The following is a 56939-nucleotide window of genomic DNA, read 5'->3' as shown; positions in this document are numbered from 1 at the left end:
CAAATGGCAGGATCTGATGGCGGCTCCGACGGGCCCAACCGCTGATCCACGCTTGCCGTTCGGCGGTGGCTTGGGGGTCTACCAGTCCGATGCGCATGGCGCCGTCCAGGTGCCTTGATCCCACCGGGAGCCTATGCTATAATCGCAACGTGTTTGTGATGTCCGCAACAAGGAGGCGGCCCGTGCTGCAAGCGTATGCGCTGGTCGGCCTGTTCCTCGTGGTGACAGTGGTGTTGCTGGGGGCCACCCTCCTCCTCTGGTGGCTGTTGCGGCCCAAGAAACCCAACCCGCTGAAACTGGAAACCTACGAGTGCGGTGTTCAGACAGTCGGCGATGCGTGGGTCCAGTTCCGCGCCCAGTATTATATCTTCGCCCTTATCTTTGTCCTCTTCGACGTAGAGGCCGTCTTCCTGTTCCCGTGGGCGGTCGCGTATAACCGGCTGGGGTTTTATGCCGTGGTCGAGATGGCCCTCTTTTTGCTCCTTCTGTTGGGCGGTCTGCTGTATGCCTGGCGGAAGGGGTCGTTGGAGTGGGTCTGAGGCCTTGAGATGGGCCGGGCTGGTCAGGGGATCTGCCGGAGCGTTCGTCACGGGGGGTGAAGCGCGCCATGGAACGGATCTACGACCTCCTTTATAACTTGCTGCCTTACTTGGGAGCTTGGCTGTATGGGTTCCTGCGGGGGCTAGGGCTTCCGGAGTGGGCCGTGGTCCTGATCGTGGGGCTGATCAAGGCCTTCCTCCTGGCCAACTTCGGGCTCATCGGGTTCGCTCTGCTCACCTATGTGGAACGCAAGGTTGTAGCCCGCTTCCAGGATCGTCTGGGGCCGAACGTGGCCGGGCCCTATGGGCTCCTCCAGCCGGTGGCCGATGGCATCAAATTGCTCACCAAAGAGGACACCATGCCGGTTGGGGCTGACCGCTGGGTCTACAACCTGGCCCCGCTGATCATCGCCACGTGCGCCGTGGCACCCCTGGTGGTGATCCCCTTCGGGCCGGGGGCCATCGGTGCGGATCTCAACATCGGGGTGCTTTACGCCCTGGCGGTGGGGGCGGGGGCCCTGGTGGGGGTGTTGATGGCCGGATGGGGGAGCAACAACAAATACGCCCTCCTCGGGGCCTTCCGGGCGGTGGCTCAACTGATCAGTTACGAGATCCCCTCGGTCTTCAGCGTGGTGACCGTGGTGATGATCGCGGGCACCATGTCCACCGTGGGCATCGTCCTCGCCCAGGATGTGCCCTACATCCTGGTCCTCCCCCTCGCGGCGCTGGTGTTCTTTGCGTCCGGTGTGGCGGAGGTCGGCCGAACCCCCTTTGATCTTCTGGAGGCAGAATCCGAGATCGTGGCCGGTTTCCACATCGAATACAGTGGGATGAAGTTCGCCCTGGTCTTCCTGGGCGAGTTCGTCCACGCCCTTGTGGTCTCGGCCCTCTTCGCTGTCCTCTTCCTGGGCGGCTGGCGGGGCCCCTGGTTGCCGCCCTATCTGTGGACGCTGATCAAGATGGGGGTGGGGATCTTCCTGTTCTTCTGGCTACGGGCGACGTTGCCGCGCATCCGGATCGACCAGATGCTCAACCTCAACTGGAAGTTCCTCACGCCGCTGATGATCCTCAACCTGATCGGGGTGGCCCTCCTGGACAAGGGGCTGCGGGCGGCCGGGGTGTCCGGCGGGACATGGGCGGCGGCCCTTGCCGCCTTCAACTGGGTGATGCTCGTCGGGGCCCTGGCCCTGGTGGGCTATCTGGGGCGCCGGGCCCGCATGGCGGCGATGGCCCCTGCGGAGGAGGCGGAGCCGGTGGAGGCGGCGGCCCCGGTGCATTGATCCCACCGAGAGGAGCGACCGGCGATGACGCTGTTGCAGGGGATGTTTCTCCTGTTTGCGCTGTTGACCCTGGGGGCAGGCCTGATGACCGTGCTCAGCCGCCATCTTTTCCACGCGGTCCTCTACCTGATCCTGTCCCTCGTGGGCGTGGCGGGGCTGTTCGTGCTCCTGGAGGCGGAGTTCCTGGCGGGGGTCCAGGTGCTGATCTATATCGGGGCGATCTCCATCCTGATCATCTTCGCCGTCATGCTCACGCGGGGCATGGCCCGCAACCCGGGCCCGCCCTTGAACAACCAGAGCCTGGCGGCCGCGGTGATCGCCGGGCTCTTTTTCCTGCTCCTGGCCCCTGTGCTGGCGGGCTTCCCGTGGCCCCAGGCGGCCCCCCCGGTGCCCGGCGATGCCATTGAGGCCCTGGGCCGCTCCCTGGTGGACCCCGTGCAGTTCGCCTTGCCCTTCGAGCTGGCTTCGGTGATGATCCTGGCGGCGCTGGTGGGGGCCATCTTCATCGCCCGGGAGAAGCGCTAGGGCCATGATGGGGAAGGCGCCATCGCGAGCCTGGTGTCGGTCGGTGACATCTGCGCCTCGTGAGGAGGATCCGGGATGGTATCCCTGAGCGCATATCTGCTGGTGGCGGCGGCGCTCTTCTGCACAGGGGTCTATGGGGTGCTGGCCCGGCGGAACGCCATCGCCATCCTGATGGCCATCGAACTGATGTTGAACGCCGTCAACATCACCCTGGTGGCCTTCTGGCGGTATCTGCATCCCGCGGCGACCACGGGGCAGGCTTTCGCCCTCTTCGTCCTGGTGGTGGCGGCGGCGGAGGCAGCGGCCGGCCTGGCGTTGATCATTAGCACCTATCGCAACCGGGAGACGGTGGACGTTGAGAACATCGATCTTCTGAAGGGTTAACCCCACGAGGTGGAGCCGGATGGAGACCCAGGGAACGCTCCTGCCGTTGTTGGTGGCCCTCATCCCATGGCCGCCTTTCATCGCCTTCGGCCTGATCGCCCTTGTCGCCAATCGCTGGAAGCGGCTCAGCCACACCCTAGCCATCCTCTCGGTGGCCATCTCCTTCGTCCTCTCCCAGGTGGTGTTCTGGGCCGCCATCCGAACCGAGCACCTCGGAGAGCATCCCATCGCCGCGCGTATCGTCTGGCTGCCGGTCGGGGCGCGGCCCCTGGAGTTCGGCGTGTTGGTGGATCCCCTGGGGGCGGTGATGCTGTTTATGGTGCCCCTGGTCTCGTTGATGATCTTCATCTACAGCGTCGGCTACATGGCGGGGGATCCCCACTACAGCCGCTTCTTCGCCCTCCTCTCCCTCTTTGAGGCGGCGATGCTGTTGCTCGTGGTGGCCGACAACCTCCTGATGCTATTCATCGGCTGGGAGGTGATGGGCTTCTGCTCCTACGCCCTCATCGGCTTCTGGTTCCGCAAGCCCTCGGCCTACCGCGCCGCCGTGAAGGCGTTCATGACCACCCGCGTGGGCGACGTGGTGATGCTTCTGGGCATCGCCTACCTCTATGCCCAGACCGGGACGTTGAACTTCCACGACATCCTGCGGAACCCGGAGACCCTGAAGGCGCTGGCGGAGACGCCCTCTTACGTGGCCGGGCTCTCGGTGGCCGCTTTGGCCTCGCTGCTGCTCTTCGCCGGGACGGTGGGCAAGAGCGCCCAGTTCCCGCTGCACGTGTGGTTGCCGGACGCGATGGAAGGCCCCACCCCCGTCAGCGCGATGATCCACGCCGCCACCATGGTCTCGGCCGGGGTTTACACCACCATCCGTATGTTCCCGCTCCTGCAGGCCGGGCAGCACGGCCTGGGGGGCGAGGCCGCTTTCTGGGTGGTGGCCTTGATCGGCGCCTTCACAGCGTTCATGGCCGCCACCATGGGCATGGCCCAGAACGACATCAAGCGGGTGCTGGCCTATTCCACTATCTCTCAACTGGGTTATATGCTGGCTGCCGTGGGGATCGGGGCCTATGTGGCGGCGGCTTTCCATCTCATCACCCACGCCTTCTTTAAGGCCTTGCTCTTCCTGGGCTCCGGCTCCGTCATCCACGCCGTGGAGCACGGCCATCATCCCGCCGGCAGCCACAAAGGCCATGGGGAACCTTTCGACCCCAACGACATGTTCAACATGGGCGGCCTGAGCCGGCGGATGCCGGTGACCTTCTGGACCTTCCTGGCCGGCGGGCTTTCCCTGGCCGGGTTCCCCTTGATCACGGCGGGTTTCTGGAGCAAGGACGAGATCCTGGGGGAGGCCTTCCGCGGGGCTTTTGAGAAAGGGGAGGTTCTTCCGCTCCTGGTCTTCCTGCTCCTGGCGACGGCGGCCCTCCTCACCGGCTTCTATACGATGCGCCAGATCGCCCTCACCTTCCTGGGGGAGCCTCGGACGGCCGCTGCGGCCCACGCGGAGGAGAGCCCTGGCGCGATGATCTTCCCGCTGGTGTTCCTGGCCTTCTTCGCCCTGCTCGGCGGGTTCGTCGGGGTGCCGGAGGGCTTCCCCGTCCTGAGCGGTCTTGTGGGCAGGAACTGGTTCCACGCGTTCGTGGGGGGGACCCTCCTAGAGCACCCGGAGGCGCTGCCTTTCCACCCGGCTCCCGTCTTGCTTTCCTCGGCGATCGCGCTGGCCGGTCTGTTCTTGGGTTGGTGGGTTTACGGGCGGCGTCCCCTGGCCGCTGGCGCCCCCGATCCCCTGGCTCGCCTGGGCCCCGTCTACACCTTCCTGAAGAACCGCTGGTATATCGACGACTTGTATCATCTGCTCTTTGTGCGGCCCACCCTCTGGCTGGCCGAGCGGGCGGTGGCCCTCTTTATGGACCGGGTGGTGATCGACGGGCTCCTGCACGGGATCGCCGACGCCGTATGGTCGATGGGCGCCGCCTTGCGGCTCTTCGACCGCGTGGTGGTCAACGGCATCGGCGACGGGATCGGGGAGGCCGTCAAGGCCGCCGGCCGGGAGCTGCGGGCCCTGCAGACCGGGCTGGTCCAAAACTACCTGCTGGTGGTGGTGCTGGGCATCTTGGGCTTCATTGTCCTCTATACCGTGGCGCCCATGCTGATCGGCTTCTGAGGGAGCCGATGGGAGCGCTGGAAGATCCGAACGCGAAGGGGGAAGCCAGCGATGACGCTCTTCGGGCAACCGATCCCCATCCTGACCCTGATCACCTTCTTCCCGCTGTTCGGGGCCCTGGTGATCGCCCTGACGCCCCGGGACAGCCTTCGGCTGCATCGGGGGCTGGCCTTGCTCTTCAGCCTGATCCCCCTGGGCCTTTCGGCCTGGCTCTGGTTGAACTTCGATCCGGGCCGTCCGGGCTTTCAGTTCGTCGAACGGGCGGTCTGGCTCCCTCAGGTGAACGCAACGTATTTCCTGGGGGTCGACGGGCTCAGCGTGATGCTGATCTTCCTGACCGCTCTCCTCACTCCCCTGGGGGTGCTCGTTTCGTTTAACATCACCCAAGACCCGCGGACCTACTTCGCTCTCTTCCTGGCTCTGGAGGCCGGCATCTTGGGCGTGTTCGTCAGCCTGGATCTGTTGCTCTTCTTCCTGTTCTGGGAGATCGGCCTGGTGCCCATGTATTTCCTGATCAACAACTGGGGGGCGCCGGAGCGCCGTCACTATGCGGCCTTGAAGTTCATCCTCTACACGATGGCGGGCTCCCTGGGGCTGCTACTGGGGATCCAGTTGATCTGGGCGGCTCTGGGCGGCACTCAGGGGGGGACCTTTGACCTCTTGGAGATCAGCCGGCGCTGGCCGGCTCTTCAGGGGACCCTGTTCGGGGTCCCGATGGAAGTGGTGAAGGCGGTGGTCTTCTGGGCTTTTGTCATCGCCTTCGCCATCAAGATCCCGGTCTGGCCGTTCCACACGTGGTTGCCGGATGCCCACACAGAAGCCCCTACCGCCGGCTCGATGATCCTGGCGGGGATCCTGTTGAAACTGGGGGCCTACGGCTTCCTGCGCATCGTGTTCCCGCTCTTCCCGGCGGAGTCGGCGCGGTTCGCCCTGGCGCTGGCGTTGCTGGCTACAGCGGCCATCGTTTTCGGGGCCTACGCGGCCCTGGGCCAGCGGGATTTCAAGCGGTTGGTCGCATATTCTTCGGTGAACCACATGGGATTCGTGGTGTTGGGCATCGCGGTGGCCGGCTACGCCTTGGGCAACCCGGCGGTCCGCGGCCATGCCCTCCTCGCCCTCAACGGGGCGGCCCTACAGTTGTTTGCCCACGGCCTCTCCTCGGCCGCCATGTTCGCCCTGGTAGGGGTGATCTATGACCGCACCCACACACGGGACCTGGAGGCATATGGGGGGTTGTGGAACCGGATGCCGGTTTATGGGGGGATCCTGATCTATTGTGCGATGGCCTCGGTGGGGTTGCCGGGGCTGGCCGGCTTTGTGGCCGAGTATCTCGTGGTGCAAGGGGCCTGGCCGGTCTTCACCGGGCTGACGGCCATCGCGATGCTCGGGCTGCTCATCACCGGGGCCTTCGTGATGAAGGCGATCCAGAAGGTGCTGCATGGGCCCCTGAACCCTCAATGGGCCCGCCTGCCCGAGATCACCGCCCGGGAGGTCCTGGCGCTGGCCCCGTTGATGGCCTTTATGTTGCTCACCGGCCTGTGGCCGGCGTGGATCGTGCCGACGCTCAACGCGGCGCTGATGCAGCTGCTCGGCTGAGGCGGGGGTGGACGACGACCTGCTTTGGAGGCGATGGGGATGACGATCTCAACGGTGCCGATCCCGATCCTGAGTTTCATTGTGTTGACGCCGCTGCTGGGCGCCTTGGTCTTGTTGCTGATCCCGCGTCACCAGAAGGAGGCCGCCCGCGTCTTCGCGGCGGCGGTCTCGGGCTTCACCCTGTTGCTGGCCCTGTGGGCCTTCCTGGCCTACGACCGGGGGGCCGGGGGGTATCAGTTCGTCGAGCGCGTGGCCTGGCTGCCCCAACTGGGGATCCATTACTACATCGGCGTGGATGGGGTCAGCCTTCCCCTGGTGCTGCTCTCGGCCCTCGTCCTCTTCACCGGGGTCCTGGTCTCGTGGAACATCGAGGACCGCCCCCACGAACTGTTCGCCTTCATGTTGCTGCTGGCCAGTGGGATCATCGGCGTCTTCGTTGCCCGCAACCTGGTCTTGCTGTTCTTTTTCTATGAGATCGCCATCTTCCCCAAGTATTTCCTGATCGCCATCTGGGGCTCCACCCGCAAAGAATACGCGGCGATGAAGTTGGTCCTTTACACCCTGGTGGGCTCCATCATCGCCCTGGTGGGGGCCCTGGCCCTCTACTTCGTCTCGCCCGTGCGCACCTTCGATATGGACGTGTTGCGGGACCTGGCCGCCCAGGGGGCCTTCGCCCGGTCGGTGCAGGTGCTGGGGAGGGCCGTCCGCTTCGACTACTTGTGGTTCCTGCCGATCTTCCTGGGCTTCGCGGTGACCGCCGGCCTTTGGCCGTTCCACAACTGGGTGCCGGATGGCCACTCGGCGGCGCCCACGGCGGGCTCGATGTTCCTGGCCGGTGTGGTGATGAAGGTGGGGGCTTACAGCGCCCTGCGGGTGGGCATCGAACTGTTGCCCGGCGGGGCGGTCTACTGGCTGCCCGTGGTGGTCTTCCTGGCCGTCGTCGCCGCCCTGTATTCAGCGGCCATCTCGCTGGTGCAGGAGGACCTCAAATACGTCATTGCCTTCTCCAGCATCGGCCACATGGCTTTCGTGACCATCGGGTTCGCCGCCATGAACGTCACCGGCCTGACGGGGGCCGTCCTGCAGATGTTCTCCCACGGGGTGATGGCGGCCATCCTGTTCGCCGTGGTGGGCATGGTGTACGACCGGGCCCACACCCGCTACCTAGCGCACCTGGGCGGCTTCGCCCGGGTGATGCCCATGGCGACGTTGGGCTTCGTGCTGGGCGGGTTGGTGGCCATGGGGATGCCTGGCTTCTCCGGCTTCATCGCTGAGTTCCAGGTGTTCGCTGGGATCTGGGCGGCGCGGGACACCGCCTGGTGGTATCCGTGGATGGCCATCCTGGCGGCCCCCAGCATCGCACTCTCAGCGGCCTACATCCTGCGGGCCCTGCAGGCCACCTTCTTTGGAGAACTGGACCGCGGGCGGTTCCCGGAGGCGGGGGATGTCACCGTCCTGGATAAGGTGGCCATCATCACCCTCGCTGTGTGGTTCGTCCTCATCGGAGTGTTCCCGCGAGTGATGACCGATATGATCCAGACGGGAGTAGAGCCCATCGCAGCGTTGCTCCACGGCGCGATGCTCGCCTCGATCCGATGATCCGGCGTTGAGCCATCCCGCGAGCGAGGAGGACTGGATGGTCGGGCTCTCATGGTGGGCACATCTGTGGTCGGTCCTGCCGGAGATCGTGTTGGTCGTGGCGGCCGTGCTGGTGATGGCCGTCGACGCCGGGCTCCCGGAAGGCCGGAAGCGGGAACTGGGCTACTGGGCCATCGGGGGCTTGCTGGCCGCCTTCGGGGTCGCTGTCCTGCAGGCCGCCCAGTTGGTCGGAGGCCTGGCCGCCCCTTACGAGGCGTTCGGCGGGTCGGTCCGGGCGGACCTGGCCGCCATGTTCTTCCGGTTGATCTTTATCCTCTCGGGGATCCTGACGGCGGCCATCTCGATGGACTTCCGTCCGTTGCGTCAGAGCGGGGAATATTACGCCCTGATACTCATCGCTGTCCTGGGGATGGGGTTGATGGGAGCGGCCATCAATTTGGTGACCCTATATCTGGCCCTGGAGACAGCGGGGATCGCCTTGTATCTGCTGGCCGGGTATCTGCGCGAGACGCCGCGCTCGGCGGAGGCCGGCCTCAAGTATTTTCTGTTCGGCGTTTTCAGTTCCACGGTGATGCTTTACGGGATGGCCCTGCTCTACGGGTTCACGGGCGAGATCGGTTACGGGGGCATCGCCCGGTCTTTGGGCACCCTTCCGACCTCTGCCGTGATGGCTGCCCTCCTGCTGGTCCTGGTGGGCTTTGGCTTCAAGGTTTCCGCAGTCCCTTTCCATTTCTGGACGCCAGACGTCTATGAGGGGGCGCCGACACCGATCACGGCGTTCATCTCTGTCGCCTCCAAAGCCGCGGGCTTCGCCGTCCTGATCCGGGCCATGATCGAGGCCTTCGCCGCGGTCCAAGGGAACTGGGTGGCCTTGATCGCCGCCCTGGCCTTCGTGACCATGACCGTGGGGAACTTGTTGGCCATCCCCCAGCGCAACCTGAAGCGGCTGCTGGCTTATTCCAGCATCGCCCAGGCTGGCTATATCCTGATCGGCGTGGCCGCGGCCAGCCCGCTGGGGATCGCCGCCTCGATCTTCTATCTGGGGATCTACACGCTGACCAACATCGCCGCCTTCGCCGTGGCGGTGATCATGACCAACGCAACGGGCAGCGAGGAGATCCGGGACCTGGCCGGCCTCTCCCGGCGGTCGCCGGGCCTGGCCTTGGCGATGCTGGCTGCTTTGCTCTCCCTGGGCGGCATCCCGCCGCTGGTGGGCTTCTTCGCCAAGCTCTTCGTCTTCGCCGCCGCCATCGAGAGCGGTCTGCTCTGGCTCGCCGTCGCCGGCGTCCTCAACGCCATGGTTGCCTTTTATTACTACATCATGGTGGCCCGGGCCATGTATGTAGACCGCTCCCCGGAGGAGGGGAAGCCGATCTGGATCTCCCGGCCTGAGCGCCTCACCCTGTGGTTCACGGTGGCCGGGGTGATCCTGCTGACGGTTCTGGTCTATCCGCTGTATCAATTGGCGCTGCTGGCCGCCCAGGCTTTCTAACGCTATGAGAAGCACGAAGGGAAAAACCGCCGCGCAGGGCCGATTTTCTAAGGCCCCCCTTGTCACAGAGGGGCGAAGCAGGTATCCTATAAGGGCTGCGCTTTGTGAGAAGGGGAGCGATCCGACGTCCGGGAGAACTCCCTGGGGGGAAACCGGGGCCGAAGGGGTTCGATGAAGTCCCCGGGGCGATGGTGGATCCGGGCTTGGAATTTGGCGCTGGCCGGGGCGTTGTCTCAAATCGGCTTCATCCCGGTGGTGGCCGTGGTGGGGGCGATGTTCTGCGGCCTCTGGCTGGATCTTCGGCTGGGCACCCGGCCGGTCCTGACGGCTGCTTGTATGTTGCTGGGGGCCACCCTGGGGCTGATCGTGATGGTTCGGGCTGCCATAACGGCAGCGGCCCAGTTCCGGATGGGGGAGCCGGGCCCGCGGCGGAAACCGGGCCCGCCTCCCGTCCCATCCCAAGGGGAGGATGAGTCCTCGCCATGGGGAAGCTGATCCGGCGGTTGGGACCGTATCTGTTGTTGGGGCTGATCGGGCTGCTCTCCTGCGGGGTGGGCGGCCAGGCCTCCCTCTGGCTGCTCGGCAACCTGGACGCGTTGCTCAAGGGGGCCCGTGGGCTGTCGTCAGCGGCCGGCTGGATCGGAACCCTCCTGGTGGACGCCATTGTGTTCGCCGTGGTCCTGTGGGGGCTGCGGGACGTCCGGGTGATCCGCTATTTCCAGATCCTGGTGGTGACCCCCCTGGTTCTCGGTTTCGTGCTGGGGACCTCGCTGTTCTTCGGGACGTTGGGGAGCGGCCTATCGGTGGCGGGGCGCCCGGTGAAGGCGGTGCTGCCGGTGATCCTGGTGAAACCGGAGCCCCTGACCGGGCCGCTGATCTTCGGGGCGCCTTTGACCAACACCATGGTGGCGATGGTGTTGGTGGATGGGGTGGTGCTGGGTCTAGGGCTCTTGGCCGCGCGGCGCGCGGGGCCGCTGCCGCCTCCCCTCCGCGGGCTGGGGGTGCTGGTCCATCTCTTTGAGTTCCTGGTCGAGACCCTCTACGAGAACCTGGCCAAGGTGGTGCTGGGGCACCGGGCCCGGCAGATCTTCCCGCTGGTGGCCTCCATCTTCCTGATGGTGCTGACGGCCAACTGGATGGGGCTGATCCCGGGCTTCGATTCCATCGGGAGGGTGGAGAAGGCCCATGGCCCGGAGCCCGGCTATCATGTCATCCGCTGGGGGCCCCTCACCCTCCTCACTGCAGAGGCGGCCGCGTCTGCCGAAACTGGCCACGAAGCCCAAGGGCACGGGGCGGAGGCCGAGAAGGGCGGCTATGTTTTAGTCCCCTACCTCCGAGCCCTGAGCACCGATTTGAACTTCACCATCGGACTGGCCCTGGTGGCTGTCTTCATGGTGCAGGTCTGGGGGGTTCGGACTCTCGGCCCGGGCTATTTCTGGAAGTTCTTTAACATCAAGGCCCTGCGCCACGGTTTCATGGGGTTCATCGAATTCTTGGTCAGCCTCCTGGAGCTGGTCAGCGAGGTGGCCAAGATTCTTTCCTTCTCCTTCCGGTTGTTCGGGAACATCTTTGCCGGCCACGTGCTGTTGGGGATCATGATCTTCCTGCTGCCGCTGTTGGTCCCCGCCATCTTTTATGGACTGGAGATCTTCGTTGGCTTGATCCAGGCTTTCATTTTCATGATGTTGACTATGGTCTTCATCGCCCTGGCCATGGCGGGCCACGGTGAAGGGCCCTCCGGACATCCGGATGCGTCCCACTGAAGCGGATTGCCACCTCCCCGACTTGGGGGGCGATCATCTTATAACCAAACAACAGGAGGTTGCCGATGCTGGGGCTGATTCTGGCTCAGGAGATCCTGTCGCCGCAGACGTTAAGCGTGTTGGGGGCCGGTCTGGCCATCGGCCTTGGAGCGATCGGACCGGGGATCGGGATCGGCCTGCTGGCCAGCGGGGCGTTGCAGGCCATCGGCCGCAACCCGGACGCCACGCCGCAGATCCAATTGAACATGATCTTGGCTATCGCCTTCGCCGAGGCCATCGCCATCTATGCTCTGGTGGTGGCGTTGTTGCTCAAGTTCGTGGCTTGATGGTCATCCGGCTTCAAGCGGCGCGCCCTTGCCATCGATGGTGAATGGGGAGGCGGTTGGAGCCTCTTTCGGGCATGAAACTGCGACGAGGGGAGGCCGACGTTGGAGGCCTTGGGGATCAACCCGATTTATCTGATCGCGCAGATCCTGAACTTCCTGCTGATCTGGTTCCTGCTCTCCCGCCTGGTCTTCCCGCGTGTCCTGAAAGCCCTCGAGGAGCGGCGGGCCCTCATCGAGAAGGGTCTGGAGGACGCGAAGGCGGCAGAGCAGTTGCGGGCGAGCGTGCAGGCGGAGCGCCAGCGGATCCTCGAGGAGGCTATCGCAGAGCGCCAGCGGATCGTGGCCGAGGCGGTCCGCCAGGCGGAGCAGCAACGGGCGCAGATCCTCGCTGAAGCCCGGACGGAGGCTCAGCGCCTCCTCGAGGTCGCCCGGGAGGAGGCCGAGCGGGAGCGGGAGCGCATCCTGGGCGAACTGCGGAGTCATATCGCCACCCTGGCCCTGGCTGCGGCCTATCGGGTGGTGGGTGATGCCCTCGACGAGACGCGTCATCGGCGCTTGATCCAGGAGTTCTTCACCACGATGCCCCCGAGGGTCTTGGAGGAGCTCCGAGGGGTAAAGGGGGATCGGGTGGAGGTCATCAGCGCGATCCCCCTCCAGGAGGAAGAAAAACAGAGCATCCGCCAGGAGCTCGCCGCCCGCCTGGACCTCACCAGCGACGTGATCTTCCGGGTGGATCCGACGATCCTCGGCGGGCTGGTTGTCCGGGTTGGGGATCGGGTGGTCGATGGGAGCGTCCGATCCCGCATGGAAGGCTTGCGGGCGGTCCTGGCCCCCTGAAGCCGGAGACGGCAGACGGAACCATCTCTCTGGTCACCCGGTTAAGGATGGTAGGGCCAGGACCTTCCCCACGGTCCTGGCCTTGCTGTTTTGCTGGATCCTTCCAATCGGATTGGATTAAAATATGACCTGAGAGGTGGAAAGAGCGAAGACGTCTTCAGCGTGCACCCTGTTTCCGGAGGGGGGAATGGCTCTCGAGGAACTGAAGGAGGAGGTGCGCCAGGCCCTGCCGCAATGGCTCCGGGAGGATCCTGCCCTGCGCCTCGTCCTCCGAGAGGTGGTGGAGGAGGTGTTGCGCCCGTGGGAGGAAGTGCTCTCCGAGTTGCGGGCTTTCCGGAGGGAGGCAGAGGAGCAATGGAAAGCCTATCAACGGGAATCGGCCAGGATGTGGGAGGCCATCCAGCGGCTGATCGAGGTGACCCAGGCGCATTCGCGGCGTTTGGAGGAGCACTCGGAGGCCATTCGGGCGTTGATGGCGCGGGTGGAGGAGCATTCGCGGCGTTTGGAGGAGCATTCGGAGGCCATTCGGGCGCTGGTGGCGCGGGTGGAGGAGCATTCGGAGGCCATCCGGGCGCTGGGGGCTCGAGTGGATTATCACTCTCAGGTTCATGAGCGGCTTCTGGCGGCAGTAGAACGGCATTCCCATGAGATCCGCCGTCTGGGCGCGACGATCGGGGCCCTCGGGGCCCGCTGGGGCCTCTACAGCGAGGGGGCTTTCCGGGATGGGATGGCGGCCATCCTGCAGGAGGCGGGCTGGAAGGTGGAGCGCTTCCTGGCCATGGACACCGAGGGTTATGTCTTCGGGCGCCCCGATCAGGTGGAGATCGATGTGGTGATCCGGGATGGGAGGGCCATCCTGATCGAGATCCGCTCTTCGGTGAGCCGGGGCGATGTGGCCGTTTTCCAGCGGAAAGCCGAGTTCTACACCCGCCGCACCGGCCTCCCCGTCGCTCGACGCATCTTGATCTCCCCCATGATCGAGCCACGGGCTCATGATCTGGCGCGGCAGATGGGCATGGAGGTCTACACGTATCCGGAGGACGTGGCCCCCGAACCTCCGTCTTCGGCATGAAGAGGCCCCTGCGTCCGAGCCCGGCTGCCTGCCATGTTCCCTGTTTTCCTCTGGTGGCTCCTGCTGGCGGCGATCGGCTTCTCGACGTGGCCTCTGGTGTTTGGGGTGTTCCGATGGCTCCCTGACCGCGGCCTCGCCTGCGCCCGTCCCTTGGGGCTGCTGTTGCTGGGCTTCCTTTGGTGGTGGGGCGGCAGCATGGGGTGGCTCCCCGTCTCGCCCGGCGGCGCCCTGGCCGCATGGGGGGTGGTCGCTGCGATGGGGCTGTGGCTGGCCGACCGGGGCGGGGAGTCCCCCTGGGAATGGCTCCGGGCCCATCGTTCCCTGGTGGCTTTCTACGAGGTGCTGTTCGCCCTCTCCTTCGCCGGCTGGGCAGCCTTCCGAGCCTACAATCCGGAGATCACCTACACCGAGAAACCTATGGAACTGGCCTTCCTCAACGCGGTGGTCCGGGCGGATCGCTTCCCCCCTCATGACCCCTGGCTCTCCGGCTTCGCCATCAGTTACTATTACTTCGGCTATGTGCTCCTGGGTTTCCTCACGGAGCTCTCCGGGCTCCCCACCCGTCTGACATTCAACCTGGGGGTCGCGGCATGGTTCGCTATGACCGTGACAGCGGCCGCCGGCTTGACCCTGAACTTGTGGCGCCTCTACCGGCCGGGGCAGCCGCGGACGGCCCTGGTGGTGGCGTTGCTGGGGGCCTTTTGGGTCGGCCTGGCCGGCAACGCCGAGGCCCTTCTGGATCTGGCCCATGCCTGCGGCTGGATTCGGGATCCCAAGTTCTGGGAATGGCTGGACATCCCGGAATTGAACACGCCGCCGCCCCAGCGCCCGTGGCCGGCGTGCTGGCCGCCTGCGGATCGCCCCTGGGCCTGGTGGCGGGCCTCCCGGGTGATCCGGGATTACACGCCAGATGGCCAACACCAAGAGGTGATCGATGAGTTCCCTCAGTTCAGTTTCTTGCTGGGGGACCTGCACCCCCATGTCCTGGCCCTTCCGTTCGCCCTCACAGCGGCAGCGCTGGCGCTGGCAGCCTTCCGCATCGCCTCCGCGGCCCCTGCCTCTCGAAGCCTGAGGGATCAACTGGCAGAGAACGGACCGTGGTGGGGGGCGTTGCCGGTTGTTTTGGGCGGGCTGGCTTTCCTGAACACCTGGGATTTCCCGATCTATACCGGCCTGCTTTGGGCGGCGTGGGGGCTGGGCGCATGGAGCGCCGATCGCCCGCCTCAAGCCTGGATCCGGGAAGGGATGGCTCTCGGGCTCGGCGTCCTGATCCCGGGTTTCCTTTTGTATTTGCCCTTCTACCTGGGGTTCCGCTCTCAGGCCGGGGGGTTGCTGCCGAACCTGTATAACGGCACGCGCCTTCCTCAGTTCCTGGTGATGTTCGGGCTCCATCTCGCCGGCCTCCTCCTCTGGGTGGGGCATCAGGCCTTCCGCCGGGCCCGAGAGGGAACGCTGGGATGGACGCGCTGGGGAGGGCGGGTGCTGGTCGGGGCGCTGGCCCTGGGGGCGGCCCCGGTGCTGGGTTTGGTGATCCTCTACCGTTTGGCCTTGACGCTGGGAATCGCACTCCCCGGATCGCCGGTCTCTCTGTCCGCTTTGGAGCCGTGGGTGGTGGGCCGCCTGATCGATGGGACGGTAGAGATCGGCGGGCGGGCCCTGCCCGCCAGCGGGCCGTGGGTGCCGATGGTCCTGGCTGGGATCGGCGCGGGGGCCGTTGGCCTCTGGGGGAAAGGGCGGGGAGGGGTGGAATCCTTCGTCGGGCTGTTGATTGTCTTCGGCGCGGCCCTGGCCTGGGCCGTGGAGTTCGTCTTCCTGCGGGATTTCTTCGGCACCCGTATGAACACGGTGTTCAAGTTTTATTTCCAGACCTGGGTGCTCTGGAGCGTGGCCCTGGCCTGGGGGATGGGGGTTCTCTGGGAGGAAGCCCGGGCCGCGCGGCCGGCCTTGGCCTTCGGGTTTGCAGGGATGATCGCCTGGGCGGCCCTCTACCCGGCGCTCATGATCCCGATCAAGGCCGATTTTTTCGCCCGCCCCCCCACGCTGGACGGTTATGCCTACTTGGGGGAGTGGGCGCCGGACGACCTGGCGGCCATCGAGTGGCTGAACCAAACGGTGCAGGGGACGCCGGTCATCCTAGAGGCCCCTGGCTGGCGGGGGATCTCCTTCCAGCCGGAGTTCGGCCGCTTCGCCGCCCACACGGGCCTGCCCACAGTTCTGGGTTGGGCCGGCCACGAGCACCAGTGGCGGGGCTCCTACGCGCCGATCGCCGCCCGCGAGCCGGACCTCGAGGTTCTCTGGCTGTCCACGGATCTGGAGCGAACCCTCGCCCTCCTAGAAAAATATGAGATCGCGTATGTGATCGTGGGCCGCACCGAGCGCCAGAACTTCCCTCCTCAGGCCCTGCGTAAGTTCGAACAGTTGCTGGAGCCTGTGTTCCGCCAGGGGAAGACGGTGATCTACCGGAGGCGGGTCGGATGAAGGAGGAACACTCACCTCAGGGGGGGATCTGGTTCCTGCTCGGTCTGATAGGGGTCGTTCTCTTGGGATGGGGTTGGGGGCTGGACCGGCGCCCGGCAGCCCCCTGGGAGGTCCTCCAGGCTTGGGCCGCCTGGCAGGGCGGCCCGCTGCCGATGGGGGGAAGCCCTCTGGGGGCCGTCTGGAACACCCTGGTCTTCGGGATCTTCGGCCCCGATGAAGGATGGATGCGGTCCGGGGCGCTGGTGGCCGGCGCCCTGGTGGCGCTTGCTCTCTGGGCGATGCGGCCGACCTTGGGAACCGCCGGGGCTCTCGGGGCGATCGTCCTCTGGATCCTCTCTCCCAGCGCTGCCGCGGCCTCCCGGTTTCTGGACGGCGGGAGCGCGGCGGCCGCTGCCTGGGCCGCCGTCCTCGCCCTCTGGATGACCTCCCTCGCATGGCGAGAATGGGGACTGGCTCTGGCCCTGGGGATCGGCGCGGCCGCCGGCCCGGCCTTCTGGACCGGAGCCGTGGGGCTGCTGCCACTGTTCGGGCTGGCCCGACGAGGAGAGCCCCTTCCTCGCTGGAGGACGCTGGCCCGGGCGGGGGCGGTTTTCGTGCTGGCGGCGACCGGAGCGGGGCTGCGGCCGTCCGGCCTGCGGGAGGCGATCGATGGGCTCACCGCCTGGATGGGAGGCTTCCGACCGGAGCCGGCGCTCCACGGCTGGCTGGTGCTCCAGGCCCTGCTCCGCTTCGAGGGCGGGATCTTCCTCCTGGGGCTAGCGGGCTGGATCCGTGCCATCCGGAACCGGGATCGCCCCGGGACCACCCTGGGCATCGGGGCGCTCCTGGTGCTGGTCCTGGGAGGGATCCGCTGGGGCGCGCCGTTCACCGAGCACGCCGTCCTTCTGGTCCCCTGGGTGGCGCTGGCGGGGCATGCGGTTCAAGGGCTGTGGGAGGCCCTGGCGCCGGCTTTTCGGGCCCGGCCAGGCGTGGCGGCGGCGGCGGCAGGAATGAGCGGAGTAGGGGCCATCCTCGTGGTCGCTGCGGCTACGTGGGATGTCCGACCGGAAGGGGCCCGCTGGTTGTTCCTGGCTGGAGTGCTGGGATTGCTGGGGATGGTGATCTGGCTTATGGGGAGTCTCTCTTCCACGGGGTTTTCCGAGGGAGGGATCCGGAGCCCTGCCCTCGCCGGGGGATTGGTGGGCATCCTCCTGGTCCTGGCAGGGGCGCAGGGGGCGGCGATGACGGCCGTGGTGCGGCGGGTCGATCCGATGCCTGGGCTTTCCTGGTCGGAGATGACCGCTCCCGAGGTCGCCGGGCTCCGGGCCTTCCTCCGGGAGCAAGCGGCGATCCGGAAAGAGATACCGGGGGCCTTGCGGATCGGGGTGGTGACCGAGGGGCCAGAGGCGATCTTTTGGCGATGGACCCTCCGGGACTTCTCGGTTCGGGTGGTCGCGGCGCCGCCAGCTGCGCTGGAAGAAGAGAAGGAATTCTGGATCGCGCCGGCGGGAGTGGCGTTGCCCATGGAGCCGGACCGTTGGGTTGGGCGTCCCTTCTCCGTCCGCATCGATCCGATCGACCCGATGCGCCTCCCTCGCCCAGAGGCGGTCCTCTGGGCGCGGCTTCCCGTTCCATGAAAGCCGCGTGCTATAATCCGCATCCGGTTGTCGACGGAAAGTTTCGGTAGGTGGGCGGACCACAGCGGCCAAGGAGCCCTGGGGATGGTGAGGACGCCGGAACGTTCCCTGCAATCCCGCTGGCGCGATCTGCTGGCCGGTCTTTCCCCTTTCGAGCGCTGGGCCTACGGCTTCCTGCTCGCCGCGGCGATCTTCACCCGGTTGTGGCGGTTGGGCGAGCGGGTGATGAGCCACGACGAGAGCCTGCACGTCTATTACGCGTGGCTGCTGGCTCAGGGCAAGGGATTTCAACACACTCCTTTGATGCACGGCCCCCTGAAATTCCACCTGGACGCCCTGGCCTATCTCCTGTTCGGGGCGGACGATTTCACCGGCCGGCTCCCGGTGGCCCTGGCTGGGATCCTCTTGGTTCTCACGCCCATTTTCCTGCGTCGTTGGCTGGGGCGCTGGGGCAGCCTTCTGGCAGCCCTCTTCTTCCTCATCTCGCCGATGATCCTCTACCACAGCCGTTACATCCGGGACGAGGGGCTGATGGCCCTGTGGGCGGTCCTCACTGTCTGGATGCTCTTCGCCTATCTGGAGACACGAGAGCCCCGCTGGCTATATGGCCTGGCGGCGATGGTGGCCCTGTTCTACACGACGATGGAGGCCGCCTTCATCTATCTGGCCATTTTCGGGCTCTTGCTCTTCGGGGCCTGGGCTGCTGCCGTGTTGCGGGATCCGCGCTGCACCCGGCAGGACCGAACCCGGTTGGGGGTGGGGACCGGGCTGCTCCTGGCCGGGGGCTTGGTGATGCTCATCGGCCTGGAATCCGGCCGCGAGGCCATCCCGGGTGCCTTCGTCTGCCGGCCGGAGGGCATCCCGACCGGCGGGCGCTGGCTGGCCTTGGGAGGTGGGCTGGCGGCCCTGGGCGGGATCGGGCTGCTGGCGGCGGTCCTGGTCGGCCGCTGGGGCCGCGACCGGTTGCGGGAGCAGCCGGCCTTCGATCTGATGGTGGTCATTGGGGGGCTGAGCCTCTGGATGCTCTCGGCCGCCGGTCTGGTCTGGCTCAACCCGGTCTGGCTGTTGTTCGCTGGCCGTCCTTTCGCCTCGATGTCCCTCTTCGAGGGCGGCGCCTTCAGCGGGCTCACCGAGGAGATGATCCGCGTGCTCCTCTTGTTCCTTCTCTTCGGTGCCCTCAGCACGGCCATCGGGATGGCGTGGGATCCCGGACGATGGCCGGTCCTGATGGGGATCTTCTTCGGCATCTCCCTACCGCTGTTCACCACGTTCTTCACCAACGGGGCGGGGGTGGCCACTGGCTACATCGGCTCGCTGGGCTACTGGCTGGCTCAGCAGTGCGTGCAGCGGGGGAGCCAGCCGCTGTTTTACTATTTCGTTATCGCGCCCATGTATGAGTTCATGCCGCTGCTCCTCTCCCTGCTGGCCATCGGTTTCTATCTAGGGCGCTGGGTCGCCGACGCACCGGTGGGGGACCGTTGGGGCTGGGCGTTCCGGGGGTTCCTGGGTGCGTGGACCGTTCTCTCGTGGGCCGCCTACACCCTGGCCGGGGAAAAGATGCCCTGGCTCACCGTGCACCTGACGACGCCTATGATCCTGCTCTCGGCGGCCTTCTTGAATGATACCCTGGGGGCGCTGGACTGGGCCCGATGGTGGCGGAGCGGCGGCGGGTGGGCCGCCCTCTTGGTCCCTCCCTTTGGGGCTGCCCTCCTCGGGTTGCGGGAGGCGGTCCCCCAGGCCCTGGCGGGGGCGTCCCTGCCGTCCCTCGTGGCCGCTAACCAGGCGCTAGCGGCCTTGATCGCTGTGGGGGTCATCGGGGGGGTCTGGGGTTGGCTGTGGCCGCGCCTGGGCCTGGGCGGGTTCCTGGAGTCCGTGGGCGTGGTCGCCCTGCTCGCGCTGATCTTCGCCACCGTGCGCGTGGCCTGGCGGTTCAGTTTCATCAATTACGATTTGGCCCTCGAGCACGGCGTCTATGCCCACGGGGGGCCTGGGGTCAAGATCGCCATGCGCCAGATCGAGGACCTCGCCCGCATCCTAGGCCGGGACCAGGTGGTGGTGGCCTACGACAACGACGCTTCATGGCCGTTCAGTTGGTATCTGCGGGACTGGCCACAGCGTTATTTCGGCGAGACCCCGAATCGGGAAGCCCTGGAATCGCCGGTGGTCATCGTGGGCAGCGCCAACTGGCATAAGGTGGAGAACGTCCTTCGGACCACCCATGAAGCCTACCAATACCACCTGATCTGGTGGCCCATGGAGGACTACCGGGAACTGACCTGGGAGCGCCTGATCCGCTGGCTGGCGGATCCGGAGCGGCGGGCGGCCCTCTGGGATATCTTCTGGAGCCGCGACTATGCACGTTACGACAGGATCACCGGCAAAACCCATCGCGTGGATCAGTGGCCGCTGGCCCACGATTTTAAACTGTTCATCCGGAAGGACCTGACGGTGAAGGCGTGGCCCCTGCGGCCGGAGCGGGCGACGGCCCCAGTGGAGGTCGATCCCTATGCCCGCGTTCACCAGCCTTTGATGGCGGTCCGGATCCTGAGTGGCCCCGGCTCCGAGCCGGGTCGCTTTCAGGAGCCCCACGACGTTGCGGTGGGGCCTGACGGCTTCCTCTACATCACGGATGGGCGGAACCATCGGGTGCAGGTGTTCACGCCCGACGGACGCTTCGTGCGGGCGTGGGGTTCCTACTGCGCCCTCTATGAGGACGGGCAGCCCGGCTGCGTCGACCCCGACGGCCCCGGCCCGCTGCCCTTGGGGGCCGGACAGTTCAACGAGCCGTGGGGGATCGCTGTGGGGCCAGACGGCTCGGTTTACGTGGCCGATCTGTGGAACCATCGCATCCAGCAGTTCACCGCCGACGGCCGTTTCGTCCGTGCCTGGGGAGCGTTCTATCGGGTGGCGGCGGACCCGCGGGAGCAACCGGGCATGTTCTTCGGACCGCGGGAGGTCGTGGTCCATAGGGATCGTGTGTATGTGGCGGACACCGGGAACAAGCGGATCCAGGTGTTCGACCGCGAGGGACGCTTTGTGGCCGCCTGGGGAGGGGCGGGGATCGCTCCCGGGCAGTTCGAGGAGCCGGTGGGGCTGGCCGTGTTGCCCTCGGGGGACCTGGTGGTCGCCGACACCTGGAACCGCCGCATCCAGATCGTCTCCCGGGACGGTGTGCCGATCCGCTCCTGGGCGATCGCGGGGTGGCTGGATCAATCCCCGACCACCAAGCCTTACGTGGCGGTGGATCTCCAGGGGCGGATCCTGGTCACAGATCCCACTGGCTTCCGGGTGCTTGTCTTCAACCAAGAGGGCATTCCCTTGCTGAGTTTTGGGCAATACGGCGAGGACGCGGGGTTCTTCGGGCTTCCACAGGGGATCGCCGTCGGTCCGGAGGGCTCCGTCTGGGTGGTCGACGCCGGCGGAAACCGAGTGTTGGCGTTTCGATGGCCGTGAGGGGAGATCGGCTGGCTGAGGTCTTAAAGGCGCATCGCGCGACTCCAAATTGTGTTTTTGGAGGGACCGATGAAGCTCCACGAGTTCCAGTCGAAGCAACTCTTCGCCCGCTATGGCATCCCGATCCCTCGGGGGAAGGTGGCGGCCAGCCCTGAGGAAGCCCGGGCCGTCGCCAAAGAACTGGGGAGGCCGGTGGTGGTGAAGGCCCAGGTGCTGGTGGGCGGGCGCGGGAAGGCCGGCGGGATCCGCTTGGCCCGCACCCCCGAGGAGGCGGAGCAGATCGCCGAGCAGATCCTTAGCATGACGCTGAAAGGCCTGCCCGTGCGGCGGGTCCTGGTGGATGAGGCCGCCGAGATCCAAGCCGAGCTCTACCTGGGCCTGGTGATCGATCGGGCCCGGCGCCGTGTCGTGGCGATGGCCTCCTCGGCGGGCGGGGTGGATATCGAAGAGGTGGCGCGGGCGACGCCGGAACGGATCGTGCGGGTGGTGGTCGAGCCCGAACTGGGCCTGCGGGAGTATCAGGCCCGCCGACTGGCGGCCGGGATCGGCCTGGATCGCGCCCTGTGGTCTGCTTTCGCCCAGATCGCCCTGGGCCTCTACCGCTGCTTCGAAGAGAACGACGCTACCCTGGCCGAGATCAATCCCCTCGCCGTGGTCCCCGGCCCGGCCCTGCTCGCCCTGGATGGGAAGGTGATCATCGACGACAACGCCCTCTTCCGGCATCCCGACCTGGCGGCCATGCGGGATGAGGATGAGGAGACGCCGGCCGAGCGGGAGGCCCGCAAGTACGGGATCAGTTATGTGCAGCTGGACGGCACCATCGGCTGCATGGTCAACGGGGCAGGGCTGGCCATGGCCACCATGGACATCATCCAACTCTATGGAGGGCGTCCGGCCAACTTCCTGGACATCGGCGGCGGGGCGGGGGCCGAACGGGTCGCCGCAGCCATGCGCCTGATCCTCTCCGATCCCAACGTCCGGGCGGTGCTCATCAACATCTTCGGGGGGATCACCCGCTGCGACGAGGTCGCTCGTGGGATGCTCGCCGCCTTCGAGATGGTGCGCCCTCGGGTGCCGGTGGTGGTGCGGCTGGTAGGCACAAACGAGGAGGAAGGCCGGCGCGTCCTGCAGCAGGCGGATGGGGTGTCCTTACACACCGCGACCACGTTGGTGGAAGCCGCACAACTGGCGGTGCGCCTGGCCGGGGATGGAAGCGGGGCCGTCTGAGTCGATGCGGGGATCCAGATGAATCGCTGGCGGGGGGGAAGCCCGTGCAGGCCGGTCTCTGTCACGCCTGAGCAAGTTCCGTCGCCGGATGGGCTGCAGGCTTGACGCGTTGGCTCTTTGCGGTGATCGAGCGGCGGTCAAGATCCAGCAGGTGTGGCGGTTCGGTTCCATTGCCCGCGACGAAGAGGGGCCGGGCAGCGACGGGGATCTTCTGGCCATCGTCCGCGAGGCCCGGGAACCTTTCCCAGAGCCAGAGATGCCCTGGCGGGTCGGCCTTCTCATAGGGTTCTCGTTTACAATCAAGAAGAGGCGCGGAACCTGGCCCGACAGCCGGGCTTGCTGGTCCGGACCGCGCTGCGGGAAGGCCGGCCCATCTGGGGGACGTCCCTGGCCTGGGGCGGGGAGCCGTCGAAGTCTCTTTCTGGACCGGAGCGACGATTGTTTAACCGATGAGGAGAGCAGGCCATGAGCATCCTGATCAACCGCAACACCCGCGTGGTGGTTCAGGGGATCACCGGCCGCGAGGGCCAGTTCCATACCCGACAGATGCTCGAATACGGCACCCAGGTGGTGGCAGGGGTCACCCCCGGCAAGGGCGGGCAGTGGGTGCTGGGGGTTCCGGTCTTCGACACCGTGCAGGAGGCGGTGGAGGCCACCGGGGCCAATTGCTCAGTGATCTTTGTGCCGGCCCGCTTCGCCCCCGATGCCATCCTGGAGGCCGCCGACGCCGGGATCCCCCTGATTGTTTGCATCACCGAAGGAATCCCCGTCCACGATATGATCTGCGTCCGCGCTTACCTGGACCGCAAGGGGGTGCGCCTGATCGGCCCCAACGGCCCGGGGCTGATCACGCCCGGGGAGAGCAAAGTGGGGATCATCCCCGGCCACATCACCCGGCCGGGACCGGTGGGCATCGTCTCCCGCTCCGGGACCCTCACCTATGAGGTGATCGCGGCCCTGAGCCAGCGAGGGATCGGCCAGAGCACGTGCGTGGGCATCGGCGGCGATCCCATCCCCGGCACCAACTTCGTGGAGATCCTGGCCATGTTCGAGGAGGATCCCCAGACGGAGCACATCGTCCTGATCGGGGAGATCGGCGGCACCGAGGAGGAGCGGGCGGCCGATTTCATCGCCACCCGCATGAGCAAGCCGGTGACCGCCTTCATCGCCGGCCGGACCGCCCCGCCGGGCAAGCGTATGGGCCACGCTGGTGCCATCATCGAGGGGGGCGCTGGATCCGCAGCGGAGAAGATCGCCAAGCTGGAGAGCGTGGGGATCCCGGTCGCCCGCCATCCCGAGGAGATCGCCGAGATCGTGGCCGCCCGTCTGAAAGTCCAGGCCTGAACGGGGAGGGGCATGGCCTCCGCCATCCAGCCCGGGGCGATCCGATTCGATCGAGTGTCCAAACGATTCGCCGCCCACCGCCAGCGCCCCCGCTCCTTCCACGAATTGTTCATTCAGGGGTGGCGGCTCTGGCGGCGCTCCTCGGGTGAGGTTTTCTGGGCGTTGCGAGAGGTCTCCTTCGAGGTCGGGCCTGGGGAGACGGTGGGGGTGATCGGCTCCAATGGGGCGGGGAAGAGCACCGTCCTCAAGTTGGCTGCCCGCGTCCTGGAGCCCACCGCCGGGCGGGTGGAGGTGCGAGGCCGGGTAGCCGCCCTCTTGGAACTGGGGGTGGGGTTTCACCCGGAACTCACCGGCCGGGAGAACGTATTTTTGAACGGGGCCTTCCTGGGTCTCTCCCGTCGGGAGATGGCCCGCCGGCTCGAGGCCATCGTCGCCTTCGCCGAACTGGAGGACTTCATCGACGTCCCCGTCAAGCACTACTCCTCGGGGATGTATGTGCGCCTCGCCTTCGCGGTGGCCGCCCACCTGGACCCGGAGATCCTGCTCGTCGACGAGGTCCTGGCGGTGGGGGACGCAGCGTTCCAACGGAAATGCCTGGAGCACCTCACAGCCCTGCAACGGTCTGGGGTGACCATCCTGTTGGTCTCCCACGATCTGGGCGCCGTGCGATGGCTCTGCCACCGGGCCCTCTGGCTGGACCATGGACGGCTCCGGATGGAAGGATCGCCCGAGGCCGTGGCCCAGGCGTACCTGGCGGCGGTGGAAGCGCACGAGGCGGCCCGCCCGATCCCCATCCCTGCGCCCCGCTCCCCGCTGCGCATCGAGCGGGTGTATTTGACGGACGGCCATGGGCGGGAGCGAGAGGAGTTCGAGACCGGCGAGGCTATATCCATTCGCGTGGTCTATCGGGCATCGACGCGGGTGGAGCGGCCGGTCTTCGGCTTGGCCCTCCAGCGGTCCGACGGCCTCCGTCTGGGGGAGCCCAACACCCGCGAGGGCGGGCTGGCGCTGCCCGCCGTGGAGGGGGTCGGCGAGGTGGTGTATGCCATCCCCGCGGTGCCCTTGCTGGAGGGACTTTATTGGATCTCGGCTGTGGTCACCGATGGGACGGCCACCACGGTCTACGACCGCCAGGATCGGGCCTGTGCGCTCCGGATCACCTCGGGAAGGCATCCGGAGCGCGGCGGGCTGGTGGCGATGAACGGGACCTGGCATCACGTGCCTCTCGAGGTACGAGTGCTTCCCTTATCTTGAGGACAAGGGGACGATCTTTCTGTTCTGATCCCGCCCTGAAGGAGGATCTCGATGGACGCGTTGGCGGAACTGCTTCGGATCCTGACGGAGGCCCACGGCGTGCCCGGCTACGAGTCAGAGGTCCGGGAGGTCATGCGGGGGCTGCTGCAGGACCTGGGGGAGGTGGAGCAGGACAACATCGGCAGCCTGATCTGCCGGCGGGGGGAGGGAGGGCCCCGCGTCATGCTCGCGGCGCATATGGATGAGATCGGTTTCATGGTCAAGCACGTCACGCCGGAGGGTTTCATCCGCTTCACCCCTCTGGGCGGATGGTTCGATCAGGTCCTCCTGGGCCAGCGGGTGGTCATCAAGACCCATAAAGGGGATGTGGTGGGGGTGATCGGCGCCAAGCCTCCCCACCTGCTGCCGCCCGATGAGCGCAAGAAAGTCATCGAGAAGAAGGATATGTATATCGACATCGGGGCGACATCGGCGAAGGAGGTCGAGGAGGCAGGCGTCCGCGTGGGAGACCCCATCGTTCCGCTGGCGCCCTTCCAGGTGCTGGCCAACGGGAAGACCTACCTGGCCAAGGCCTTCGATGACCGGGTGGGCTGCGCCGTCCTGGTCGAGGTGATGCGCCGGTTGGCCCGGGAAGGCCATCCCAACGTGGTCTACGGTGTGGCCACCGTTCAGGAGGAGGTCGGGCTGCGGGGCGCCGCCACCAGCGTGGAGAAGGTCAACCCGGACGTGGCCCTCATCCTGGAATCCGACATCGCCGGCGACGTGCCGGGGATCAAACCGGAGGAGTCGGCGGTGAAACTGGGCGGCGGGCCCACCATCGTGGTTTACGACGCCCGCATGATCCCCAACCTGCGGCTGCGCGACCTGGCCATCGAGGTCGCGCGTTCCCTGCAGATCCCGGTGCAGTTCTCGGTTCTCGAAGGCGGGGCCACCGACGGCGGCATCGTGCACCTTCACAAGGGGGGCGTGCCCACCTTGGTGATCGGCGTCCCCGCCCGCCACATCCACAGCCACGGCGCCATCGTCCACCGCGACGACGTCGAACGGGCCATCGCCCTGGTGACTGCCTTGGTCCGGCGCCTGGACGCGGAGACCGTGGCCCGGCTGCGACCCTGATATGGTATAATCGCTTCGTGATGCTGTTCACGCGCGGAGGGTCGGGATGGTGGTTCGGGTGGCTCGGCGGCTGTTCACGGTAGAGGATTATCATCGGATGCGGGAGGCTGGGATCCTCTCGGAGGACGATCGGGTGGAGCTGATCGAGGGGGAGATCCTAGAGATGTCGCCCATCGGGAGCCGCCACGCGGGGACAGTGGCCCGGTTGGTGCGGATCTTCAGCCAACGTCTGGGGGAACGGGCGGTGGTGTGGCCTCAGAATCCGATCCGTTTGGGGGTGTATTCGGAGCCGCAGCCGGACGTGGCCTTGTTGCGGCCGCGGGAGGATTTTTACGAGGCGGAGCATCCGGGTCCTGGGGATGTGTGGTTGGTGGTGGAGGTGGCGGACCGTTCGGTGGAGGGGGATCGTGGGGTGAAGGCGCCGCTGTATGGGCGGGCGGGGATCCCGGAGTTTTGGCTGGTGGATCTGGCGGCGGGGGTGGTGGAGGTATACCGGGAGCCTGGGGTGGAGGGCTACCGGTCGGTGCGCCGCCTGGGGCCGGGGGAGACCCTGGCGCCGCTGGCCTTCCCGGATCTTGCCCTCAAGGTAGAGGAGATCCTTCGGTCCTATCCGCGATGACATGACCTGGAGGTCGGGATGGTGGTTCGGGTGGCTCGGCGGCTGTTCACGGTGGAGGATTATCATCGGATGCGGGAGGCTGGGATCCTCTCGGAGGACGATCGGGTGGAGCTGATCGAGGGGGAGATCCTAGAGATGTCGCCCATCGGGAGCCGCCACGCGGGGACAGTGGCCCGGTTGGTGCGGATCTTCAGCCAACGTCTGGGGGAACGGGCGGTGGTGTGGCCTCAGAATCCGATCCGTTTGGGGGTGTATTCGGAGCCGCAGCCGGACGTGGCCTTGTTGCGGCCGCGGGAGGATTTTTACGAGGCGGAGCATCCGGGTCCTGGGGATGTGTGGTTGGTGGTGGAGGTGGCGGACCGTTCGGTGGAGGGGGATCGTGGGGTGAAGGCGCCGCTGTATGGGCGGGCGGGGATCCCGGAGTTTTGGCTGGTGGATCTGGCGGCGGGGGTGGTGGAGGTATACCGGGAGCCTGGGGTGGAGGGCTACCGGTCGGTGCGCCGCCTGGGGCCGGGGGAGACCCTGGCGCCGCTGGCCTTCCCGGACTGCGTCTTGCCGGTGGAGGAGATCCTGGGGAAGCCTCGCTGCTGACAGGGACCGGCTCTCTTCCAAAACTTCCGCGCAGGAGGGGATGCGATGGCCGATCGGTCGGAGATCTGGCAGGAGTGGATTGCCTCCTTACAACAGCGCATCGAGACCTTCATGCCCACAGTGGAGATGGCCGAGATCGGCGAGGTGATCGAGGCCGGTGACGGCATCGCCCGCTGCTCGGGCCTCAGCAATGTGATGGCCAGCGAGCTGGTGGAGTTCGAGAACGGCGTGATGGGGATCGCCTTCAACCTGGAGCGGGACAACATCGGCGTCATCATCCTCGGGGATTTCAGCGGGATCCGACAGGGGATGAAGGTGCGTGGCACCGGCCGCATCGCCTCCGTTCCGGTGGGCCAGGCCCTGCTGGGGCGGGTGGTGGACCCGCTGGGCCGCCCCCTGGACGGGAAGGGCCCCATCGTCACCGATCGGTACCGGCCCATCGAGCGCATCGCCCCCGGCGTGACCAAGCGCCAGGATGTGGACACGCCGGTCCAGACCGGCATCAAGGCCATCGATGCGATGATCCCCATCGGCCGCGGCCAGCGGGAGTTGATCATCGGGGACCGCCAGACGGGCAAGACGGCGCTGGCGGTGGACACCATCATCAACCAGAAGGGCAAGGGGATGGTCTGCATCTACGTGGCCATCGGCCAGAAACGGGCCCAGGTCGCCCGCCTGGTGGCCACCCTGGAGCGCTATGGGGCCATGGACTACACCATCGTGGTGGTGGCCTCCGCCTCCGACCCGGCGGCCCTCCAATACATCGCCCCCTACGCGGGCTGCGCGATGGGCGAGGAGGTCATGGAGAACGGTGTGATCGTCGATGGCCAGTTGGTCAACGACGCCCTCATCGTCTATGATGACCTCACTAAGCACGCTTGGGCCTACCGACAGGTCTCCCTGTTGCTCCGTCGCCCGCCCGGCCGCGAGGCCTATCCCGGCGACATCTTCTATCTCCACTCCCGATTGCTGGAGCGGGCCGCCCGTCTGGCCAACAAATACATCCTGGTCCCCAAGGATGCGCCGGAGGACACGAAGGAAGGGGTGGACGGGAAAGTTTACACCGGCCCCCTGGGCTATAAGGAAGCCCTGCAGGTCCTCCAGGCCCGCCCCGATAAGGACAACCTGAAGATCCTGAAGGTGAAGGGGTCCGGCGGGAGCCTCACGGCGTTGCCCATCGTCGAGACCCAGTTGGGGGACGTATCCGCCTACATCCCCACCAACGTGATCTCCATCACCGACGGACAGATCTACCTGGAGACGGATCTGTTCAACGCCGGCATCCGGCCGGCGGTCAACGTGGGGATCTCGGTCTCGCGCGTCGGCGGCGCGGCCCAGACCAAAGCCATGAAACAGGTGGCCGGGCGCCTGCGGCTGGAGATGGCCCAGTTCCGGGAACTGGCCGCCTTCGTCCAGTTCGGCTCCGACCTGGACAAGACGACCCTGGCCATCATTGAGCGGGGCAAGCGGCTCACCGAGATCCTCAAGCAGCCCCAGTATGAGCCGATGCCCCTCGAGGAGCAGGTGATGGTGATCTTCGCCGGGACCAACGGCTATCTGGACCCCATCCCAGTGGAGAAGGTGCGCCAGTGGGAGAAGGAGTTCCTCCGGTTCATGGCCGCCAACTACCCGGAGGTCGGCCGGGACATCGCCGAGCGCAAGGAGATCACCAAGGAGACCGAGGAGAAGCTCCGGCGGGCCATCGAGGAGTTCAACCGGACCTGGCTGGCGGGGTGAGGGGGGCCGGCGGGATGGCCGCGGCGGCAGCCCGTGTCCAGGTGGAGATGGTGCTGTTCCACCCGGGTGCGGACGGAGCGGTTGTGAGGGATTCCCTGCTCCCGTGAGGTTGAAGCTGGGGCCAGATCCTCTCGGGCGCGGGGGGGCAGCATCCTGAGCCGATGAGGAGGTGTGTGTGCCGACCCTGCGGGAGTTGAGGCGCCGCCTTCGAACGGTTCGCAGCATCGCCCAGATCACCCGGGCCATGGAGGCGGTCTCCGCCTCCAAGATGCGGCGGGCCCAGGAGATGACCCTGGCCTCCCGTCCTTATTCCCAGAAGGCCTGGGAGGTCCTGGTCCATCTAGCCCACCAGGCCGAGGCCGGGGCGTTGCTCCACCCCCTCTTGGAGGTCCGCCCGGTCCGGCGCGCCTTGCTCGTGCTGATCACGGCGGATCGTGGGCTGTGCGGGGCTTATAACGACAACATCATCCGCCTGGCTTTCCGCTTCGCAGCGGTGAGCCGAGCGCCGGTCTCCTTCCTGACGGTGGGCCGCAAGGGGCGGGACGCGGTGGCGCGGGTGCGGGGTCCCCTGGTGGCAGACTTCTCCCCCATGCCGCGCTGGCCCCGCTTCGCGGACGTGCGGCCGATCGCCCGGGTGGCTATGGAGGAGTTCCTCCGCGGGAACTTCGACGAGGTCTACGTGGCCTACACGGATTTCATCAACACGATGGTGCAGCGCCCGCGGGTGCGCCGGCTGCTCCCCCTCCGCCTGACCGGCGGGCCCGAGCCGGCGGTCCCCGAGGCCGTCGAGCGCATCGACACAAGGGCGGTGGCCAACAAGACCTTCCTCTACGAGCCGGATCCTGCCCAGTTGCTGGAGGTGATCTTGCCGCGCTTTGTGGAGCTCCAGGTCTACCAGGCTGTGCTGGAGAGCCTGGCCAGCGAGCACTCCGCCCGCATGGTGGCCATGCGCAACGCCACGGAAAACGCAGAAAACCTGATCTACACCCTGACCCTGAACTACAACAAGGCGCGCCAGCAGTCCATCACCAGCGAGATGCTGGACATCGCCGGCGGCGCCGAGGCCATGCGCCAGGCCGCCCGCGCCCAGATCCGGGCCCGGGTCCAGGGGGCGCCGGGCCGGTGAGCGGCGCGGATGTGCGGAGCAACCACGGGCGCACGCCAGAGGTCGCAGACCATATCCTTTCGTCGGGGAGGTGAGTGAGGATGGCCAAGGGGTCGGTCGGTCGGATCGTGCAGATCCTGGGGAACGTGGTGGATGTGGAGTTCCCACCGGAGGAGTTGCCGGATATCTACAACGCCATTGAGATCCCGCGCGATGGGCATCGTCTGGTGCTCGAGGTGCAACAGCACCTCAGCGGCGGGGTGGTGCGGTGCATCGCCATGGACACCACGGATGGCCTGCGCCGGGGGATGGTCGCCTACGACACCGGCGCCCCCATCACCGTCCCGGTGGGCGAGGTCGCCCTGGGGCGCGTCTTTAACGTCCTGGGCGAGCCCATCGACGAGAAAGGCCCTGTCCGCGCCCAGGAGTACCGCCCCATCCATCAGCCCCCGCCCGCCTTGGAGGAACAGTCCACCCAGGTGGAGATCTTCGAGACCGGGCTCAAGGTGATCGACCTGATCGCCCCCTTTATGCGCGGGGGGAAGGTGGCCGTCTTCGGCGGGGCCGGGGTGGGCAAGACGGTGATCATCATGGAACTGATCCGCAACATCGCCACGGTCCACAAGGGGATCTCGGTCTTCGCCGGGGTGGGCGAGCGGACCCGCGAGGGGACGCAGTTGTATCGTGAGATGATCGAGGCCGGGGTGATGGATAAGACAGTGATGGTCTTCGGCCAGATGAACGAGCCCCCGGGGGTCCGCCTGCGGGTTGGCCTCACCGCCCTCACTATGGCAGAGTATTTCCGAGATCAGGGCCGCGATGTGTTGCTCTTCATCGACAACATCTTCCGCTTCGTGATGTCCGGTTCTGAGGTCTCGGCCCTGTTGGGGCGCATGCCCTCGGCGGTCGGCTATCAACCCACCTTGGCCTTCGAGATGGGTCAGCTTCAGGAGCGGATCACCTCCACCCGGCGCGGGGCCATCACCTCCATGCAGGCCGTCTACGTCCCCGCCGACGACTACTCGGACCCGGCGCCGGTGGCCACCTTCGCCCACCTGGACGCGACCATCGCCCTGGAGCGGAGCATCGCCGAGAAGGGGATCTACCCCGCGGTGGACCCCCTGGCCTCCACCAGCCGCATCCTGGACCCCCGCATTGTGGGCGAGGAGCATTACACAGTGGCCCGGGAGGTGCAGCGGGTGCTCCAGCGCTATAAGGACCTCCAGGACATCATCGCCATCCTGGGCATCGATGAGCTCTCGGAGGAGGACAAACTCATCGTCGCCCGCGCCCGAAAGATCGAGCGCTTCTTCAGCCAGCCCATGTTCGTCGCCGAGCAATTCACCGGGCTGCCGGGTCGCTATGTTCCCCTGAAGGAGACGGTGCGCGGCTTCAAAGAGATCCTGGAGGGGAAGCACGACGACCTGCCCGAGGCCGCCTTTTACATGGTCGGCACCATCGATGAGGCGGTGGAGAAGGCGGAGCGGATGCGGCGCGGGGAGCTGCGGTGAGCGGGGCCGGCGCGCCCTTCGTCATCTCCTTGCCGGAGGGGATCGGCGGATGAGCCCGTTGCGTTTAGAGATCGTCACCCAGGAGCGGGCGTTGTTCAGCGGCGATGTGGACATGGTGGTGGCCCCCGGGGCGGAGGGGGAACTGGGGATCCTGCCCGGGCACGCGCCCCTGCTCACGGCCCTGGGCATCGGCCCTCTGCTGGCCCGGCGAGGAAGCGAGGAGTTGTGGTTCGCCATCCACGGGGGGTTCATGGAGGTGACCCCGGAGAAGGTGATCGTCTTGGCCGATGTGGCAGAGCGGGCCGAAGAGATCGACGTGGCCCGGGCAGAGGAGGCCCGCCAGCGGGCGGAGCAGATCCTCAAGGAGCAGCCAGCGGGCGTCGACCTGAATGCCGCCCTGGCCGCCCTGCGTCGCTCCCGGGTCCGCTTGGAGGTCGCCCGCCGCCGCCGCATCCGCCGAGAAGGTCATGCGGGTTGAGGGCCATGTGGGTCAAGCGGCTGGGCATCGATTTGGGCACGGCCAACGTGCTGGTCTATGAGGTCGGCCGGGGGGTTGTCCTCCAGGAGCCCTCCGTCGTGGCCATGCCAGTGGATGGGGACGAGATCCTGGCGGTCGGCGAAGAGGCGCGGGCGATGTATGGCCGCACGCCGGAGATCATCGAGGTGATCCGCCCGCTGCGGGACGGGGTGATCGCCGATTATTATGTCACCGAGCGGATGCTGCGCTACTTCATCGCCAAGGTCTGCGGTCCCATCCGCCTCTTCCGACCCCATGTGATGATCTCCGTGCCCTACGGGGTGACCAGCGTGGAGAGCCGGGCGGTGCACGAGGCCGCCGTGGCCGCCGGCGCCCACCCCAGCCACGTCTACCTGATCCCGGAGCCGTTGGCGGCTGCCCTGGGCGCCGGCCTCCCCGTGGATACCCCCACGGGGAACATGGTCGTCGACCTGGGGGGCGGGACCACCGAGGCGGCGGTGATCTCCATGCTGGGGATCGTGACCGCCCACTCGGTGCGGGTGGGCGGGATCCGCATGGACGAGGCCATCATCGGCTACGTGCGGCGGAAATACAACCTGGCCATCGGGGAGCCGACGGCGGAGCAGGTGAAGATCCAAATCGGGACAGCCCTTCCTATCGACCCACCGCTGGCCATGGAGGTGCAGGGGAGGGACCTGGTGAGCGGGCTGCCGCGCACCATCTCTTTGAGCTCCGATGAGGTCCTGGAGGCCATCCAGGAGCCGTTGCAAGCGATCATCGGGGTGGTGCGGGCGGTCCTGGAGCGCACGCCCCCTGAGCTGGCCTCGGACATCATCGATCGCGGCATGGCCCTGGTCGGTGGAGGGGCGATGCTGCGGCGCATCGACGAGCTGCTCACCCGCCAGACCGGCGTCCCCGCTTACGTGGCCGACGCCCCGATGGCTTGTGTGGCCATCGGGGCGGGGAAGGCCCTCGAAAACATCCACCTGTTCCGGCGCACCCTCACAACGATCTGGTCCTCGCTCTGAGGAGAAGCCCCTCGCCGTTCGAATGGGTTCTACCGCCCGAGCGCGCGGTAGGGGATGCCCTCAGCCGGCAGCCGCGCCTTCCGCCGGCCCGCCGGCGTCCTCCAGATAATAAGTCATCTGTTGCAGGTGGATCACCGGATCGATGTATTGGACCCACACGCCTGGCGGGACCCGCAGGTGGATCGGCGCGTAGTTGAGGAGGGCGCGGATCCCGGCTTGGACGCAGAGATCGGCGACCTCCTGGGCGGCGGAGGCAGGCACCGCGATCATAGCGATCTGGATCCGATGGGCGGCCACGAACTCGGGGAGCTCCTGCACGTCCCGGACGATGTGGGGGCCCACCGGCCGTCCGATCTTCTCCGGATCGTTGTCGAAGATGGCAACCAGACGGAAGCCCCGCGGGACGAACCCCTGATACTGGGCCAGGGCGTGCCCCAGGTTCCCAGCCCCCACCAGGATCATGTCCCACGTCCGGTCCACCTTCAGGATGCGCTTGAGATGCGCGATCAGGTCTGGGATCCGATAACCGGTCCCCTGCTTCCCAAAGTTGCCGAAGTAAGAGAGATCCTTGCGGATCTGGGCCGAGCTGATCCCCAGGCGCTCCCCCAGCTCCTGGGAGGAGGTGACCTCGCGCCCCTCCGCCGCCATCACCTGCAGCGCCCGCAAGTAGATCGGAAGGCGTCCAATCACGATTTCCGACACCTTGCGGACCGCACCCATCGCGCGCACCCCCGCATCGAAAGTCTGGCCCTTTTGTAGCACAAGTTTGTGAAACACACAACGCGTGGGGGAATCGATTTCGGAGGGCAAGACGGGCCGGTCAACGCCGACGGACCGGGTCGCCGCGGCGGATCCAGCCACCCTGGAGGACACGGGCCAGCATCCCCCGCCGACCCCGCAACGCCTCCTGGAGGCCGGGGCGGATCTCATCCATCCGCCCACAGGGGGTGCACGGCCGGGTGATCTCGAGGACGGCCTCGCCCACCTGCAGGCGATCGCCCGGCCGGAGGTCGGTCAGCGGGATCCCCTGGAGGGTGATGTTCTCCCGCACCGCACCGGGGGAGAGCCCCAACGACTCGAGGGTCTCGACGTCCATCAGCAGGATCTGACGGGAGGATCCGGGACGGGCATGGGAATCCCCGGGGAACCCCCGGTCGGTCTCCGCATAGACCAGCGGGAGGGGCTCCATGGGCTCCCGGTGGCCCGGGCAGCGGAACAACGCCACCACCTGGCCGTCCCTATGCTCGAGCGCCATCCCGGACCTCCATCCTCCGGTGGGGACGCGGACCATCCGGCCGCATCGCCTTTGGGGTGGGGGAGGGCAAGATCCCCTCCTCCACCCCTTCCGACCTCACAGGTTGGCCACGATGGCCTCGGCGAACTCGCTGGTGCGGACCTCGCGGGCGCCCTCCATCAGCCGGGCGAAATCGTAGGTGACGATCTTCTGCTGGATGGTGCGGGTGAAGGCGGCCTCGATGGCGTCGGCGACCTCGTTCCAGCCGATGTAGCGGAACATCATGACGCCGGAGAGGAGCAAGGAGCTGGGGTTCACCTTATCCAGGCCGGCGTATTTGGGGGCGGAGCCGTGGGTGGCCTCGAAGACCGCCAGGCCGTCGCCGATGTTGGCCCCGGGGGCGATCCCCACCCCGCCCACCATCGCCGCCAGGGCCTCGGAGAGATAATCCCCGTTCAGGTTGGACGTGGCGATCACGTCGTATTCGTCTGGCCGCAGAAGGACCTGTTGGAACATGGCGTCGGCGATGCGATCCTTGATGATGATCTTGCCCTCCGCCGGCTTTCCCTCCGCCACCTCGGCTTCGGTGATGGTCACGTCCCCGAACTCCTCGCGGGCGACCTCATAGCCCCAACGGACGAAGGCCCCCTCCGTGTATTTCATGATGTTCCCCTTGCCCACCAGGGTCACGCTGCGCCGGCCGTTCTCCAGGGCGTAGCGGATGGCCTTGCGCACCAACCGCTTAGTGGCCCCCTCGCTGATGGGCTTCAGGCCGATGCCCGCGTTGGGCGGCAGCGTGATCCGAAAGGTCCGCTTCAGATAGGCGGCCACCCGTTTCGCCTCCGGCGACCCGGCCTCCCACTCGATCCCGGCGTAGACGTCCTCGGTGTTCTCGCGGAACACCACCATGTTCACCTTCTGGGGCTCCTTGAGGGGGGAGGGAACCCCGGGATACCACTTCACCGGCCGCACGCAGGCGTAGAGGTCCAGTTTCTGGCGCAACTGGACGTTGATGCTGCGCCAGCCATAGCCGACCGGGGTGGTGAGGGGGCCCTTGATGGCCACCACGAACTCCCGGATGGCCTGCAAGGTCTCCTCCGGCAGGCGCTCCCCATAAAGTTCCTCGGCGTCCTCCCCCGCGTAGAGCCGGACCCAGGCCACCTTCCGCTGGCCACCGTATATCTTCTGTACAGCGGCGTTCCAAACCCTCATCGCCGCGGGCATGATGTCCCGCCCGATCCCGTCCCCCACGATATAGCCGATGATGGGGTGGTCCGGGACCACCAGGCGGCCGTTCCGCAGTTCGATCTTCTGGCCGTCCTCGGGCACTCGGATGTGCGTGAACATGGCCACAACCTCGTGGTGGTCTTCACAGCCCATGATAATCAGGGGTCCATCCGCAAGGAAATTGACACCCCCTCTTTCCTAGGCCTATAATTCCTTTGTGATCCTGCTTCCCAGGGGGAGCCCATGCTCGTCCAGAATTATATCAACGGGCGTTGGGTGGAGGCGCAATCGGGGGAGCGGTATGTGGACCTCAACCCGGCCACCGAGGAGCCGGTGGCAGAGGTGGTGAAGTCCGACGAGCGGGATGTGGCGGCGGCGGTGGAGGCGGCGGCCGCCGCTTTTGAGAAGTGGCGGAAGGTTCCAGCCCCCAAACGGGCGGAGATCCTCTATCGCGTCGGCCAGTTGCTGGTGGAGCGCAAGGAGGAACTGGCCCGTCTGCTCACCCGGGAGATGGGCAAGGTGCTCCCGGAGGCCCGGGGCGATGTGCAGGAGGCCATCGACATGGCCTTCTACATCGGCGGGGAGGGGCGACGGCTGTTGGGCTACACCGCCCCGGTGGAGATGCCGAACAAGTTCGGCATGGCCATTCGGGATCCCATCGGCGTGGTCGCCTGTATCACCCCCTGGAACTTCCCCATCGCCATCCCCTCCTGGAAGATCTTCCCCGCCCTGGTCGCCGGCAACACGGTGATTTTCAAGCCGGCCACAGACACGCCGGCCACGGCGGCGGCTTTCGTGAAGATCTTTGAAGAGGCGGGGCTGCCGCCCGGCGTGCTCAACCTGGTCATCGGCCCGGGTCCGACGGTCGGGAACGCGCTGGTGGAGCACCCCACGGTGAAGGCCATCTCCTTCACCGGGTCCACGGAGGTGGGGCGCGATCTCTACGCCCGCGCGGCCCGCCACCTCAAACGGGTCTCCCTGGAGATGGGGGGCAAGAACGCCATCATCGTGATGGAGGACGCCAACCTGGAACTGGCCCTGGAGGCCACCCTTTGGGCGGCCTTTGGCACCACCGGGCAGCGCTGCACTGCATGTTCCCGGCTGATCCTCCACAAGCCCATCAAGGGGCGGTTCGCCGAGATGCTGGTGGAGCGGGCCCGCCGGCTCCGCTTGGGGGACGGCCTGGAACCGACCACGGACGTGGGGCCGCTCATCAACGAGGCGGCGGTGAAGAAGGTGCATGGGTATGTGGAGATCGGCAAGGCCGAGGGCGTGCGTCTGCTGTGTGGGGGCCGTCCCGTCAAGGTGAACGGCAAGGGCTTCTTCTACGAACCGACGATCTTCGACCAGGTGCGGCCGGATATGCGCATCGCCCAGGAGGAGATCTTCGGCCCTGTCCTCTCCATCATCGAGGCAGAGAGCCTGGAGGAGGCCATCCGGATCAACAATGCCGTCAACTATGGCCTCTCCAGCAGCCTGTTCACCCAAGACGTCAACAAGGCCTTCCAGGCCATCCGGGACATCACCACGGGGATCGTCTATATCAACCACGGGACCACGGGGGCGGAGATCCAGTTCCCCTTCGGCGGCACGCGGGGGACGGGCAACGGCCACCGGGAGGCCGGGCTGACGGCCATCGAGTTCTTCACCGAGTGGAAGGCGGTCTACGTGGACTACAGCGGCCGCCTCCAGCGGGCCCAGATCGACACCACCGCCTTCGGCCAGGTCCAGGTGGAATGAGGGCGGGCGCCCCATCTTTTGTTAACCCGGGTTAGCGATTTTGTGGTAAACCTCACATGGAGCGTTTTTACTGGGACGACGCGTATCCCATCGCGCGGGCCCTGCGACAGGCCCATCCGGAGGTGGATCCCCTGGCGGTGGATTGGGATACGTTACACCGCTGGGTGGTGGCCCTGCCCGGCTTCGCTGACGATCCGCGCCTGAAGGACCCGGTGCGGTTGGAAGAGATCCAGCGGGAATGGCTCGAGGAGGTGCTCGCCCATGGATGAGTTGCGCGACCTCAACACCATGCCGGTCCCTTTGGAGCTGCGGGACAACGTCCTCGTTACCACCATCGACCGCTTTGTGAGTTACATCTACAACTGGGGGCGCAAGCGCTCCGTGTGGCCGATGATGTTCGGCCTGGCCTGTTGCGCCATCGAGATGATCTGCGCGGCGGCCAGCCGCTTCGACATCGCCCGCTTCGGTTCGGAGTTGATGCGCCCCAGCCCCCGCCAGGCCGACCTCATGATCGTCTCCGGCACGGTGACCAAGAAGATGGTCCCGCAGATCGTCCGACTTTACAACCAGATGCCCGAGCCCAAATATGTGATCTCCATGGGCGCCTGTGCCACCGGCGGAGGGCCCTTCAAGGAGGGCTACAACGTGGTCTCGGGCATCGATAAGTTCATCCCTGTGGACGTCTACGTGCCGGGCTGTCCGCCGCGCCCGGAGGCCCTGCTCCACGGCCTGTTGAAGCTTTATGAGAAGATCGAGCGCCAGTCGGTCCGCACCGTCCCCTGGTATCAGCGGGGCGAGTCGGAGGCGGTCCCGGTGCCTATCCTGGGCCCCGATCTCATCGACCCGCGCCGGCTGCCGGAGATCCGGGCCCGGCTGGCGGCGCTGCGGGCGAAGGCGGCGGAGGCTCCTTCCGAGGGGGCTTCTTGAAGCCCTTCGATCGACAGCCGTCCGGGTCGTCCATCCTGTCCGCCAGGTGAGGAGGCTTCGATGTCCGCGCCGACCAAAGCCAAAGCAGCTCCTTTGGCCGAGCTGAAAGGCGATCTGGCCATTCTGAAGGAACGGTTCGGCGAGGCCGTCCAGCCGGCCGAATACGAGGGGGTGGTGATCGCCAACGAAGTCCTGGTGGAGGCTGCCCGCTTCATCCGGGACGAACTGGGCTATCGGTATCTCTCCAGCCTGACGGCGGTCGATTATCTCCAGGAGGGCTATTTCGAGGTCGTCTACCACGCCTATCGCCTGGAGGGCGGCGGGCCGCTGGTGTTCAAGGCCCGCACCCCCCGGGACGTGGCCACCATCCCCTCCATGGTCTCGGTGTGGCCCGGCGCCGATTTCCAGGAGCGCGAGGCCTGGGACCTGATGGGCATTCGCTTCGCTGGGCATCCGAACCTCAAGCGGATCCTCCTCTGGGAGGGCTTCCACGGACATCCCCTCCGCAAAGACTGGCGGGAGCCCTACTTTGAGGAGGAGCACAAGCCCTTCAGCAGCCGTTGGCCCTCCGGCCACCACATCCGGGCGGAGGACCGGGCTTTCTGGCATGACAACGTCCAGTATCCTCTGGACTGGGATCCAGATCAAGTCGAGGACACCGCCGACGAGTTGCTCTACATCGGCATGGGGCAGTTCGCCCGCGCGGACACGGGGGAGCCCGTCGAGCCCAAGAGCCTGCGGACCGAGCGGCTGGTGGTCAACATGGGCCCCCAGCACCCGAGCACCCACGGCGTCTTCCGGATGGTGATCACCCTGGATGGAGAGACCATCGTCCGCCTGGAGCCGGTGATGGGTTATCTCCACCGCAACCACGAGAAGATCGGCGAGCGCAACATGTATTTGCAGAACATGCCCTACACCGACCGCCTGGATTACATCTGCTCCATGAGCAACAACCTAGGCTACGCCCTCGCCGTGGAGAAGCTTCTGGGGATCCGGCCGCCGGAGCGGGCGGAATACCTGCGGGTGATCATGGCGGAGTTCACCCGTATCGTGAACCACCTGTGGGCCATCGGCTTCCTCCTCAACGACTTGGGAGCCTTCTTCACCCCCGCCCTCTACGCCATCGAGGAGCGGGAGTTGATCCTGGACCTCTTCGAGGAGGCCTCGGGCTCCCGCATGATGTGCAACTACATGCGCTTCGGCGGGGTGGCCCACGACGTCTCGGACGACTGGATCGCCCGGGCCAAGGAACTGGTCTACAACCGTCTGCCGCGGGCCATCGAGGAACTGGACCGCTACCTCACCCACAACGAACTGATCAAGGCCAGGTGCCAGGGGGTGGGGGTGTTGCCCCCGGACCTGGCGGTGGCCTACAGCACGGCCGGCCCGGTGCTTCGGGCCTCGGGGATCCCCTACGACGTGCGGCGGGCCGAGCCCTACAGCATCTACGATCGCTTCGACTTCGACGTCGCCGTCCGCTACAACGGTGACGTCTACGATCGTTACCTTATCCGCATCGATGAGATGTGGCAGTCCCTGCGCATCCTCCGCCAGGCCCTGGACCAGATCCCGAAGGGGGAGATCCAGGCCGGGAAGAAGCAATATATGATCCGGGTGCCCCCTGGCCAGGCTTACGGGCGGGTGGAGAACCCCAAGGGTGAACTGGGGTTCTATGTGGTGAGCGACGGCAGCCCCAACCCCTATCGCTATCACATCCGGGCCCCGTCCTTTATCAACCTCACCGCCTTGAACGAGATGTGCAAGGGCCACAAGGTGGCCGACGTGGTGGTCATCCTGGGCAGCATCGACATCGTCCTGGGCGAGGTGGACCGCTAAGCTCGTGGAAGGAGGCGAAGCCCGATGGTCTACGGTCTCGGCATCCTCAAAGGACTGGGCGTGACCCTCAAGCACTTCCTCTATTCATATATTGAGGACGTGCGCTATCTCTTCCAGGGCGGCCGCTACCATCCCCGTCATCTCCTGGAGCGGCAGGGGCCGCGGGCCCGCGGGGTGTTCACAGTCCAATACCCCAAGGAGAAGCTGCCGCTGCCGGAGAACTTCCGTTATATCCCCTTCCTGGTCTACGACACCCAGGAAGAGAAGATCAAGTGCACCGCCTGCGGGATCTGCGCCAAGGTCTGCCCGCCCCAGTGCATCTGGATCGTGCGGGGCACCGACCCCAACACCGGGCGCCCCAAGCCAGAGCCGGAGGCCTTCTACATCGACGCCACGATCTGCATGTCCTGCGGCTTCTGTGCGGAGTTCTGTCCCTTCGACGCCATCAAGATGGATCACGAATACGAGTTGTCGTCTTACGAGCGCTATGAGTCCCTCCTCTTCGATCTGCCTCGCCTGCTCAAGCCCGACACCTATCATGCGCAGATCCATCCATCGGATTGGGCCCGGGAGCAGGCGGAGAAGGAGGCGGAGAAGGCCAAGAAGGGCGAGAAGGCGGCGGTTCGTTCCTGAGCCCAACCGGGAGGCGAGGGATGGTGACTTCCGAGCAGGTGTGGGCGGCGTTGCGGCGGGTGCGGGATCCGGAGTTGGGGCGGGATCTGGTGTCGCTGGGGATGGTGCGGGAGGTGGTGGTGGACGGGGGATGGGTAGGGGTGACGGTGGTGTTGACCACGCCGGCCTGTCCGCTGACGGAGTGGATCGAGGGGGAGATCCGGGCGGCAGTAGGGGCGCTGCCGGGGGTGGAGCGGGTGGAGGTGCGGATGGAGGCACAGGTGCCCCCCCACGCCCGGCTGCGGGCGGTGGAGGGGTTGGGGATCAAGAACGTGATCGCGGTGGGGAGCGGCAAGGGGGGTGTGGGCAAGAGCACGGTGGCGGCCAACCTGGCGGTGGCGCTGGCGGGGATGGGGGCGGTGGTGGGGCTGATGGACGCGGACGTGTATGGGCCGAACCTGCCGGAGATGCTGGGGGTGAGCCGGCTGCCGGCACCGCGGGGCAACAAGATTCTTCCGGCGGTGGCATATGGGGTGCGGGTGATGTCGCTGGGCTTTTTGCTGCCGCCGGAGCAGCCGGTGATCTGGCGGGGGCCGATGCTGCACACCGCGGTGCGGCAGTTTCTGGAGGACGTGGACTGGGGGATGTTGGACTATCTGGTGGTGGATCTGCCGCCGGGGACGGGGGATGCAGCCCTTTCGCTGGCGCAGTTGGTGCCGGTGACGGGGGCGGTGGTGGTGACGACGCCGCAGGGGGTTTCGCTGAGCGATGTGGGGCGGGCGGTGCGGATGTTTGAGCGGCTGGGGGTGCCCGTTTTGGGGGTGGTGGAGAACATGAGCGGGTTCGTGTGCCCCCATTGCGGGCGGGAGACGGCGATTTTTGGGAAAGAAGGTGGTCGGCGGCTGGCGGAGCGGATGGGGGTGCCGTTTTTGGGAGAGATCCCGTTGGACCCGCGGGTGCGGGAAGGAGGGGATGAAGGGCGGCCGGTGGTGGTGGCGGATCCGGAGGGGCCGGCGGGTCGGGCGTTGCGGGCCATCGCCCAGCAGGTGGCCGCTCGCATCAGCGTCCTCAACCTCAGCCAGGAGCCGGTGCGCAACCCCTAGGCTTTGAGGCTCCCCAGAGGCCTGCCCCACGACCAAGCCGAACAAAAGGAATCCCGGTGCGAAGCGAGAGCCCATGGACCGCTGAGATCCAGCCGATGAATCTGTTCGCCCCGGCGCCCGGCCAGCGGGTTCCGCTCCCGGAGGGGCCGGACTATGAGGTTCTGCTGGGCTGTATCCGCTGCGGCCGTTGTCTCCCCGTTTGCCCCACCTACCAGGAGACCTGGCTGGAGGTCCAGTCCCCCCGGGGGCGCTTGGCCCTGCTGCGGGCGGTGGAGGAGGGACACCTCCCCCTGGACGATACGGTGGAGGCCCACCTTTACCACTGTCTGGACTGCCGGGCGTGTGAGACGGTGTGCCCTGCGGGGGTGCCCATCGGGGAGGCCATCTTGGCCGGACGAGCCTCAGCGGCCGTCCAGCGCCCGCGGCCGGCGTGGCTGCGGTTCGCCCTAGAGGTCCTCCTGGGCTCCCCCCGGGCGGCCGAGCGGGTGGCGGCGCCCCTCCGCTGGGCCTGGAGGATCGGCGGGATCCCCCTCGCCCGACGCCTCCTCCGGTTCCTGCCCCCGTTGCGGGATCTCCTCGATCTGGCCCCGCGCCCGGCGCGCCCGGTCCGCCGGGAGTTGCTCCGCCGAAAGCCTCCGCCGGCCCCCCGCTACCGAGTGGGCTTCTTCCTCGGCTGTGTGATGAACGCAGTTTACGGCGACGTGGTCCGCGCCAGCGTCCGCCTCCTGGAGCGGCTGGGGTGTGCGGTGGTGGTGCCGCCGGACCAAGTCTGTTGCGGTGCCCCGCAGGACGACCAGGGCTTGCGGGAGACGGCCCGGCGCTTCGCCCGACGCAACCTGGCCGCTTTCGCGGCCCTGGAGCCCCTGGATGCCATCGTGGCCGACTGCGCGGCGTGCAGCGGCTTCCTGAAGGAATACCCCCATTTGCTGGCGGACGACCCGGTGTGGGCCGAGGGCGCCCGGGCCTTCGCCGCCCGCGTCCGCGATCTCACGGAATGGCTGGAGGCCATCTGGCCGGAGGATCTGCGGCCTGTTGCGCCGGGGTTGCGGATCACCTATCATGAGCCATGCCATCTGAGCCATGCCCAAGGCGTCCGGCGTCCGCCGCGGGCGTTGCTCCAGCGCCTGGAAGGCGCAGAGGTGCGGGAACTGCCGGACACGGCCCGTTGTTGTGGGAGCGCCGGCATCTACAACCTCACCCACCCCGCCATGTCAAAGCGGCTGCTGGCGCGTAAGATGGCGGACATCGCCGCCACCGGGGCGGCGGTGGTGGCCACGGCCAACCCGGGATGCATGCTCCAACTGGAATGGGGCGCCCGCCGCACCGGCATGCGGATCCAGGTCCGACATCTCGCGGAGGTCCTGGACGAGGCGCTGGGGTCCGCCTCGGAGGGAAGGGCGGCGTCGGGATGAGCGGAAGGGGGAGCCGATGGCGCGGTGGCGGATCCCACCGGAGGTCGATGGGGGCGGTCGGTTCCGCATCCCCCGGAGGTCCTTCACGCCCGCCTACCTCAAAGCCTATGAGGAGGGACGGCTCCGGGAGAAGGTCGAGGAGGCCCTCTCCCACCTGGGCCCAGTCTGCCGGGTCTGCCCCCGCCGGTGCCGGGTGGATCGCCTGGCGAACGCCTTCGGGGTTTGCCGGGTCGGTCGCTACGCACGGGTCGCCAGCGCCTTCCCCCACTTTGGGGAAGAGGACGTCCTCCGCGGCTGGCGGGGCTCGGGGACGATCTTCTTCTCCTGGTGTAACCTCCGGTGCGTCTTCTGCCAGAACTTCGAGATCAGCCAGTTGGGCGAGGGAGAGGAACTGACCCCTAAGGAACTGGCCCGTCTGATGATCCGTCTCCAGGAGATGGGCTGCCACAACATCAACTTCGTCACCCCAGAGCATGTGGTCCCTCAGATCGTCGAGGCCCTGCCCTACGCCATCGAGATGGGGCTGCGCATCCCCATGGTCTACAACACCAGCGCCTATGACAGCCTGGAGAGCCTTCGGGTGATGGAGGGCCTGGTGGATATCTACATGCCGGATTTCAAGATGTGGACCCCCGAGCGCAGCCGCAAATATCTCCTGGCGGCGAACTACCCCGAAGTCGCCCGGGAGGCTATCGCCGAGATGCACCGGCAGGTGGGGGACCTGATGGTGGATGAGGATGGGCTGGCGGTGCGCGGCCTGCTGGTGCGCCATCTGGTGATGCCGGGCTTGTTGGAGGAGACCCGCGAGATCGTCCGCTGGCTGGCCGGCCTCTCCAGGGACCTTTACCTCAACCTGATGGATCAGTATCACCCCGCCTGGAAGGCACGGACTGACCCGCGCTACGCTGAGATCAACCGACGGGTGTTCCGCCGGGAGATGGAGGAGGCCTACCGCATGGCGCGGGAGGCCGGCATGTGGCGCTTCGATGTCCGCTGGCGGGTGGTGATCCCCGGGATCGAGCGGCTGGCCGTCGAGTAGCGGCAGGATCCCCCGGCTTCGTGGATCCCCTGGGGGCGTGCTATCATGCAAAATAACTGCTGCGGGAGCAAACCGCTTCGATCGAGAGGCATCGATGGAAACCGTGGCTGTCCAGGAACGGATCGTCGGGGTCCGCTTCCATCCTGTGGGGAAGATCTATCACTTCGACGCCGGGCCCTTCGAGCTGCAGGTTGGAGACTGGGTGATCGTGGAGACACCGCGGGGGAAACAGATCGGCCAAGTGGTGTCCCTGGGGATGCCCCGGAGCGGCCGCATCGAAGGCCCCATCCGTCCGGTGGAGCGCCCGGCCACCAACCGCGACCTGGCCATCCGGAAATATTGGGAACGCAAGGAGATCGAGGCCCTGGTGGTGGCGCGCGAGCACGCCCGCCAGTTGGGGTTGGCCGTCAAGATCGTGAAGGTGGAGATCTCCTTCGACGGCAAACACATCTCCCTCCTCTACCACACCGAGGAGAAAGTGGATCTGGAGCCCCTGCGCCGACGGATGGAGGAGCACTTCCGAGGGCGCGCGGTGGAGTTCCGTCTGATCGGTCCGCGGGACGTGGCGAAGTGGATCGGCGGGCTGGGGGCTTGCGGGCTGGAGACCCGGTGCTGTTCCCTCTTCTTGACGGAGTTCAGCCCCATCTCCATCAAGATGGCCAAGGAACAAGGGCTCTCCCTCAACCCCGAGGACATCACGGGGATGTGCGGGCGGCTTCGCTGTTGCCTGATCTACGAATATGAGCAGTATGTGCGGGCGAAGCAGGAGCTGCCCAAGAAGGGGAAGGCGGTGATGACCCCCCACGGGGAGGGTGTGGTGGTCGATGTCCTCCCGCTCCGGGAGGCCGCCCTGGTCCGCGTGGGGGAACGGGTCTACGAGGTCCCTAAGGAGCACCTGCAGCCCCTCGAGGAGTTGAAGGCGTTGCAGGAAAAGGCCGGCAAGCCCTGCAACGGGGGCGAAGGTTGCACCTGCGGCCGGCACCACAAGGGCGCTTCCCCTTCTTCCGAGATCGAGGGCTGAGGGACGGCGAGTTGCCCCGATGGCGGCCGTGGATGTGCGGATCTGCGGCGCAGGGATCGCGGGGATCCCCGCTGCCTATCACCGATCCATCGCCGCGCATGTGCTGGGGGAGGGGCCTTTATGCGGGATCGCTATGCCCGGCCTGGGTATGTGGAGCGGCTGGCCCGCTGGGGCGAGACATGGCAGCTGTGACGGGGTGGATCGGACCCGCCCTGCGGAAAAGGTGGAGGGGCGGCCCGGCGATGCGGATCGCCACGAGGAGCAGGGCCAGCCCGGAGAGGAGGACTCCGAGGCGGAAGGAGAGCGGGCGGTAGCGAAGGACCACCGCATGCGCCCCCGCCGGCACCGGGACCGCCCGTAGGGCGGTGTAGGCCCGCAGCACTGGCGCCGGCTGTCCATCGACGGCCGCCTCCCATCCCGGAGCCCACATGTCCCCGACGACGAGGAACCCCGGCCGCCCGGTCACGACCTCCAGCCGGATCTCCTCCGGGGCCCACGATCGCAGAACGACACGCGGCGGGGTTTCCGGCGGCGCCATCCCGGGCAACGGCACCACCCGGTCCAAGATCACCACCCGCAGGGGATCGAAGCGGCTGTCCCGCATGGCCCGGAGGGCGGTCTCGTCGTCAAAGGCAACGGCTTCGTAGACCAGATGGAACCGGGAGAACGGCTGTTCCAGACACCGGAATTCCAGGACACCGTGGACGGTGGTCAGGGCCTCCTGCAAGCGAGAAGGGAACGGGAGCGGCGGCTCGTCGGCGCGCTGGATGAAGCAGCCCACCCCCATCAGGGCCCAGACCCGCTCGCCGGGCACCTCCCGTCGGAACCGTTCCACCGGGCGCAGGGGCAGGGTGGTGAAGCCATGCAGGTCCTCGATCCCCATCCGAGTGGTCCAGTTGCCGGGGAGAAGGCCCCGCGTGTCCAGGCGCAACGGCGGCCAGTGGGCCGGGATCCGGTCGGGCGCCAGGGGCGGCGTGTGGAGGGCCTCGGGGTCTTCCCACACCCAATGGCCGGCCGTCGCCGTCCGCCAGGCGACCGACCCGACGTCCAGGGCGACCAGGGCCACCAGCGCCCAACGCCAGTGGGGCCTGCCTGAAAGAACCAGCAGAGCCAACCCCCCGATCAGGAGCGGCTCCATGGCTTGCGAGAGCAGCCGATGGAGCCGCGGCCACGCCGAGGGATCCTGGCCCTGCACGAGCAGAAGCCCGCCCCCCAGCACCAGCCCCCAGCCACCTAGCCCGACGGCCATGGCGCGCACCGTGGGACGGTCGGGGATCCGTGGCCAGCCCAGGACAGCGAGGGTGATCAGGGACCAAGCGGCGATCACGGCCGCCCGCTCCTGGTTGCGGAAGAAGCCGAGGAGCGGGGAAAGCCACCACGCGGCGACCGGATAGAGGGCGGCCTCGCCTCCCCGCGAGAGGAAGACCCCCAAGGCCAACAGGCCGAGCCACAGGGCCGGAGAGCGCTCCCGGCGTTGTCCGGGGGAAGACCGACAGTGGGCCGCCAGGATCAGGGTGGGGACCCCGACATAGAGCGGAGACCAGAGGGTCAGGTGGGGCCAGAGGATACCCCAGAGTTCCCATGTTTCAAACCCGCCGGCGCGCTGGGGGAAGGTCCAGGACGTCCGCTCGGTCCACGGAAGGATCTCCAAGACCGGAAGGAGGCGCGCGGCCGCGAGGCCGAGGCCGAAGAGGCCAACGCGGAGGAGGGCGGCCCACCGGGACCAGCGCCGCCCTGCCGCTGCGGCGCCGAACCCCACCGCCATCAACCCGCTGTAGAACGCCGCCTGGGCGTGGCTCCCCAACAGCGTCAGTGCCGCCATCCCGATGGCCAGCCCTTCCCAGCGCCGGCGCGGCCGAGGGTCCGTCAGCAGATGACCGAGGCCCCACAGCAGCCATGGAAGCCAGGCCATTGTGAAGAGGATGGGCGGGTTTTGAAGGGGATAGGCGGTCAAATAGCCGCTCAGGCCCCAGGCGAAGGCGCCGAAGGCCGCAGCCCCCCGCTCCCGGGCCAGCCAGCGGAAGAACAAATAGGCTCCCCATGCCGTCACGACCAGGTGGGCGACGACCTCCGCCGCATAGCCCCGGAGCGACAGGGAACTGCCCCCCGCCATCCCCACGACCAGCGCCTGAACCGGATACAGGGCAGGGGTCTGGGGATCGGCGAGGAAGGGATGCCCTCCCAGCCCGAACGGGTTCCAGAGGGGGATCTGACCAGCCTGCAGGCGCCGATGGGCGTAGGCGGCGAACGGGTAATGTTGTTCGGTCATGTCCCCCGGCCGGAAGGCCGCCTGCCCCCTCGGATCCCCGGACCAGAGGGGCGCGTAAAGGGCCGTGATCCAACCGGCGAGCGCCACAAGGATGGCGCTGTCCAGCGGGGAAACCCGGGGCCGGCCGGCCATCCTGCTCAGCGCTCCTGAAAGAGAACTTCAATGGCCTTTTCCAGCTGGGGGTCGCGCCCCCCAGCCGGCTGGGCCGGATCCACCCGCACTTCGATATCCGGGTTGAGCCCCTGGCCGTGGATGGCCCGGTTCTTAGGGGTGAACCATCGGGCGATGGTCACTCGCAGTTCCGAGCCGTCGGAGAGCGGGTGAGAAAGCTGCACCGAGCCCTTCCCGAAGGTCCGCTCGCCTACCAGCCGAGCCCGGCCCCGATCCTGGAGAGTCCCAGCCACGATCTCCGAGGCGCTGGCGCTGCCGGCGTTCACCAGCACCACCATAGGGATCTTCTCCCCTGGGTCCCCCGACTTCGAACGGAAGACCCGTTCCTCGCCGTCGCGGGTCCGCTCATAAGCCACCACGCCCTCGTCCAGGAAGAGGTCGGCCACCTGGATGGCCTGGTCCAGGAAGCCGCCCGGGTTGTCCCGCAGATCCAGGATCAGGCCCCGCGGGTTCTGGGCAAGCAACGCCTTCAGTTGCTCCTGAAGCTGGCGGGTGGCCTGGGCGCTGAAGTCGAAGAGTTGAATGTAGGCCACGCCCTGGGGAAGCATGCGGGCCTCCACCACCGGGATGGTGATCCGCGCCCGGGTCACCGTGACCTCGAAGGGCTCCCGCTCCCCGGGCCGCTCGATGGTCAGCGTCACTGAGGTGCCGGCCGGCCCACGGATCAGGGCGATGGCTTCGTAGATGCTGTAGCCGACGATGGACTGGCCGTTGACCTTGAGCACCAGGTCCCCCGCCCGCAGGCCGGCCCTCTGGGCCGGGGATCCCTCGAAGGTGCGCACGATCTCCAGTTTGTTGTCCCGGTTCATCCGGACCAGCGCCCCGATCCCCTCGAACTGGCCGGAGGCGTCTTCCTGGAGGATGCGGGCGATCTTCGGCTCGATGAAGGAGGTGTAAGGGTCCCCCAGGGTTTGCAGGGCCCCCCGGATGGCCCCATAGGCGACGGTTTGCGGGCTGGGGATCTCCCCATAATACTCCTGTTGGACGAGCCTCCAGGCCTCCCAGAAGATGCCGAAGGCCTGCTCGAGGTCCGGGGGAGGGGTGGCGGGAGGGGCGACCCGGGGGGCGGGGGGATGAAGGCCCCACGCTACGCCGAACCCGCTCAGGAACGCGCCGCCGGTCAACCCAGCCGCCAGGATGGCGAACAGCAGCAGGTTGCCCACGCGCTTGGCCCAGCTGTTCACGATGCGCCTCCTGAGATACCTGTGGACAGGCGGGATCTACCCGGATTCTATGGCAGGAACCGGATCGGTCCAAGAGGCGGGGCCGTCGAACAAAACAGCGCCGCAGCCCCAAGGGCTGCGGCGCTGTGGGCGAGGAGGGACTCGAACCCCCGACCTCACGGATGTGAGCCGTGCGCTCTGACCACCTGAGCTACTCGCCCATTTCTGGGAAAATTATACCCGCCACTTGTCCGCCTGGCAACTGCGGCGGCACCCCTGTCGGTGGGGAAGGAGCGGGGAGCGATGGCCCGACCGGTGCTGGAGACCCTGAAAGCCCTGCTGGAAGCCAGGGGCCTGGAGGCCCGCCTGGTGGGCGGGGCGGTGCGGGACCGCTTGGCCGGCCGGGAGCCCTACGATTTCGATGTGGTGGTGGTCGGCCCCGCCCTACGCCTCGCCCGCGAACTGGCCGATCGGGTCGGCGGGTCCTTCTACGTCCTGGACGCCCGGCGGGAGTTCGGCCGGGTGGTGTGGATTGATCCCGGCGGCCGGCGCTTCTACGTGGATCTCACCCGTCGGGAGGGCGAAGGCTGGGAGGCGGACCTCCGGCACCGGGACTTCACCATCAACGCGATGATGGTCGACCTGGGGACTTTCCTGGCTCAGGAGACCTTCGCCCCAGAGGATCCCCTCGGGGGCCTCGAGGACCTGCGCGCCCGGCGGCTCCGGCTGTGTGCCCCGGACGCCTTCCGCCGCGACCCGGTCCGGCTGCTGCGGGCGGTCCGCTTCGAAGCGGCGTTCGAACTGGAGATGACGCCGGAGACGGAGCGGGCGCTCCGGGAGGACCTCCCCGCCCTCCTGTCCGCTGCCCCGGAGCGACTGCGGGAGGAACTGGCGAAGATCCTGGAGATCCCCCCGGTCGTCCGCACCCTGCGCCGGATGGCGTCTCTGGGGCTCCTGGAGGCCCTCCTGCCGGAGGTGGCGGCCCTGCGGGGGGTGACCCAGGGGCCGCCTCACATCTGGGACGTCTACGAGCACACGCTGCGGGTGGTCGCCGCCCTCGAGCGGCTGATGGGCGCGACGGTCGAGACGCCGGAGATCCGGGATCTCCCCCGTCTGGCCGAGGCGGAGGCGGCCCTCGCGCCGTGGCGGGAGCGCCTGGCGGCCCGCTGGGCGGAGGAGGTCGTCGTCGGGCGCCCCCGACGGATCCTGCTGCTGCTGGCCGCCCTCTTCCATGACATCGGCAAGCCAGAGACCCGCACGGTCGCGGCCGACGGGCGGGTCCGCTTCATCGGTCACGAGCGGCTCGGGGCCGAACGGACCGCGGAGCGGCTCCGGGCGCTGCGGTTCAGCAACGATGAGGTCGAGGAGGTGGCGCTCCTGGTGCGGGATCACATGCGGCCCCACGGGCTGGCCCGCGGTCCCCTTTCCCCCCGGGCCATCTATCGGTTCTTCCGGGAGGTCGGGGCTGCCGGAGTGGATCTGGCCCTGCTGGCCCTAGCGGACACCCTGGGGGTCTGGGGGTCCACCCTCTCGGAGGCGGTCTGGGAGCCCCGGTTGCAGGTCGCCCGGACCTTGTGGGCGGCCTTCTTCGAGGCCCCTGAGCGGTTCGTCCGCCCGCCCCCCCTGGTGCGGGGGGAGGACCTGCTGGCGCTAGGGGTGCCGGAGGGCCCCCGCATCGGCCAGATCCTAGAAGCCATCCGGGAGGCTCAGGCCGCCGGGGAAGTGACCACGCGGGAGGACGCCCTGGCCCTCGCCCGCCGGCTGATGGAGGAAAGCGAAGCATCCGGCCTCTGACCGGAGACACAGGGGGCGGGAAGGTCACCTGGAGATCTCGGCGACTTCTGCCAGAGCCTCCTCAAAGATGCGGAGTCCCTCCTGGATCTGCTCGGCGGTGACCCCCAGCGGGGGGACCCAGCGGATGACGTTATCGTAGGTCCCGCAGGTGAGCAGCAGCAGCCCCCGCCGGAAGCAGGCGGCCTGCACGGCTTTGGCGGCCGCCGGGTCGGGCTCCCCGTTTCGGGAGAACTCCACCCCGACCATCAGCCCGCGCCCCCGCACATCCCCCAGGCCTGGGAAGCGTTCGGCGAGGCGGCGCAGGCCGGCCATGAGTTCCGCCCCGCGGGCGGCGGCGTTCTCGGGGAGGCGCTCCGCTTTCATCACCTGGATCGTGGCCACGGCAGCGGCACAGGCCACGGCGTTCCCTCCGAAGGTCCCCCCGTGGGCGCCGGGCTTCCATCGGGCCATCCACTCGGCCCGGGCAGCGATCCCCGACAGGGGAAGGCCGGAGGCCATCCCCTTGGCCATGATCAGGATGTCCGGCACCACCCCTTCATGCTCCACAGCGAAGAAGCGGCCGGTCCGCCCGAACCCGGTTTGCACCTCGTCGGCGATCAACAGCATCCCGTAGTGATCGCAGCGCTCCCGCAGGGCGGCCAGGAACCCAGGGGGCGGCACCACGTAACCCCCTTCGCCGAGGATCGGCTCCACCAGGAGGGCTGCCGTCTCCTCGGGGGCCGTCTGGGATTTCAGGAGGAAGTCCAGTTCCCGCAGACAAAAGCGCAGGGTCGTCTCCGGGTCCCATCCGTAGCGATACGCGTAAGGGTAGGGGGCCACGTAGACGCCGGCGGCCAGCGGCTGGTAACCGGCCCGGTAGATCGTCTTGCTGGTGGTGAGGGCCATCGCCATGTTGGTCCGGCCGTGGAAGCTCCCCTGGAAGACGATGATGTTGGGGCGACCGGTGGCGTAGCGGGCCAATTTCACAGCGGCCTCCACCGCCTCCGCCCCGCTGTTGGCGAAGAAGAAGGTGTCCAGGGGGGCGGGGACCACGGTGAGGAGCGCCTCGACCAGTTCCAGCATGGGACGGTGGTAGACGATGTTGGCCTGTCCGTGGAGCAGCCGCGCGGCCTGCTCTTGGACAGCGGCGACGACCCGGGGATGGCAGTGGCCGGTGTTGGTCACGCCGATGCCGCTGGTGAAATCCAGGTAGCGGCGGCCGTCGGTCCCATAGAGGTAAACCCCTTCGCCGTGGGTCACCTCTAAGTCGAAGATCCGGAGCCAGACCGGGGCGAGGTGCGCTCGGGTCGCCATCGCTGCCTCCTGATCAAAAAATAAAGATGGGGAACGGCTCCCTTTTCGCCCAGGGGCGTGCCCTCAGAAGACCCGGCCCCCCAAGGGCACCTCGGCGTCCGGGCGCAACAGCACCACGCGGCCAGCCTCATCCGGGACCCCGAGGACCAGGACCTCCGAGACGAAGCCGGCGACGTTCTTGGGGGGGAAGTTCACCACGGCGATCACCAGGCTCCCCACCAGTTCCTCCGGCCGGTAGCGGTCGGCCAGTTGGGCGCTGCTGGTTCGGACGCCGATCTCAGGCCCGAAGTCGATCCACAAGCACAGGGAGGGTCGGCGGGCCCGCGGATGGGGTTCGGCCCGCACCACCCGGCCCACCCGCATGTCCACCCGGAGGAACTCCTCCATCGTCAGGGTCGCCACACAGCGCCTCCGCGGAGCAGGATGTCCACCCGGACGGATTATGCTACAATTTGAGCAGGCCATCCAAACGGTCGGCTCTGGGCCTCTCAGGCACACCGGTGGAGCGCGCCATCCATGGAAGAGTTCGAGCGGACCTTCGAGCGGTTCCAGTCCCAGGTCGAGCGTCTGCTACAGGACATCCTGGCCCGCCAGCGGTGGGCGTTGCGCTACGGGAACGCCTGGCGCCCGCCCACCGATGTTTACGAGACCGACGAGGCCGTCGTGGTCCGTGTGGAGATCGCCGGGTTGAGGCCGGAGGACGTCGTCGTGGCCCTGCACGACCGCTGGCTGGTGATCAGCGGCTACCGTCAGGATCCCACCCCCAAAGTGGCTTATCATCAATTAGAGATCCATTATGGCGAGTTCCATGTGGAGGTCTACTTGCCATGGGCCCTGGACGCCGAGGCCGCCCAGGCGGTCTACCGCGACGGCTTCCTGATCGTCACCCTGCCCAAAAAACCGCCGCTGACCATCACGGTGCGGACGCCGCGCCGTCTCCCGGTGACCACACCGGGGGCCGGCCGGTGAGCCGCTGGCTGGAAGAGGAGCCCTTTCCCATGGCCATGAAAATGCTGTCGCCCATCGATGGGGCCCGCTGGGGGTATCTCCTCAGCGATGAGGAAGGGGAGGAGCCCCTGCCTCTGGGGGTGAAGCCGGAGGCGGAGGGGGACGCGGGAAGGCCGGCGGTGGAGATCCCAGAGGAGCTTCCCATCCTCCCCCTACGGGGCGTCGTGGTCTACCCTCTGACGGTCGTGCCGCTGGCCGTGGGGCAGCCTCGGTCCATCCGCCTGGTGGACGACGTGGTGCTGGGCCGGAAACGGGTGGGGCTGGTGGCCAGCAAGCGGCCGGAACTGGACGAGCCCATGCCGGAGGATTGTTACACCATCGGGACGCTGGCCCACATCCAGCGGCTGGTCCGGATGCCCGATGGCACCATGCGGATCCTGGTGATGGGCCTGGAGCGCATCCGCATCGTGGAATACACGGCCACCCAGCCCTACCTGAAGGCCCGGGTGGAGCGCCACCCGGAGACCATGACCCCCGGGCCGGAATTGGAGGCCCTGCGGCGCAAGACTGCCGAGTTGTTCGCCCGAATGGTGGAACTGGTCCCCGGCCTGCCGGACCCGTTGGGGGCCCTGGCGATGGCCGTGGAGGACCCTCGGCAACTGGCCTACGCGGTAGCCACCTACATCCGCATGTCCCTCCAGGAGGCCCAGGAGATCCTGGAACTGGATGACGTGGCGGCTAAGCTCCACCGCCTCATCGGCCTTCTGACACGGGAGATCGAGGTCCTGGAACTGGGGCGCAAGATCCAGTCCGAGGCCCAGGCCCAGGTGGAGAAGATGCAGCGGGAGTTCTTCCTGCGCCAGCAACTCGAGGCCATCCGCCGGGAGCTGGGCGAGGCCGATGAGCACCAGATGGAGGTCGAGGAGTTCCGGCGGAAGATCGAGGAGGCCGGGATGCCGCCGGAGGCCCAGCGGGAGGCCCTCCGTGAACTGGACCGCCTGGCCAAGTTGCCGCCCGCCTCGGCCGAATACGGGGTGATCCGCACCTACCTGGACTGGATGGTTAGCCTCCCCTGGAACAAGACCACCCCCGACAACCTGGACGTCGCCCACGCCCGGCGGGTCCTGGACGAGGACCACTACGGGCTGCAGGACGTCAAGGAGCGCATCCTGGAGTACCTGGCGGTGCGCAAACTGAAGCAGGAGCGAGCAGCGCAATTGGAGGAGCTGGAGACCCGCGATTACATCCGCCGGGCGCGGGAGGGGGCCATCCTGTGCTTCGTCGGCCCGCCTGGCGTGGGCAAGACCTCCCTGGGCCAGTCCATCGCCCGGGCGATGGGCCGCAAGTTCACCCGCATCGCCCTGGGCGGCATCCGGGATGAGGCGGAGATCCGGGGCTTCCGTCGGACCTACGTGGGGGCTATGCCGGGGCGCATCATCCAGGCCCTGCGCCGGGTGGAGTCCCGCAACCCCGTCTTCATGCTCGACGAGGTGGATAAGATCGGGGCCGACTGGCGGGGGGATCCGGCCTCGGCCTTGCTGGAGGTGCTGGACCCCGAGCAGAACCGGGAGTTCCGGGATCACTATCTGGATGTGCCCTTCGATCTCTCCCAGGTGCTCTTCATCTGCACCGCCAACCAACTGGACACCATCCCGGCGCCATTGCGGGACCGGATGGAGATCATCTTCATCCCGGGCTACACGGAGACGGAGAAGTTCCACATCGCCATGGGATATCTCATCCCGCGACAGTTGCGGGAGAACGGCTTGCTGCCCGGTGAGGTCACGTTCACGGAGGCGGCGGTCCGGCGCATCATCCGCGAATACACCCGCGAGGCGGGGGTGCGCAACCTGGAGCGGGCCATCGGCCGGGTCTGCCGCAAGGTGGCCACCCGGATCGCCGAGGGGGCGCCCGAGGCGGCCCTGGTGGACGCGGAGGATGTGCCCCGCTACCTGGGCAAGCCCCTCTACACCGAGGAGGAGATCGCCCGCCGGGTGGAGGTTCCCGGGGTGGCCATCGGCCTGGCCTGGACGCCCACGGGGGGCGATGTCCTCTTCATCGAGGCCACCCGTATGCCGGGGAGCAAGGGGTTCGTGCTGACGGGCTCCCTGGGGGAGGTGATGCGGGAGTCCGCCCAGGCGGCCCTGAGTTATGTGCGCGCCCACGCCCGCTCCTTCGGGATCCCCGAGGACTTCTTCGAGCGCAGCGACATCCACATCCACGTCCCGGCCGGGGCCATCCCCAAGGACGGCCCCTCGGCCGGCATCACCATCGTCACGGCGCTGGTCTCGCTGCTCACCGAGCGCCCGGTGCGGCCGGAGGTGGGGATGACGGGGGAGATCACGTTGCGGGGGAAGGTGCTGCCGGTGGGGGGCATCAAGGAGAAGGTGCTGGCCGCCCACCGGGTGGGCCTGCGCACGGTGATCCTCCCCAAGCGCAACGAGAAGGACCTGGAGGACGTCCCCGAGGACGTGCGCCGGGAGATGTCCTTCGTGCTGGTGGAGACCATCGACGAGGCCCTGGCCGCAGCCCTCTCGGACCGGAAGGAGGGGGCCCGGGCGGCCCTCTCCAAAGACGGGACGCGGCGGACGCGCTCGCCGGCCCGGGCGAAGGCGAAAAAGAGCCCATCGCGCTGAGGGGCGACGATGACGACGGTGATGGTCGTGGAAGACGACCCCCAGGTCGTCCGCATGCTGGTCACCCTGCTGGAACTGGAGGGGTTCCGGGGGGTGGGCTGCGCGGAGGCCGAGCGGGCCCTGGAGGAGATCCGGCGCGCCCGTCCAGAGGTGGTGGTGCTGGATCTGCACCTGGGCGGGCACAGCGGCCTGGAGCTGCTGCGGGCGCTGCGGGCCGATCCGGAGTTGCAGGGGACCCGGGTCGTGATCGTCTCCGGGGAGGACCGCCTGCGGGAGGCCCGCGCCGCTGGGGCTGACGCCTTCGTGCTCAAGCCGTTCTCGCTGGAGGAACTGGTCGAGGCGCTCCGCCGGCTGGAGCCCTCCAAGGGGGGTCCTCAATGATCAGAGCCCGCCAGTCATGGCGTTGGGGGATCGGCCTGGCGTTCGGGACCTTTCTCGCTCTCCTGGGGATCCTTGCCCTCGGAAGCGCTCGTCTCACGGGGGCGGCCCCCGCCGTCGAGGTCGAGCCCAACAATAACCCCTCCCAGGCCCAGCCCCTGGCCCTAGGGGAGACCCTCCAAGGGCGGATCGGGATGACCCCCACGGTGACGACCACCGTTGACTCGGATTACTACACTGTCACGGTCTCCCCCGGCAACAACTATCGGCTGTCCTTCAACATCATCCCGCCCAACCCCAACCAACTGTTGGTCCGGGTGCGCATCCTCGACGGGGCGCTGGCGCTGATCGATGAGGGCACCAGCACGGCCTCGGTCGGCTTGACGTGGAGGGCCTATACCACAACCTACTACATCGAGCTGGTGCCGGTCACATTCCAGCCTCCCTCGGCCCCCACGCCGACGCCCACGCCCACCCCGGGTCCGGTGCTGGTGGACTACCTGCTCAGCGTGGCTCAGGTGGCCAACACACCCATTCCCTCTCCGACCCCTAGTGGGACGCCGGTGCCTACGGCGACGCCGACCCCGCCCCCCACGGCCACGCCGGCCGGGACGCCCGACGCCTTCGAGCCGAATTATGATTTTGACCACGCCGCGTTGATCGGGCTGGGAACGAAATACACCGGCTTGAATTTTGTGCCATGGACGCCGGGGACGGAGGACAACGATTTCTTCCGGCTGTGGGTGAAGCCGGGGATGGTGGTCACCTGTGAGACGATGGATCTCACCCCCGGCACGGACACGAACATGATCCTCTACGACGCCAACCGCAACGGGATCGCTGGCAACGACGATGTGGACCCTCGAAGCGGGGATCTGCGCAGCCGGGTGACAGTGACGGTCACCTGGGAGGGATGGCTGTATGTGCTGGTGGGGCAGGGCGGGCGGGGGATCGTCTACGGCTCCGGATATAGTCTACAGTGCACGGTGGGCCTCCCTC

The 56939-nt window shown here is 67.3% G+C and carries 49 protein-coding genes, 1 tRNA gene and 2 pseudogenes (1 of these 52 running past the window's edge); 43 read left to right on the top strand and 9 right to left on the bottom strand.

Annotated elements, in window-relative coordinates; translation table 11 throughout:
* Positions 1-97, bottom strand: partial view of a glycosyltransferase family protein gene (locus C4313_RS01490; RefSeq protein ID WP_352428107.1) — the beginning only. It extends 1028 nt beyond the left edge of the window; 97 of the gene's 1125 nt are visible here — the first part of the coding sequence; it begins with the start codon at positions 95-97; its stop codon lies off the left edge, out of view.
* An 85-nt stretch (positions 98-182) separates the two neighbouring features.
* On the opposite strand from C4313_RS01490, the gene C4313_RS01485 reads away from it, so the two are divergent.
* From C4313_RS01485 to C4313_RS01350, 28 genes are all read left to right on the top strand, one after another.
* A complete protein-coding gene (locus C4313_RS01485; protein ID WP_352428106.1) occupies positions 183-539 on the top strand; it encodes an NADH-quinone oxidoreductase subunit A in 357 nt (118 codons plus the stop codon).
* A gap of 68 nt (positions 540-607) precedes the next feature.
* The gene (nuoH, locus tag C4313_RS01480) at positions 608-1819 is read left to right on the top strand and encodes an NADH-quinone oxidoreductase subunit NuoH (RefSeq protein WP_352428105.1); all 1212 of its coding nucleotides are present in this window, start codon (positions 608-610) and stop codon (positions 1817-1819) included.
* 24 nt (positions 1820-1843) lie between these two features.
* Positions 1844-2344, top strand: a complete 501-nt coding sequence (locus C4313_RS01475; protein WP_352428104.1) for an NADH-quinone oxidoreductase subunit J family protein — start codon at positions 1844-1846, stop codon at positions 2342-2344.
* 75 nt (positions 2345-2419) lie between these two features.
* On the top strand, positions 2420-2728 hold the full coding sequence (nuoK, locus tag C4313_RS01470; protein ID WP_352428103.1) for an NADH-quinone oxidoreductase subunit NuoK: 309 nt from the start codon (positions 2420-2422) through the stop codon (positions 2726-2728).
* Positions 2729-2747: 19 nt separating this feature from the next.
* Positions 2748-4892 (top strand): NADH-quinone oxidoreductase subunit L, encoded by a 2145-nt coding sequence (gene nuoL / locus C4313_RS01465; protein WP_352428102.1) that lies wholly within the window; start codon positions 2748-2750, stop codon positions 4890-4892.
* A 51-nt stretch (positions 4893-4943) separates the two neighbouring features.
* Positions 4944-6488 carry a complex I subunit 4 family protein gene (locus tag C4313_RS01460; protein WP_352428101.1) on the top strand — a complete coding sequence of 515 codons (1545 nt, stop codon included), beginning with the start codon at positions 4944-4946 and terminating at the stop codon, positions 6486-6488.
* Between the two features lie 39 nt (positions 6489-6527).
* Positions 6528-8087 carry a complex I subunit 4 family protein gene (locus tag C4313_RS01455; protein ID WP_352428100.1) on the top strand — a complete coding sequence of 520 codons (1560 nt, stop codon included), beginning with the start codon at positions 6528-6530 and terminating at the stop codon, positions 8085-8087.
* Between the two features lie 37 nt (positions 8088-8124).
* Positions 8125-9579 (top strand): NADH-quinone oxidoreductase subunit N, encoded by a 1455-nt coding sequence (locus tag C4313_RS01450; RefSeq protein ID WP_352428099.1) that lies wholly within the window; start codon positions 8125-8127, stop codon positions 9577-9579.
* A gap of 171 nt (positions 9580-9750) precedes the next feature.
* Positions 9751-10074 carry an AtpZ/AtpI family protein gene (locus tag C4313_RS01445; protein ID WP_352428098.1) on the top strand — a complete coding sequence of 108 codons (324 nt, stop codon included), beginning with the start codon at positions 9751-9753 and terminating at the stop codon, positions 10072-10074.
* Complete coding sequence (atpB, locus tag C4313_RS01440) at positions 10062-11342, top strand: F0F1 ATP synthase subunit A (RefSeq protein WP_352428097.1); 1281 nt, start codon at positions 10062-10064, stop codon at positions 11340-11342. The genes C4313_RS01445 and atpB overlap by 13 nt, the downstream gene beginning before the upstream one ends.
* 95 nt (positions 11343-11437) lie before the next feature.
* Positions 11438-11668, top strand: a complete 231-nt coding sequence (atpE, locus tag C4313_RS01435; RefSeq protein ID WP_503012438.1) for an ATP synthase F0 subunit C — start codon at positions 11438-11440, stop codon at positions 11666-11668.
* A gap of 102 nt (positions 11669-11770) precedes the next feature.
* Complete coding sequence (gene atpF / locus C4313_RS01430; protein WP_352428095.1) at positions 11771-12505, top strand: F0F1 ATP synthase subunit B; 735 nt, start codon at positions 11771-11773, stop codon at positions 12503-12505.
* A 187-nt stretch (positions 12506-12692) separates the two neighbouring features.
* Complete coding sequence (locus tag C4313_RS01425) at positions 12693-13577, top strand: PD-(D/E)XK nuclease family protein (RefSeq protein ID WP_352428094.1); 885 nt, start codon at positions 12693-12695, stop codon at positions 13575-13577.
* Between the two features lie 33 nt (positions 13578-13610).
* Positions 13611-16055: a DUF2298 domain-containing protein gene (locus C4313_RS01420; RefSeq protein ID WP_352428093.1), complete on the top strand. Its 2445-nt coding sequence runs from the start codon at positions 13611-13613 to the stop codon at positions 16053-16055.
* Positions 16052-17671 (top strand): hypothetical protein, encoded by a 1620-nt coding sequence (locus C4313_RS01415; protein ID WP_352428092.1) that lies wholly within the window; start codon positions 16052-16054, stop codon positions 17669-17671. The genes C4313_RS01420 and C4313_RS01415 overlap by 4 nt, the downstream gene beginning before the upstream one ends.
* Before the next feature lie 84 nt (positions 17672-17755).
* On the top strand, positions 17756-21124 hold the full coding sequence (locus tag C4313_RS01410) for a flippase activity-associated protein Agl23 (RefSeq protein WP_352428091.1): 3369 nt from the start codon (positions 17756-17758) through the stop codon (positions 21122-21124).
* A 69-nt stretch (positions 21125-21193) separates the two neighbouring features.
* Positions 21194-22351 (top strand): ADP-forming succinate--CoA ligase subunit beta, encoded by a 1158-nt coding sequence (gene sucC, locus C4313_RS01405; protein ID WP_352428090.1) that lies wholly within the window; start codon positions 21194-21196, stop codon positions 22349-22351.
* Between the two features lie 88 nt (positions 22352-22439).
* Positions 22440-22820 (top strand): nucleotidyltransferase domain-containing protein, encoded by a 381-nt coding sequence (locus C4313_RS01400; protein ID WP_352428089.1) that lies wholly within the window; start codon positions 22440-22442, stop codon positions 22818-22820.
* Positions 22817-23695 (top strand): succinate--CoA ligase subunit alpha, encoded by an 879-nt coding sequence (gene sucD / locus C4313_RS01395; RefSeq protein ID WP_352428088.1) that lies wholly within the window; start codon positions 22817-22819, stop codon positions 23693-23695. The genes C4313_RS01400 and sucD overlap by 4 nt, the downstream gene beginning before the upstream one ends.
* Positions 23696-23707: 12 nt before the next feature.
* Positions 23708-24949: an ABC transporter ATP-binding protein gene (locus C4313_RS01390; protein WP_352428087.1), complete on the top strand. Its 1242-nt coding sequence runs from the start codon at positions 23708-23710 to the stop codon at positions 24947-24949.
* Between the two features lie 51 nt (positions 24950-25000).
* Entirely contained in the window at positions 25001-26065 is a 1065-nt protein-coding gene (locus C4313_RS01385) for a M42 family metallopeptidase (protein WP_352428086.1), read from the top strand.
* 46 nt (positions 26066-26111) lie between these two features.
* Positions 26112-26684, top strand: a complete 573-nt coding sequence (locus C4313_RS01380; RefSeq protein WP_352428085.1) for a Uma2 family endonuclease — start codon at positions 26112-26114, stop codon at positions 26682-26684.
* Positions 26685-26702: 18 nt separating this feature from the next.
* Positions 26703-27275, top strand: coding sequence for a Uma2 family endonuclease (locus C4313_RS01375; protein ID WP_352428084.1), 573 nt, complete (start codon positions 26703-26705; stop codon positions 27273-27275).
* A gap of 45 nt (positions 27276-27320) precedes the next feature.
* Positions 27321-29012, top strand: a complete 1692-nt coding sequence (gene atpA / locus C4313_RS01370; RefSeq protein WP_352428083.1) for a F0F1 ATP synthase subunit alpha — start codon at positions 27321-27323, stop codon at positions 29010-29012.
* A gap of 175 nt (positions 29013-29187) precedes the next feature.
* Positions 29188-30138: an ATP synthase F1 subunit gamma gene (gene atpG, locus C4313_RS01365; RefSeq protein WP_352428082.1), complete on the top strand. Its 951-nt coding sequence runs from the start codon at positions 29188-29190 to the stop codon at positions 30136-30138.
* A gap of 80 nt (positions 30139-30218) precedes the next feature.
* A complete protein-coding gene (gene atpD / locus C4313_RS01360; protein ID WP_352428081.1) occupies positions 30219-31628 on the top strand; it encodes a F0F1 ATP synthase subunit beta in 1410 nt (469 codons plus the stop codon).
* Between the two features lie 49 nt (positions 31629-31677).
* The gene (locus C4313_RS01355; RefSeq protein ID WP_352428080.1) at positions 31678-32106 is read left to right on the top strand and encodes a F0F1 ATP synthase subunit epsilon; all 429 of its coding nucleotides are present in this window, start codon (positions 31678-31680) and stop codon (positions 32104-32106) included.
* A 5-nt stretch (positions 32107-32111) separates the two neighbouring features.
* Positions 32112-33134, top strand: coding sequence for a rod shape-determining protein (locus C4313_RS01350; protein ID WP_352428079.1), 1023 nt, complete (start codon positions 32112-32114; stop codon positions 33132-33134).
* Between the two features lie 60 nt (positions 33135-33194).
* Here C4313_RS01350 and C4313_RS01345 read toward each other — a convergent pair whose 3' ends face one another.
* The 3 genes from C4313_RS01345 to icd all read right to left on the bottom strand — a co-directional run bounded on the left by C4313_RS01345 (position 33195) and on the right by icd (position 35715).
* Positions 33195-33854 carry a redox-sensing transcriptional repressor Rex gene (locus C4313_RS01345; protein ID WP_352428078.1) on the bottom strand — a complete coding sequence of 220 codons (660 nt, stop codon included), beginning with the start codon at positions 33852-33854 and terminating at the stop codon, positions 33195-33197.
* 100 nt (positions 33855-33954) lie between these two features.
* A complete protein-coding gene (locus C4313_RS01340; RefSeq protein WP_352428077.1) occupies positions 33955-34389 on the bottom strand; it encodes an MOSC domain-containing protein in 435 nt (144 codons plus the stop codon).
* Between the two features lie 96 nt (positions 34390-34485).
* Positions 34486-35715 carry an isocitrate dehydrogenase (NADP(+)) gene (gene icd / locus C4313_RS01335; protein WP_352428076.1) on the bottom strand — a complete coding sequence of 410 codons (1230 nt, stop codon included), beginning with the start codon at positions 35713-35715 and terminating at the stop codon, positions 34486-34488.
* A gap of 123 nt (positions 35716-35838) precedes the next feature.
* On the opposite strand from icd, the gene C4313_RS01330 reads away from it, so the two are divergent.
* The 10 genes and pseudogenes from C4313_RS01330 (at position 35839) to C4313_RS01285 (ending at position 45288) form a co-directional block, all read left to right on the top strand.
* Positions 35839-37335: an aldehyde dehydrogenase family protein gene (locus C4313_RS01330; RefSeq protein ID WP_352428075.1), complete on the top strand. Its 1497-nt coding sequence runs from the start codon at positions 35839-35841 to the stop codon at positions 37333-37335.
* A gap of 56 nt (positions 37336-37391) precedes the next feature.
* On the top strand, positions 37392-37604 hold the full coding sequence (gene iscX, locus C4313_RS01325) for a Fe-S cluster assembly protein IscX (protein ID WP_352428074.1): 213 nt from the start codon (positions 37392-37394) through the stop codon (positions 37602-37604).
* The gene (locus C4313_RS01320; RefSeq protein ID WP_503012435.1) at positions 37597-38262 is read left to right on the top strand and encodes an NADH-quinone oxidoreductase subunit B; all 666 of its coding nucleotides are present in this window, start codon (positions 37597-37599) and stop codon (positions 38260-38262) included. The genes iscX and C4313_RS01320 overlap by 8 nt, the downstream gene beginning before the upstream one ends.
* 60 nt (positions 38263-38322) lie before the next feature.
* Positions 38323-38769 (top strand): annotated as a pseudogene (locus tag C4313_RS01315) (NADH-quinone oxidoreductase subunit C); the annotation flags it as partial.
* A gap of 177 nt (positions 38770-38946) precedes the next feature.
* Entirely contained in the window at positions 38947-40101 is a 1155-nt protein-coding gene (locus C4313_RS01310) for an NADH-quinone oxidoreductase subunit D (protein WP_352428112.1), read from the top strand.
* Between the two features lie 24 nt (positions 40102-40125).
* On the top strand, positions 40126-40734 hold the full coding sequence (locus tag C4313_RS01305) for a 4Fe-4S binding protein (protein ID WP_352428073.1): 609 nt from the start codon (positions 40126-40128) through the stop codon (positions 40732-40734).
* Positions 40735-40754: 20 nt separating this feature from the next.
* Complete coding sequence (locus C4313_RS01300; protein ID WP_352428072.1) at positions 40755-41816, top strand: Mrp/NBP35 family ATP-binding protein; 1062 nt, start codon at positions 40755-40757, stop codon at positions 41814-41816.
* 95 nt (positions 41817-41911) lie between these two features.
* On the top strand, positions 41912-43228 hold the full coding sequence (locus C4313_RS01295; RefSeq protein ID WP_352428071.1) for a (Fe-S)-binding protein: 1317 nt from the start codon (positions 41912-41914) through the stop codon (positions 43226-43228).
* Between the two features lie 16 nt (positions 43229-43244).
* Positions 43245-44267 (top strand): radical SAM protein, encoded by a 1023-nt coding sequence (locus C4313_RS01290; protein WP_352428070.1) that lies wholly within the window; start codon positions 43245-43247, stop codon positions 44265-44267.
* Between the two features lie 94 nt (positions 44268-44361).
* Positions 44362-45288, top strand: coding sequence for a PSP1 domain-containing protein (locus tag C4313_RS01285; protein WP_352428069.1), 927 nt, complete (start codon positions 44362-44364; stop codon positions 45286-45288).
* 118 nt (positions 45289-45406) lie between these two features.
* Here the strand turns inward: C4313_RS01285 and C4313_RS01280 are convergent, their stop codons facing one another.
* From C4313_RS01280 to C4313_RS01270, 3 genes are all read right to left on the bottom strand, one after another.
* Positions 45407-47689, bottom strand: a complete 2283-nt coding sequence (locus tag C4313_RS01280; protein WP_352428068.1) for a YfhO family protein — start codon at positions 47687-47689, stop codon at positions 45407-45409.
* Between the two features lie 5 nt (positions 47690-47694).
* A complete protein-coding gene (locus C4313_RS01275) occupies positions 47695-48912 on the bottom strand; it encodes a S41 family peptidase (protein ID WP_352428067.1) in 1218 nt (405 codons plus the stop codon).
* 126 nt (positions 48913-49038) lie between these two features.
* A tRNA-Val gene (locus tag C4313_RS01270) sits at positions 49039-49112 on the bottom strand.
* 82 nt (positions 49113-49194) lie between these two features.
* Here C4313_RS01270 and C4313_RS01265 point away from each other — a divergent pair.
* Positions 49195-50685 carry a CCA tRNA nucleotidyltransferase gene (locus C4313_RS01265; protein ID WP_352428066.1) on the top strand — a complete coding sequence of 497 codons (1491 nt, stop codon included), beginning with the start codon at positions 49195-49197 and terminating at the stop codon, positions 50683-50685.
* A gap of 24 nt (positions 50686-50709) precedes the next feature.
* Here the strand turns inward: C4313_RS01265 and C4313_RS01260 are convergent, their stop codons facing one another.
* Both C4313_RS01260 and C4313_RS01255 read right to left on the bottom strand, forming a co-directional pair.
* Positions 50710-51978, bottom strand: coding sequence for an aspartate aminotransferase family protein (locus C4313_RS01260; protein ID WP_352428065.1), 1269 nt, complete (start codon positions 51976-51978; stop codon positions 50710-50712).
* A gap of 63 nt (positions 51979-52041) precedes the next feature.
* On the bottom strand, positions 52042-52365 hold the full coding sequence (locus C4313_RS01255) for a tRNA-binding protein (RefSeq protein WP_503012437.1): 324 nt from the start codon (positions 52363-52365) through the stop codon (positions 52042-52044).
* Positions 52366-52494: 129 nt separating this feature from the next.
* On the opposite strand from C4313_RS01255, the gene C4313_RS01250 reads away from it, so the two are divergent.
* From C4313_RS01250 to C4313_RS01235, 4 genes and pseudogenes are all read left to right on the top strand, one after another.
* Positions 52495-52947 carry an Hsp20/alpha crystallin family protein gene (locus C4313_RS01250; RefSeq protein WP_352428063.1) on the top strand — a complete coding sequence of 151 codons (453 nt, stop codon included), beginning with the start codon at positions 52495-52497 and terminating at the stop codon, positions 52945-52947.
* 41 nt (positions 52948-52988) lie between these two features.
* Positions 52989-55562 (top strand): endopeptidase La, encoded by a 2574-nt coding sequence (lon, locus tag C4313_RS01245; protein ID WP_503012436.1) that lies wholly within the window; start codon positions 52989-52991, stop codon positions 55560-55562.
* A gap of 9 nt (positions 55563-55571) precedes the next feature.
* Positions 55572-55943 carry a response regulator gene (locus C4313_RS01240; RefSeq protein WP_352428061.1) on the top strand — a complete coding sequence of 124 codons (372 nt, stop codon included), beginning with the start codon at positions 55572-55574 and terminating at the stop codon, positions 55941-55943.
* A pseudogene (locus tag C4313_RS01235) lies at positions 55940-56939 on the top strand (hypothetical protein); the annotation flags it as partial. The gene C4313_RS01240 and the pseudogene C4313_RS01235, both read left to right, overlap by 4 nt.

Source organism: Thermoflexus sp., assembly GCF_040289485.1.
Classification (GTDB): domain Bacteria; phylum Chloroflexota; class Anaerolineae; order Thermoflexales; family Thermoflexaceae; genus Thermoflexus.
This window is presented reverse-complemented; position numbering and strand designations above follow the sequence as displayed.

Excerpts from the sequence above, each read along its gene's own strand:
- nuoH (WP_352428105.1), top strand. The coding sequence starts at position 608 with ATGGAACGGATCTACGACCTCCTTTATAACTTGCTGCCTTACTTGGGA.
- C4313_RS01475 (WP_352428104.1), top strand. The coding sequence starts at position 1,844 with ATGACGCTGTTGCAGGGGATGTTTCTCCTGTTTGCGCTGTTGACCCTG.
- nuoK (WP_352428103.1), top strand. The coding sequence starts at position 2,420 with ATGGTATCCCTGAGCGCATATCTGCTGGTGGCGGCGGCGCTCTTCTGC.
- nuoL (WP_352428102.1), top strand. The coding sequence starts at position 2,748 with ATGGAGACCCAGGGAACGCTCCTGCCGTTGTTGGTGGCCCTCATCCCA.
- C4313_RS01460 (WP_352428101.1), top strand. The coding sequence starts at position 4,944 with ATGACGCTCTTCGGGCAACCGATCCCCATCCTGACCCTGATCACCTTC.
- C4313_RS01455 (WP_352428100.1), top strand. The coding sequence starts at position 6,528 with ATGACGATCTCAACGGTGCCGATCCCGATCCTGAGTTTCATTGTGTTG.
- C4313_RS01450 (WP_352428099.1), top strand. The coding sequence starts at position 8,125 with ATGGTCGGGCTCTCATGGTGGGCACATCTGTGGTCGGTCCTGCCGGAG.
- C4313_RS01445 (WP_352428098.1), top strand. The coding sequence starts at position 9,751 with ATGAAGTCCCCGGGGCGATGGTGGATCCGGGCTTGGAATTTGGCGCTG.
- atpB (WP_352428097.1), top strand. The coding sequence starts at position 10,062 with ATGGGGAAGCTGATCCGGCGGTTGGGACCGTATCTGTTGTTGGGGCTG.
- C4313_RS01425 (WP_352428094.1), top strand. The coding sequence starts at position 12,693 with ATGGCTCTCGAGGAACTGAAGGAGGAGGTGCGCCAGGCCCTGCCGCAA.
- C4313_RS01420 (WP_352428093.1), top strand. The coding sequence starts at position 13,611 with ATGTTCCCTGTTTTCCTCTGGTGGCTCCTGCTGGCGGCGATCGGCTTC.
- C4313_RS01415 (WP_352428092.1), top strand. The coding sequence starts at position 16,052 with ATGAAGGAGGAACACTCACCTCAGGGGGGGATCTGGTTCCTGCTCGGT.
- C4313_RS01410 (WP_352428091.1), top strand. The coding sequence starts at position 17,756 with ATGGTGAGGACGCCGGAACGTTCCCTGCAATCCCGCTGGCGCGATCTG.
- sucC (WP_352428090.1), top strand. The coding sequence starts at position 21,194 with ATGAAGCTCCACGAGTTCCAGTCGAAGCAACTCTTCGCCCGCTATGGC.
- C4313_RS01400 (WP_352428089.1), top strand. The coding sequence starts at position 22,440 with ATGGGCTGCAGGCTTGACGCGTTGGCTCTTTGCGGTGATCGAGCGGCG.
- sucD (WP_352428088.1), top strand. The coding sequence starts at position 22,817 with ATGAGCATCCTGATCAACCGCAACACCCGCGTGGTGGTTCAGGGGATC.
- C4313_RS01390 (WP_352428087.1), top strand. The coding sequence starts at position 23,708 with ATGGCCTCCGCCATCCAGCCCGGGGCGATCCGATTCGATCGAGTGTCC.
- C4313_RS01385 (WP_352428086.1), top strand. The coding sequence starts at position 25,001 with ATGGACGCGTTGGCGGAACTGCTTCGGATCCTGACGGAGGCCCACGGC.
- C4313_RS01380 (WP_352428085.1), top strand. The coding sequence starts at position 26,112 with ATGGTGGTTCGGGTGGCTCGGCGGCTGTTCACGGTAGAGGATTATCAT.
- C4313_RS01375 (WP_352428084.1), top strand. The coding sequence starts at position 26,703 with ATGGTGGTTCGGGTGGCTCGGCGGCTGTTCACGGTGGAGGATTATCAT.
- atpA (WP_352428083.1), top strand. The coding sequence starts at position 27,321 with ATGGCCGATCGGTCGGAGATCTGGCAGGAGTGGATTGCCTCCTTACAA.
- atpD (WP_352428081.1), top strand. The coding sequence starts at position 30,219 with ATGGCCAAGGGGTCGGTCGGTCGGATCGTGCAGATCCTGGGGAACGTG.
- C4313_RS01355 (WP_352428080.1), top strand. The coding sequence starts at position 31,678 with ATGAGCCCGTTGCGTTTAGAGATCGTCACCCAGGAGCGGGCGTTGTTC.
- C4313_RS01350 (WP_352428079.1), top strand. The coding sequence starts at position 32,112 with ATGTGGGTCAAGCGGCTGGGCATCGATTTGGGCACGGCCAACGTGCTG.
- C4313_RS01345 (WP_352428078.1), bottom strand. The coding sequence starts at position 33,854 with ATGGGTGCGGTCCGCAAGGTGTCGGAAATCGTGATTGGACGCCTTCCG.
- C4313_RS01340 (WP_352428077.1), bottom strand. The coding sequence starts at position 34,389 with ATGGCGCTCGAGCATAGGGACGGCCAGGTGGTGGCGTTGTTCCGCTGC.
- icd (WP_352428076.1), bottom strand. The coding sequence starts at position 35,715 with ATGTTCACGCACATCCGAGTGCCCGAGGACGGCCAGAAGATCGAACTG.
- C4313_RS01330 (WP_352428075.1), top strand. The coding sequence starts at position 35,839 with ATGCTCGTCCAGAATTATATCAACGGGCGTTGGGTGGAGGCGCAATCG.
- iscX (WP_352428074.1), top strand. The coding sequence starts at position 37,392 with ATGGAGCGTTTTTACTGGGACGACGCGTATCCCATCGCGCGGGCCCTG.
- C4313_RS01320 (WP_503012435.1), top strand. The coding sequence starts at position 37,597 with ATGGATGAGTTGCGCGACCTCAACACCATGCCGGTCCCTTTGGAGCTG.
- C4313_RS01310 (WP_352428112.1), top strand. The coding sequence starts at position 38,947 with ATGGGGCAGTTCGCCCGCGCGGACACGGGGGAGCCCGTCGAGCCCAAG.
- C4313_RS01305 (WP_352428073.1), top strand. The coding sequence starts at position 40,126 with ATGGTCTACGGTCTCGGCATCCTCAAAGGACTGGGCGTGACCCTCAAG.
- C4313_RS01300 (WP_352428072.1), top strand. The coding sequence starts at position 40,755 with ATGGTGACTTCCGAGCAGGTGTGGGCGGCGTTGCGGCGGGTGCGGGAT.
- C4313_RS01295 (WP_352428071.1), top strand. The coding sequence starts at position 41,912 with ATGAATCTGTTCGCCCCGGCGCCCGGCCAGCGGGTTCCGCTCCCGGAG.
- C4313_RS01290 (WP_352428070.1), top strand. The coding sequence starts at position 43,245 with ATGGCGCGGTGGCGGATCCCACCGGAGGTCGATGGGGGCGGTCGGTTC.
- C4313_RS01285 (WP_352428069.1), top strand. The coding sequence starts at position 44,362 with ATGGAAACCGTGGCTGTCCAGGAACGGATCGTCGGGGTCCGCTTCCAT.
- C4313_RS01280 (WP_352428068.1), bottom strand. The coding sequence starts at position 47,689 with ATGGCCGGCCGGCCCCGGGTTTCCCCGCTGGACAGCGCCATCCTTGTG.
- C4313_RS01265 (WP_352428066.1), top strand. The coding sequence starts at position 49,195 with ATGGCCCGACCGGTGCTGGAGACCCTGAAAGCCCTGCTGGAAGCCAGG.
- C4313_RS01260 (WP_352428065.1), bottom strand. The coding sequence starts at position 51,978 with ATGGCGACCCGAGCGCACCTCGCCCCGGTCTGGCTCCGGATCTTCGAC.
- C4313_RS01255 (WP_503012437.1), bottom strand. The coding sequence starts at position 52,365 with ATGGAGGAGTTCCTCCGGGTGGACATGCGGGTGGGCCGGGTGGTGCGG.
- C4313_RS01250 (WP_352428063.1), top strand. The coding sequence starts at position 52,495 with ATGGAAGAGTTCGAGCGGACCTTCGAGCGGTTCCAGTCCCAGGTCGAG.
- lon (WP_503012436.1), top strand. The coding sequence starts at position 52,989 with ATGCTGTCGCCCATCGATGGGGCCCGCTGGGGGTATCTCCTCAGCGAT.
- C4313_RS01240 (WP_352428061.1), top strand. The coding sequence starts at position 55,572 with ATGACGACGGTGATGGTCGTGGAAGACGACCCCCAGGTCGTCCGCATG.